The following is a 57,671-nucleotide window of genomic DNA, read 5'->3' as shown; positions in this document are numbered from 1 at the left end:
TGTATTGCTTTGTTCTTTTTTGAACAGGTGAGGTTCGAGCTGCGCTAACTCTTCTTCTGATTTGAATGCACTGTCGGCAATTCCTAGCAGTTGACCTGCCACACCTGTGTAACTGCGAGAATTGGCGATCGCCCCCAGCAGCGAGCTCAGAAAACCTTTCTCCCCAGCAGCATCAAATAGTATGCCGACTTCCTTGTTGGTTTCTGGGAAGTGCAGGCGCGCGATCGCCCGATCGTCCACATCACCTTTCATCTCTTCCCAACCTAAAGGCAAAACGTAAGTTTCCGGCATACCTTCAGTATAATTCAACAGCAAGAACAGAATGTAAACTTGAGATTGCTCCCCCGCACTATCTTTACATTCAACTGGTACAACATCACTTATTTCTAATGATTGAATTGTCCTGTCTGTACCGCTATACCAGCGATGGCGTCGCAGGTATCCCGGCAAAAGATTGAGCAGCATATCGCTTAACTGACTTGTAGCAAAAGCAGTTTTCCAATTGCCAATCACCGCTAAACTAGGCAAGTCTGTATGATGACCGTGCGACGAAAAATCTTCATTTTTAACAGTAAGAGTAAACCAGTAAAACGTGTGAGGACTCAAGCACAAAAAGTAAGGCAACTCGCCAACAGGAGGAAACTCCGTGCGGCCGAAAATCTCCACGGGAACAGCACCTTTAAAAGGCGCAAGGTCTAATTCTGCCGTCTGGACGAAGCGCGACAAATTAGCCACTACGAGGATGTGTTCGTCTTGATAAGTGCGTACAAAAGCTAAAACTTTGCGGTTTTCCGGGTACAGAAACTCGCAAGTCCCGCGACCGAATGCTTGGAAGCGCTGCCTAATTGCAATTAGGCGTTTCATCCACCACCAAAGAGAACTCGGATTCGCCCGCAGCGCTTCCACGTTAATAGATTCGTAGTGATATTCAGGGTCAACAATTGGCGGTGCGTACAGCCGCTGCGGGTTAGCACGGCTGAAACCGGCATTGCGATCGCCACTCCACTGCATCGGAGTTCTCACCCCGTTGCGATCGCCCAAATAGATATTGTCTCCCATGCCAATTTCATCGCCGTAGTAAAGCACCGGCGTACCCGGAAGAGACAGCAGCAAAGCATTCATCAACTCGATGCGGCGGCGGTTATTTCCCATCAAAGGAGCCAAGCGGCGGCGGATGCCCAAATTAATTCTCGCCTGAGTGTCTTGAGCGTAAACCCGATACATATAATCTCGGTCTTCATCACTCACCATTTCCAGCGTCAATTCATCGTGATTCCGCAAAAATAATGCCCACTGACAGTTATTGGGAATATGCGGAGTTTGCTGGAGAATGTCGCTAATTGGGAAGCTATCTTCCATATGCAAAGCCATAAATAAACGCGGCATCAGCGGAAAATGAAAGTTCATGTGACATTCATCCCCATTAGCGTAATATTCAACCGCATCCTCGGGCCACTGATTCGCCTCAGCCAGCAGCATCCGGTTCGGGAATTTCTCATCTACGTGCTGCCGCAATTGCTTCAGGAATTGGTGAGTTTCTGGCAGGTTTTCGCAGTTAGTACCTTCGCGCTCGTACAGGTAAGGCACCGCATCCATCCGCAGTCCGTCTACTCCCAGTGCCAACCAGAAATCTACCACATCTAAGATGGCTTGGCGGACAGCCGGATTGTCGTAATTCAGATCTGGTTGGTGGGCATAAAAACGGTGCCAGTAATAAGCTTTTGCTACCGCATCCCAAGCCCAATTAGAGGTTTCAAAATCTTTGAAAATAATCCGAGCATCTTGATATTTTTCCGGCGTGTCGCTCCACACATAAAAATCTCTTTCGTTACTGCCTTTCGGGGCGCGGCGCGCTCGCTGAAACCAAGCGTGCTGATCGGAAGTGTGGTTGACAATCAACTCAATAATGACTCGAATTCCCCGCTCGTGCGCTGCTTCTAAAAGGTCTTTAAAATCCTCTAATGTGCCGTAAATCGGGTTGACCGTAGTATAGTGAGATGTATCGTAGCCGTCGTCTCGGAGCGGCGAGGGAAAAAATGGCAGTACCCAAATAGCTGTTACTCCCAAGTTTTGCAGGTAATCCAGTTTTTCTGTCAGTCCTCTAAAGTCGCCGATGCCGTCTGCATTGCTGTCGGCAAAAGCCCGAACTGGTACTTCGTAAATAATCGCGTCTTTGAACCACAAGGGATCGTCATTTAACATTGAGTTTGCCATGATTTTTAGCGATGATTGGTAATTGGGAATTTGTACTTAAAATGTAGTAATTGGGATTTGTTAGTTCAAACCCAAACTGATAAATCATAACTTATAATTTGACCGCGATCCTCATGCCAGCGGCAGACTTTTAATCGTAATTTATTAACGCAAAACTTATAATTTCTTAACTATAAAATCTCAACAATCTATTTTGCTATTTTGGATACAGTTCGCAATCCGGGTACTGTGCTAGCTACCGATGCGCGGTGCACACCCTACCAAGGCGTGTCAACTTAAGCCTGAAACCCCTCTGTATCTCTCGCTAGTAGCCCAGTCTAGATCCCTTGTTGACACTAAGCACACCCTACAGACTCAGGATTAGGTGCGGTATTTACTACCTGCCGGACGGTTGCCACGACATTACAGTACCTTGACGTTGATTACTAATTTTCGTTACATTAGTTTACATAAAGCAACAAAAGTTAAGGAAAAAGCAAATATGGCTATTGTAATCGCTCTTTTAATCGTCGGTTGGGTCGCAGCCTCAGTAATTGGCACTCAAGCATATTTCCTCGGGGAACAGTCAAAGCCCATCCACGAGCGGAATTGGAACGATGAATCTTTTGAAAAATTGGCTGTAGCAGTCACAGCAACAGAGATGGATTACAGCGTTCGCGTTCCCGCCTACAGCATGGATGCTTACGGCAGCCGCACCATCTCGAATTCTTGATATCAAGTAACAGGTTTCACCATTTTAAATAACAGGCAGGATGCCTATTCCTAATTTTCAATAACAGACAGGATGCCTGTTCCACAAGAAAATTGATTGTGTGTGGAACAGGCATCTTGCCTGTTCCTAACTATTCGGCAACTACAAACTGTTACCTGTCAGCGCTGGGCGAGAATCTTTTTTGCGAAATTGCAAAGAGTTATTTTCGCAGTCGATCGCAATTGTATCACCCTCCACAAACGCATTTTCCAGAATCTTGTTAGCCAGCGGGTTTTCCAACTCCCGCTGGATGGCGCGTTTCAAGGGACGAGCGCCGTAAACCGGGTCGTAACCGACATCTGTGATATGGTTTTTCGCCGCATCCGACAGTTCCAAAGTGATTTTTTGCTCGGCCAACAAACGCTCGATCCGCTTGACTTGAATGCTGACAATTTGCCGCAGTTCGACCTTGCTCAAAGTGTGGAACAAAATTATCTCGTCCACCCGATTGAGAAATTCAGGCCTGAAGTGCGATCGCAGCGCTGTCATCACCCGTTTTAACATCTGTTCGTACTCTTGGTCTGTCTCCCGGTCTTGAGTCAATAAATTTTCATTTTCGCTCTTGTTTTCAGTCTTGTGTTCAGTCTTGTTTTCACTCTTAGTTACAGTATCAACATCGACTCGCTCGGCCGACACCTCAACGGTACCATCGGCAGCCACTTTATAATCTGTCTTTTGACTTGACAAATCTTTCGTTTCCTGCTTCCGACTCGCAGGTTTTTTGACGGTTTTTTCCTTCTTAGTAAACACGTCTAAAATGTGGTCGCTGCCGATATTGCTAGTCATCACAATTACGGTATTTCTAAAGTCAACCACTCGACCTTGAGAATCGGTAATTCTGCCGTCATCCAACACTTGCAGCAAAATGTTAAATACGTCCGGGTGCGCTTTTTCCACTTCGTCAAACAGCACTACCGAATAAGGATGTCTCCGCACAGCTTCGGAAAGTTGTCCCCCTTCATCGTAACCGACATATCCGGGAGGAGCTCCTACCAACCGAGAAACGCTGTGCTTCTCCATGTATTCCGACATATCGATACGGACGATCGCATCATCGCTGTCAAACAAAAACTCCGCCAAAGCCCGCGCTAACTCAGTTTTTCCGACGCCTGTGGGGCCCATAAACAAGAAAGAGCCGATCGGTCTTCCGGGGTCTTTCATGCCCGCCCTAGCGCGCCGAATTGCCGCTGCCACGGCTGTTACAGCTTCCTCTTGACCGATAACTTTTTGGTGCAAGTGTTTTTCCAATTGCAGCAATTTTTGGCGTTCTGATTCTAACAACCGATTAACCGGAATGCCCGTCCATTTAGCGACAATTTCCGCAATATCGCCCTCAGTAACTTTTTCCCGCAGCAGGGAAGAACCTTGAGCTTGCTGTTTCAAAAGTTCCGCTTCTTTCGCTTCGCGATCGCGCACCGCAGTTTCCAACTTCCCATACTTTAACTGTGCGGCTTTATTCAAATCGTAAGCCCTTTCTGCCTGTTCGATTTGGACTCGCAGTTGGTCTTCTTCTGCTTTCAATTTATTGATTGCATCCAACAACTGCTTTTCGCCCAACCACTGAGAGGACAATTTTTCCTGCTTGACTTTTAAGATGTCAATCTCAGATGTGATGCGTTCGACGCGGAAGCCGAGCCCAGGGGCGAGAGCACCTTTTCCTTCGCCTTCGATCGACAATTTTTCCATTTCCAACTGCATCACCCGGCGGTCGATTCCTTCCAATTCCACTGGTTTAGAGGTAATCTCCATTTTCAAATGGGCGGCCGCTTCATCTACAAGGTCGATCGCCTTGTCCGGCAAAAAGCGATCGGAAATATAGCGAAAAGACAAAGTTGCAGCAGCTACCAAGGCCGAATCAGTAATTTTTACCCCGTGGTGGCGTTCGTAACGGTCTTTCAATCCGCGCAAAATCGAAACAGTATCTTCAACGCTGGGTTCGCCGACAAATACTTGTTGAAATCGACGTTCCAGTGCAGGATCTTTTTCAATATTCTTGCGGAATTCGTCGAGAGTTGTAGCGCCGATACAGCGCAATTCACCTCTCGCCAACATTGGTTTTAACAAATTTCCCGCATCCATTCCCGAACCGGAACTGCCACCGCCACCAGTCCCGACAACCGTGTGCAATTCGTCAATAAATAGGACAATTTGCCCGTCGGAATCGATGACTTCCCGCAGGACAGACCGCAATCGTTCTTCAAATTCGCCCCGGAATTTTGCCCCAGCAATTAAACTGCCCATGTCGAGGCTAAATAGCTGGCGATTTTTCAAAGATTCCGGTACGTCGCCGTTGACAATTCGCTGGGCTAAACCTTCGGCGATCGCAGTTTTTCCGACTCCGGGATCGCCAATTAACACCGGATTGTTTTTTTGACGACGGGAAAGAACTTGTACCACGCGGCGGATTTCCTCGTCGCGGCCGATTACTGGGTCGAGTTTGCCGGCTTTGGCGGCTTCTGTCAAATCGCGGCCGTACTTGCTGAGGGCGTCGGAGTTAGCTTCGCCATCTTGATCTTGCGCTTTAGCGCTGCTGCGGCTGCCTTTCCCGGTTTCGGAATTTTTTTCTTGGGCTTTAGCGGTGGCGCGGACTAATTTGATTGCTTCTTCGAGTTTTGGTCGATCGAGTGTACCGGCTGGGGGTTTGCGATCGTAACCTGGGCGGCCCGGCGGCCCGTCGCCTTTTGTCAGCAACCTGCGGCCGACTCGTTCGTCTTCTACTAAACCAATTAATAAATGTTCAACGGCGATAAAATTATCTTGCCAAGTCGCCCTGGTGGCCTCGGCAACATCTAACATCACTTCTAAGCCGCGGCCGAGGTATAGTTGGTCAGCGTTGGCAACTCTGGGCTGTCGTTTGGCAAAAGCATCTAACTGCTGGGCAAAGCGGGCGACATCGACTCCAGCTTTGCTGAGAATGCTGTTGGCCTGGCCTTGCTGTTCGAGAAGGGCGATGGCTAAATGTTCAACCTCTAGCTGCTGATTGGCAAAGCGGCGGGCTACATCCTGGGATTTGACAATGGCTTCCCAGGCTTGATCTGTAAATTTGCTAGGGTCTGTTGGCTGCACGTTGGTTCCTCGCAATCAAGGGGATTCCTGTTGTTATCCGTTAATACATCGTCTCATAACCATCATAATCTTTAAACAGGATTATGAATTTATGAGTGCGGTTAACTAAGGCGGAAGTTATAACCTAATTGACCTGTTGCAAAAGCTTACAGTCGGCAATCCACCCCGAAATTGGGTGCGTTCAGACCGACTCTGTCGATTCCCTTCGGGATAGGTTCGCTGGCCGTACTTATAAAAATATTGCCAGAATCAAGATTTTTTAGCAACTGAAATTTATGCTATTTCCCACTTACCAATTTTTAGTATTTTTCCTAATTGTTTTTAGCCTGATCGTCTCGGTGAAACCCCAAGTAGATTTGTATAAAATTGTTTTGTTAGTTTCGAGTTTATTATTTTATTCCTTTTGGAGTTTAGACTTTCTATTGCTGCTTATTTTATCGACACTCTACAATTATATCATTCTCCGGGTTCTCTGCAACAGTAAGTATAAAAAAATTGCTTTAATCTCCGGTCTAATTTTCAACATTGGCTATCTCGGCATCTTTAAATATTGCAACTTCTTTGTAACTTCTTTATTTGAGGTACTGAACCAGCTACAAATTCCAGCCAACTTTCCAGTTTTGCAAATAATCGCCCCCGTCGGCGTGTCTTTCTACACTTTTAGAATGATTTCTCATTTAATCGACTGCTACCAGCAAAAAATCCCTTGTCCAAAATTTGTAGACTATGCCACCTACATTACCTACTTTCCCCAAATTGCCTCCGGGCCAATCTCGCGAGCTCGCGAATTTTACTCGCAGTTAAATTCACCTAAAAAATACGACTATCAAATCGAAGAAGTTATAGTCTTGATTTTGTCGGGACTATTCAAAAAATATACTTTATCGAGCTTTTTGTTTAACTTCACTCAACTGCCATTCACAGTCCCCCAGCAGTATAGCAGCATCGATTTAATCCTCGCGGCAATTTCCTATTCCTGTTTAATTTACGTAGATTTCAGTGGCTACTCGGATTTAGCCAACGGCATCTCGTGTTTGCTGGGTTTTAAACCCATTGCCAACTTTAATATGCCATACCGATCGCTCAGCCTGCAAGAATTTTGGAAAAGGTGGCACATCAGTCTTTCCGAGTGGCTGAGGGATTACGTTTACTTTCCCTTTGGCGGCAACAAATACGGCAAGTTGAGGAAGTACCTCAATCTCTTTTTAACAATGGCGATCGGTGGATTGTGGCACGGCGCAGGTTTAAACTTTATTTTCTGGGGAGCAATTCACGGTTTAGGATTAATTGTCAACCATTTATGTAAAGATCTCCCCCAAGCTATCCACTTTAAATTAGACTATGCCTTTCCCAGATTGGCTAAATTTTGCAGTTGGCTGCTAACATTTACTTTTGTTACTTGTAGCTGGGTATTTTTCGGCACTCCCAACTGGGAAACGGCGGTGAGTTTTTTTCAAGGAATTGTCAATCCTGCGGTAGCCACTTTTCAATTTAACTTTTGGCAATTGTATTTAGTAATTGCAGTCATTGGCGCTATCAACTTGTGGGGCGATCGCATCTCCGAACTATTGCAAACCGTATTGTCATTAAAAAACATTTTTTTTCGGGTTGTCTTAGTTTCGCTGCTCGTGTATACTATCTTGATGTTGGGGCCAAGTACCATGCCGCCTTTTATTTACTTTAATTTCTAAGAAATATGAAAGACCGGGAAATTTTGCTGATTGTTACTTCTGTAATTCTCACTTTAATATTTTCAAACTTATCATTATTTCTAAAAAGCTTTGCTTCAACTCCTTTCGCCAGTGCAGAAATCAAAGAAGCAGCGCGCCAGATCGAAATAGACGGTTTCAGAAAATCAGAACAAGATTTTTGGAGCAAAATTAAAGATATTAACTTCGATAGCCTCCCCAAAGAAGCAGAAATTCCTCCTGTCAAAACCGAAACAAAAGCTGCCGTTGAACCCCCAAAGCCTGCTAATCCTCAAAAACAAACTCCAGTTAAAAAACCAACCCCAGTTAAAAAAACAACTCCAGCTAAACCCAAACTGACCATACCTTATCGCAAATTTTTATTTATTGGAGATTCGGTAATGTTCGACTTAGGAATTCAACTCCAGTACACTCTTAAGAAAAAATACAATATCGCCGATACCAAAATAGACTATAAGGTCTCGACTGGATTAAATCGGATAGATTATTATGATTGGTATGCCAGAACTCGCCAAATTCTTAATAATTACCAGCCGGATGTAGTGATAGTTTTGTTCGGAGCAAATGATCGTCAAAATATCATTGATTCTCAAGGAAAAGGCCGCGCTGTCCTGACCAAGGAATGGCAAAAAGCTTATCAAGAAAGAGTTGAAAGATATGCCAAGTTACTGGATTCGTCATCCGTCAGAAAAGTGTATTGGGTCGGTCAATCGATCCCTAACAAATCTCCGTATCTCAAAGCTTTTCCCATCATGAACGATATTTATAAAAATGCCAGCAAATCTTCATCCAAAATCGAATTTATTTCTACTTGGGACACTTTTGGAAAAGCCGGAAAATTTGTTCCTGTAATGGCTAATAAATCTGGTAAGCGAGGCTATGTAAAAAATAATGACGGCTTGCACTTTACATCCCACGGAGCTCAAATTATCAGCGACTTAATCGTTGACAAAATGGTGAGCGACAAAATCTTAAAAGATCCGACAAAAAAATGACTTTAGTAGGTTGAGTTTCGTGGCAAAATCTAAAAGTGTGACATTTGACCAATTATTGCTAAATAATATATTGAGTTCGGGACGCACATTGGCCTTGATCAACTAGGTTTATAGGAAAAATCTAGGCTTGAGTTATAATAAACTTACTCGTGAAACCGGGTTGATAACTCCCTATGCGTCCAAGACTAATATTGACAAAAAGCCATAGTAAATGTAATGCTGAATTCAGCATCCAACAACGGCCTCCATATCTAGCAATTGTCATGGCGACAAATTATGACGAGCAATGTGTGGAAACTCGATCGCACTAACATCCCTGAGTCAAGGGGGTGCAGCGGCACAGCACTCATCTTCCTTCTCACTAAATATACTCAACCTTGGCAAAGAATAAACCTAGTTGAAAAATTCCTGCAACAGTGCGGCATCGAGCCTTTTGCTGAAGTTTTGGGCGTACCCAACAGCGGAATATTCAGAGAAAATATACCGCAAGCCGTCAGAAAACCGCATCCGAATTTGCTATTTCGGGCTTTGGCAATTCAGGCATTGGGGAATGTGCGAGAGGGGCTGATATCAAGTGAGAGAGAAGCTAGAGCAAGTGATTTTAGCAAAAATCTGCTGGCGGCGTTAGAACAGGAAGCGCGAGGGGGAGCGACTCCTTTAATTCGGTGGTCTGCGGCTGTTAGTATTAAGTCAATTTGGTTGGATGAAGCAGGCCAATGGCAAGGCAAGGAAGGTGCTGTCAATGCCACAATCAATGCAGAGGAAATTGAGCGACGGGTTGTAGAAGAGCAAATTCAACTATTAGCAAGCAACAAAATTGCTTTAGGTGACAGCAGCAGACATGACAGCCACAAGGAATATGAGAATTGTCTCGATTTTTGGGTGTACGGCCCTAGCTGGCTGCTGCCCAGTCTGCCAATGGATTGCGAAGAATATCTGTTTTGGATCGATCGAGTATTTGCTGCGATCGCACTTACGGGCCCGTACAAATTGAATGCTGAAAACGATGCAGCGGTAACAAACTTTTTGGAAGTTGCAGAAAATAATTTTAATGACTGGGAATTCTCTAAAATACTTGCCAAAATTTTTGAGTTCCTGCACCACCCGGAAGCGAAAGTAAAAAATTTAGCTACAATTATTTTAGAACCTTACAAAGATAAGCTAGACCGAAAATCGGCGCAGATTATGACAGCGCTGGTATATAAATTTAAGGTAAAATATCAGCCCTTAGAATGTCTGACTCTTCCCGAAATAGAAGAGTACAAAGCGTCACTGTATTTCGGTCAAATGGAAATTGACGACTTGTATGGTGAGGCTTTGTCGCTGTGTGGCGATCGGGATGTCGAACTCGCAAGTTTATTGTCAGCTACACAAAGGGAATCCCAAAATACTCTAGAGGAGCATATCAACAATCTCAGCAAGTTAGTTAAGTCAATCATAAATTGCCAGAGGTTGTTAGATGCTAATAGGGAACTTTTGTATTTGACTGTAGATCGGCTAGAAAAATGGGATTACACTCTAGACAATAAACTGGCGGCGCACCGCAAACAAATCCAAAACCTGAGCTTGGATAAAAGTACATCCGAGCAGTGCATAAACCTGGACAATGAACTCAATTATATCAGAGATGCTTTGCAGCATACTTTGTATGAAATCACCTCAAATATTAACAGCCAAATTAGAGAGTTAGAACTTTCTGCGTCCAAAAATAGCAAGACTGCAACAGATATGTTTAAGTGGACGTGGCTATTATTCAGGGTGGGGTTTTCAGTAGGGCTGTTTTTGTATTTATCGGATTTAGTGATTAAGTGGATATTCGCGGTCAGCTACACAAGCGAATTTTTAGTTTATTGGACTATTTTATTTAGTGTGATAGTAGTATTTTTGCTAGTATTATCTGTATTTTTTTCTGGGATCGCTGCTTTAAACCAGCGCCGAGAATCTAAATTACTTCCAAAATTTGATAGCTTAAGCCAAATAGGGAGCAGTTTTTCTATATTGTGGCAAAAAATTTATTTGCAACAGTTTGTACCGTCGGTGCGATCGCATTAAAAGTTTCAGTTGACAGTTGACAGTTGACAGTTGTGGGTACGACTGTTGTCAAAAGGAAAACGGAAGAGGGAAGATAGTTTTTCCTTCCCCTTCCCCCTCTTAAGAAATTTAGGATGCGGTTGTTGCTGCTACTTTCTGGGTGCTGCTACCTTGATTTGCCAGTTGAATTAATTCAACTTTATATCCATCTGGATCTTGCACAAAAGCGATGACAGTTGAACCGTGCTTCATCGGGCCGGGTTCCCGAATAACTTTACCGCTGCGGGCTTTAATTTCTTCGCAAGTACCGTAAATGTCGTCAACGCCGATCGCAATATGACCGTAAGCATCACCCAAATTGTACTCTGTGACGCCCCAGTTGTATGTTAACTCCAAAACTGTAGTGTCTGATTCATCGCCGTAGCCCACAAAAGCCAGAGTAAATTTACCGTCTGGATAGTCCTTTTTCCGCAGCAATTTCATGCCCAGAACCTCGGTGTAAAATTTGAGGGACTCTTCCAGGTTGGCGACTCGGAGCATCGTGTGTAGTAGTTGCATTTAGCTCACTCCAAATTTTTTAAGCTTTAATCTATTTTAGCGATTTCTTGCTGAAAAAACTCGCGCCTCAACCGTCGCAATTGCCACAGGTTGATAACTGTCTATTTGATTTAGCTTTGTACTTCCACCACACCCCTAAACATATTCATGCCGCAAGTAAATAAGTATCGTCCAGGTTTTTGAGGGGTGAATTCAACAGCCGTCACCTGATTTAGAGGTAATTCGCGCACAATGTGAAAATCTGGTAACAACACTTTTTCCAGACAACTGTTGGGGTCGCGCCTCAAGAAATTGAGCCGGACTAATTTACCTGCTTTCACAACTACAGTGGCAGGCTCATAACCCCCGTCTACAGTAATAGTCAACTCTTGTATCCCCTGAATATATTCAGCTTTCTGCCCTTTAGCTTTACTGAACAAAAACCACCACAATTCCAAACCTATTAATGTCAAACCACCTATTGTTACGCCAACTTTTAAACCTAGTGGCTGTTCAATGCTGCGGAATTGAGTCGTTGAAGTAGAATGCGGGACGGACATTTCGGCAGCTTGAACTCCCGATGCAATTCCCATCACAAGTCCTAAACTCGCGAGACTTCCCCAAAATTGACGATGGTGTAACATTTTTCTCATTCCTCCAAATTTATGCACTAGATTTGGCTTGAAAGTTCCGTAATCGCAAAGCATTAGTAACTACAGAGACTGAACTGAAAGCCATTGCTGCACCGGCGATAATTGGATTTAGCAGCCAGCCAAAAATGGGGTACAAAATTCCCGCCGCGATCGGTATTCCAGCGATGTTATAAATAAACGCAAAAAACAGATTTTCGCGGATGTTCCGCATGGTGGCGCGGGAAAGCTTAATTGCTGTAACTATGCCTTGCAAATCTCCTGAAATTAAGGTAATGTCGCTGGCGGCGATCGCCACATCTGTGCCGGTGCCGATCGCAATTCCTACGTCTGCTAAGGCCAAAGCCGGTGCATCGTTAATCCCGTCTCCCACCATCGCCACAATCTTTCCTCCCCGTTGCAGGGCTTGAATTTGAGCTGCTTTTTGGTCGGGTCTAACTTCCGCAAAAACACGAGTAATGCCCACGGATTGGGCGATCGACTCCGCAGTCGCGCGGTTATCCCCCGTCAGCATCGCCACCTCCAAACCAAGTTTTTGAAGTGCTTTCACCGCCTGCGCTGACGATGGTTTGAGAGCATCCGCAATGCCCAGAATTGCCTCTATTTTGCCTTCTACAGCCATCCAAACAACCGTTTTGCTCGCAGCTTCCAAAGCTCTCGCGCGCAGTTCCAGATATTCAGTATCGCAGCCTAGTTCCTGCATCCACCTCAGCGTTCCCAAGACGATCGACTTTCCGCCTACAACCCCGCGCACCCCACTCCCCGCGATCGCCTCAAAATTCTTAACATCCGTCAAATTTACCTCTTGGGATTGAGCATATCTAACAACAGCTTCCCCCAAAGGATGCTCCGAATTTCGCTCTACTGACGCCGCCAATTGCAGCAACTTTAACTCATGGCTGTTCGCCGTTCCTTTAATTGTCACAAAATCAGTTACAGTCGGCTTGCCTTCTGTGAGAGTTCCAGTTTTATCTAACACGATAATTTGGATTTGGTGAGCCAATTCTAAACTCTCGGCTCCTTTAATTAAAATCCCGTTTTCTGCACCTTTCCCAGTTCCCACCATCACAGCAGTCGGAGTCGCCAAACCCAAAGCGCAGGGACAGGCAATAATCAGCACTTCCACCATCGTCACGGTGGCGAGAGTGAAGTTTCCCGTCGCGTTAAACCAGATAATGAAAGTAGCTAAAGCGACGGCAATTACTATGGGAACAAACCAACCAGTTACTTGGTCTGCTAACTTTTGAATCGGTGCTTTTGAACCCTGTGCATCTTGCACCATCTTGACAATTTGCGCTAAAAATGTATCTTTGCCAACTCTTGTCGCCCGAAACTTGAAGCTGCCAGTTTTATTAATTGTGGCTCCGATAACTTCGTCGCCAAGCTGCTTTTTGACAGGCAAACTTTCTCCCGTAACCATTGCTTCGTCTACCGTCGAAGCACCCTCAATTACATCTCCGTCTACGGGGATTTGCTCTCCCGGTCGCACCTGCACGATGTCGCCAATCTCCACTTGGGCGATCGGCACTTCCAACTCTTCCCCGTTGCGAATTATCCGAGCAGTTTTTGCTTGCAAACCCATGAGTTTGCGAATGGCTTCGGAAGTCTCTCCCTTCGCCCGATTTTCTAGGGTTTTCCCCAACAAAATTAAGGCAATAACGCTGGCGGCAACTTCGTAGTAAACGCCAGAATTTAAACCTTGGGCTGTGAATAAGCCTGGGAAAAATGTCACAAATACAGAATAAAAGTAAGCAGCACTTGTACCCAAGGCAATCAGAGTATCCATTGTCGCCACCCGCCGTTTTAGGGATTTCCAAGCTCCCACATAAAACGATTTCCCGCACCAAAATTGTACGGGGGATGTCAGGACTAATTGCAGCCAATAATTGTGCAGCCACGCGGGAATAAATGGCAGGTGCAAGCCGGTCATCGCTGGAATAGCGCCCACAACTAGCAGGATGCTGATGATACCTGCTGTCCAGAGTTTTCGCTGCAAGGTTTGAGATTCAGATTTGCGATCGGCTTGTTCGGAATCATCCTCTGGCGCCGCCATTTCTTGAAGCGGCAAAGCTTCGTATCCCGCATCGTCAACCGCCGATTGAATAGTTTCTAAGTTGGTTTGCTGGGAGTCGTATTGGATGGTTGCTTGTTCCATCCCAAAATTGACATGACACTCAAGTACGCCGGGAACAGATTGAATGGCTTGTTCGATAGATGAAGCACAAGAAGCACAACTCATGCCCCGCAATCTAAGTGTGAGATTATCCATATATGCCATCCTCAATGAGACATTTACCCTTTGTCTTTAAATAGTTGGATAGCCCGCCGATGCGATCGCTTTCCTAACTTCACTTTCTGACTTAGCTGTTTGAATCGTGACCAATTTTGTCTTGAGATCGGCCTCAACTTTTGAGGCTGAGTCAATGGCTTGGACTGCTTTTGTGATTGTAGTCGCACAAGCAGAACAAGCCATCTTAGGAACTTTTAGCTGTAAAGTCATAATTTCAACCTCAGCAGAAACTACTCTGCTCAATCAATGAATTAACTCCATTGTAAAGTCTCCAGTCCACAGGAGAGTCAAGGGGAATTGTAAAATAAATCAGGAATTATGAAAAAAGTGGTTTGACACGCTACCCATAGGCGTAAGGCGCGCACTGCGTACCCTACATAATCAGGTTCAAGTGAGTTCTGTAAATCTTAACTTTGAGTGCGATCGAGGGCAGAGCAATAATTCTTTACAAGTTCACCGCAAAAATTTCATCCTAATTTCATTTATATGTGAAAAGCTGAAGATTAATGGCCGTTTTAAGGATATAAGCTCTATGAAACCAATTTCATTGAAAACAGGCTTTGCAGCACTGATGTTGACCGCCACAGCCGCTTTAACCAGTGGAGTGCTTGCAGCTTGTTCAAAAGCCCCCTCCAGTGAAACTCAAGCCCCAAACGTTACGGCTGCAACCGAAGCAAACAACAAGCAAAACGTGGCACAAGGCGGCGGCATGGGTGGTATGAATCATGGCATGAATCACGATATGTCAATGGATTTAGGCCCGGCTGATGCCGACTACGATTTGCGATTTATTGATGGGATGACAGTACACCATCAAGGTGCTGTAAACATGGCTCAAGATGTGCTTAAACAATCCAAACGCCCGGAAATGAAAAAACTTGCCACTGATATAATTGCTGCTCAAAACCGCGAAATAAATCAAATGAAAGAGTGGCGAAAAGCTTGGTATCCCAAAGCCAGCAGTACGCCGATGGCTTATCACGCTCCCATGGGTCACATGATGGCCATGACTCCAGAACAAATGCAAAGCATGATGATGAGCATGGATTTAGGGGCCGCTGACGACCAATTTGACTTGCGATTTATCAATGCGATGATTCCCCACCACGAAGGAGCTTTAGTGATGGCTGAAGATGTTTTGAAGAAGTCGAAACGGCCGGAAATGAAGAAATTAGCTCAAGAAATTCTGACTTCGCAAAAGCAAGAAATTGAGCAAATGAAACAGTGGCGGCAGGCTTGGTACAAACAGTAATTTAGCTCACCTAAAAAAACGTGACACAAATCCACAACAGGAGTGACATGAATCACAGTAGGTCAATAGTTCAGGAAATACTTGCTTCACAAAGCCCAGAAATTGAGCAAATGAAAAAGTGGCGACAACCTTGGTAGACAAAGTAATGTAGCTCGACTGTGGCTGTCAGCATTTGTCTGACTCCACCTCAGTTTCTTGAGAGTACCTACACATACTGTAGATAATTGAACCGCCCTACCTCTAAAGTAGTAGAAAATTACGTAATAATACTGTAGACAATGGATCAGCCCTACCTCTAAAGTAGTAGATAAGTCAGCAAAAAGCTATATAGATAGAGAGGGTAGTTTATGATATTGAATAGCTTGGAATTAAACACCACTTATAAATCAAATGCAGCCGTAGATGAGCTACTGAGCGCATTGACAAAAGAAATTGCAGCGCCAGAAGAGATAAACAAAACGGAAAAAAATCTACAGCAAAATCGCTTGTCATTAGGCGCAACTTATATGGGTATTTTAGCAGCCGGTGGGCATCTGGGCTGCTGATGCGAAATTTCATCCTAATTTCATTTGACCGTGAAATACTAGGTTGAGTAGAGCATTTCTAGCTCTTGGTCATTGCTTAGCGGTCGCTTCTTGGAAAATGCTAATAAGTAACTTTACTTAATGGGTATCACTTACTTACCTTGGCAAAATACCAACTGCTAAACCTGTGGCACTCAACCTGATTTCAAGGATAATGCCAACGATGATATTTCACAAATATGCTCAATCTCCGGCAATTATTAGCAGCTTTTCTGGAACTTTGTTCAGCCTAATTTTGCTAAGTTCTCCGGCTGTCGTTTTGGCACACGCGGGACACGGAGATGAATTTCACCAAAGCGGCGAAACAACTCAAATTCCAGCCACTATTTCTGTTGATGCGGAAACATCGAAGCGGATCGGAATTAAAGTTGAGTCAGTGAAAGCTCAGCGATTGGCTGTGGGCATTAAAACTACCGGACAAATTGAGACTTTACCCAACCAAAAAGTTGAAGTTCGGGCTCCCGTCAGCGGCACAGTGGTTGAGTTGCTAGTTAAACCGGGTGACAAAGTATCAAAAGGTCAACCTGTTGCTGTTTTATCCAGTGCGGAATTAGGGCAATTGCGCGTGGAATCGATCGCGAAACGAGCCGAAGCTGAAGGGGATTTGCAGCAGGCGCAGGGTGACTTTAAGTTAGCTCAAGAAAATTACGATCGCCAACTTCAAATATCTGCAGCAGAAATCGCCCAAGCCCAAACCCAATTGGCAGCGGTAACTAAGCAGTACCAGCAAGAACAAGAATTAGTAAACAAGCGTTCTGTTGTGCAAGCCGCTAAAGAAAACTATCAGCGTCAAGTTGAAATAGCGCAAGCCGAAATAGCGCGGGCAGAAACGGAATTAACTATTGCGAAAGAACAGTTCGATCGCGACAAAGAATTAGTGGCATCAGGGGCGATCGCGCGGCGCACAATGCTGGAATCGCAAGCCCACTTCGCCGAAGCCAAAGCCAATGTTGCTAAGGCAAAAAGCCGTCCTGAAGTTATCAAAGCCGAAACCGAAATTAAACAAGCCGAAGTAGACCTCCCTATGCGGGAATTGCGGGAATCTCAAGGCAGAGTAGCAGAAGCAAAAGCTCAACTTACCAGAGCTCAGAGTCGCCGGGAAGTCCTAGAAGCCGAGAACCAAGTCAAACGCGGCAAAACTGCCGTCGAAGTCGCTCAGTCGCGCATTCGCTTGGCTGACGCAGCCTATCAAGCGCGGCTGCAACAATTAGGAAGTGCTGCCAACGATCGAGGACTCGTTACCGTAGTTGCTCCGATTTCCGGGACGGTAGCCGATCGCGAAATCACTCTCGGAGAATCAGTAAACTCGGCGGAAAAACCGCTGATGAGTATCTTAAACGACAGCAGCGTTTTTGCCACAGCAAATATTTACGAAAAAGACCTGAATCAAATCCAGTCTGGTCAAAAAGTCAGGGTAAAAATTGCTAGTTTCCCTAACCGCACTTTCACCGGAATAATTAACTTAATTGGCTCTGTGGTAGAAGGTGAAAGCCGCGCTATTCCTGTAAAAGCGGAAATTGATAATAGTGATGGTGTCCTCAAACCGAATATGTTTGCCGAATTAGAAATATTAACCAGTCGAACTACAACACCAGTTCTTGCAATTCCTACCTCAGCCATTGTAGAAGCTAATGGGAAGCAGTTGGTTTACCTGCAAAATGGCAATGCTTTTCAAGCAGTTGAAGTTACTTTAGGTAATACTTCCGGGGATTTAATTGAGGTGAAAAGTGGCTTGTTTGAGGGAGATTTAATAGTTACTCAACGCGCTCCTCAACTTTATGCTCAATCTTTGCGAGGTGATAGTAAACATTCAGAATCGGAGGAAAAAACGGCATTAACTCCCAATGGAACAGAGGCTAGTTTTAATAGTTTTCCAATGCCTCTATGGTTGGCGGGAGTAGCAGGAGGAACAATCTTATGTACTGTAGGTTTCTTAGTTGGGGTTGTGGCTGGTCGTCGCAAGAGCGATCGGAAAGTGGCGGGAACTAATAAAGTGTGACAATTAGCCTTAATTTTAATAAACATAGTTTCTGCGAACAATCCGCTTTTTCTCCTGATTTTATATTCTTATGTCAAAGTAGCTCAAATAATAATTACCACTATTTCACTTCATGCTCAACTCAATCCTCAAATGGTCGATCGCTCAACGTTGGCTAGTTGTAATCGCTGCAATAATAGTTACTTTTTTGGGTAGTTATAATTTAACTATAATGCCCCTTGATGTTTTTCCTAATTTTGCCCCGCCTCAAGTAGAAATTCAAACAGAAGCTTCTGGATTGGCCCCTGAAGAAGTAGAGTCTTTAATCACTTTACCAATTGAGAGCGCAGTCAATGGAACTCCGGGGGTAGAAACCGTGCGATCCTCTTCGGCGGTAGGTATTTCAGTTGTTCGAGTAATTTTCAAAGCCGATACAGATATTTATCAAGCCAGACAATTAGTTGCTGAACGTTTACAGCAAACCCGATCAAAGTTGCCTCAAGGTGTTGAAGAACCGCAAATATCTCCTGTATCTTCTCCGATTGCCACAATTTTAATGTATGCCTTCACTCTAAAAGCAGAAGGAAAGGAGCCAAATACTGATTTAATGGAAGTGCGACGGTTAGTCGATCGAGATGTCACTAACAGATTACTTGCTGTGCAGGGAATATCACAAGTAATTGCCTATGGAGGTGATGTTAGAGAGTATCAAGTTTTGGTCGATCCAGTCAAATTAACTGCATTTAATATCTCTTTAGAAGATGTCACAAAAGCGGCACAGCAATCAAATACCAATGCGTCTGGGGGCTTTTTGATTACACCCGATCGCGAAGAAATTATTCGTGGCGTAGGTCGGATTGAAACCATTGAAGAATTGGCAGAATCAGTAGTAATATCTAGGGATGGAAAACCCATCAAATTACGCGATGTGGCAGAGGTAAAATTGGGAGCAGCACTAGCTAGAGGAGATGGTAGTGTTAATGGTGAGAGAGGAGTGGTTTTACTGGTAAACAAGCAGCCTCAAATTGATACTCCAACTGTGACCAGAGCAGTTGAAAAAGCAATGGAGGAAGTGCAAGCCGGATTACCCCAGGATGTGAAAGTACAAGTAACTTTTCGCCAAGAAAGTTTTATTGATTCTGCTATTGAAAATGTGCGAGATTCCCTACGAGATGGCATCATAATTGTTTCAGTAATCATGCTGATGTTTTTGATGAATTGGCGCACAACTCTCATCACTCTCAGCGCCATTCCCTTGTCGGTGCTGATAGGAATGTTGATTTTATCATGGTTTGGGGAAGGCATAAATACTATGACTCTTGGGGGATTGGCAGTAGCAATTGGTTCTGTTGTGGATGACTCAATTGTGGATATGGAAAACTGCTATCGGGGATTGCAAAAAAATCAAGTAGATGGCAAGCCTAAAGACGATTTTGAAATTGTTTATAGCACTTCGGTAGAGGTTCGCACCAGTGTAATTTTCTCTACAGTAATCATTGTTATTGTATTTGCGCCGATTTTTTCTTTAACAGGAGTAGAAGGGCGAATCTTTACCCCAATGGGAGTGGCTTATTTAGTTTCTATTATGGCCTCTACTTTTGTAGCAATGACTCTTTCCCCTGCTCTTTGCGCTATCTTATTAGCAAATCGTCAATTGCCATCGGATGATACTTGGGTGTCGGCATTTAGCCAACGGCTTTATCGTCCAGCTTTGAATATGGCAATTAATCGTCCGAAATTCATCTTATTGCCAGCCATCGCTGCTTTTATTGCTTCCTTAATTGTGCTTCCCTCACTAGGAAGAGTATTTTTACCAGAATTTCAAGAGCGATCTTTAGTTAATACAATGTTACTTTATCCTGGGAGTTCCCTGTCTGCTACTAATGATATGGGACTTTCAATGCAGAATGCTCTCAAAGATGACCCTCGATTTACAGCAGTACAATTGCGATCGGGACGTGCGCCCGGTGATGCTGATGCCGGAGGGGTAAATTTAGGACATTTGGATGTAGAACTGAGCGATATTGGCATTAAAAAGCGAGAAGAAAGTATTGCCAAAATTCGAGAGGAATTTAATAAATTACCGGGTGTGGCTACCAGCGTGGGAGGCTTTATTTCGCATCGGATGGATGAAGTGCTTTCAGGAGTGAGAAGTGCGATCGCGGTGAAAGTTTTTGGGCCTGATTTGATAGAATTAAGAGCGATTGGGAAGGAAGTAGAAACAGCTATGAGTCAGGTGAAAGGTATTGTTGATTTGCAGTTAGAACAACAAATTCCTATTCGTCAGTTACAGATTAAATTTGAGCGAGCTTCGGCTGCACGTTACGGACTTACCATTGGAAGTCTTACAGAAACTATAGAAACTGCCTTGAATGGAAAAGTTGTATCTCAAGTCCTTAAAGAACAGCAGTTATTCGATTTGTTGGTGTGGTTGAAACCGGAAAATCGCAGTAATATTGATACTATCCGTAACTTATTAGTTGATACTCCTTCTGGACAGAAAATCCCACTAGCACAAGTCGCAAAAATTGAATATGGTACTGGCCCTAATACCATCAACCGTGAAAATGTTTCCCGTTTATTGGTTGTGGCTGCGAATGTGTCAGGACGAGATTTACGATCAGTTGTTAATGAAATTAAGACCCAAGTACAACAGCAAGTAATCTTGCCTTCAGGTTATTTTATTCAGTATGGTGGACAATTTGAATCAGAAGAACGAGCTACCCAAAATATAATCATATTTGGTAGCTTAGGAACAGTAATTATTGCGGTGCTGATGTACTTTGCTGTCCATTCTTTTGCAGGTGCGGTGATGATTATGATTAACTTACCCCTGGCATTAGTAGGAGGAATTTTCTCGATTGCGATCGGTGGTGGCATCATTTCTGTAGCTTCACTTGTGGGTTTTATCACCTTATTTGGAGTAGCGGTTCGTAACGGTTTGCTTTTGGTGGATAATTTCAATCAAAAACTAAGCAAGGGAATGCCTTTCAAGCAAGTAATTAAAGAAGGTGCGATGGAAAGATTGGTGGCGATTTTGATGACAGCTTTTACCTCTGCTTTAGGCATGGTTCCCCTGGTAGTTGGTACAGGCGCAGGCAAAGAAATTTTACAACCTCTGGCGGTTGTGGTGTTGGGTGGATTGTTTACTTCTACAGCCTTAACTCTGTTAGTTTTGCCAGCTTTGTATGCTCAATTTGGGCATTTTTTACTACCTCAACAACCTCAGCCAGTTATTGAAGACGGGAAGGTAGCTAAAGCTGAAATAGCGAACTGATAAAGCCTACTGAACACCCTCAATCAAACTGCAAAGTGGCTCGCTATCGGGATTGTCTGAAGCTCGATTTGTCCAAAGTTTTTTATAAGCTTCCAACTCAGCTTTGAACGCACTCATGCGCTGAATTTCCTCCTCAAGGAAATCAATTTTGCGACTTAATAAGTCTTGCACTAGCGGACAAGCTGTTATTCCTTGACGGCGAGAGGCCAAAATTTGCTGAATTTCTTGAAGAGAAAAGTTGAGTCTTTGGGCTTTCTTGATAAATTGCACTTGTCTGGCAGCATCGGCTGTGTAGTAACGGTAGCCACTACTGCTGCGTAAGGCAGGTTCTAGTAACCCTAAGCTTTCATAGTATCGCAGGGTGCCTACAGCAACACCAGTTTGCTTGGCTAGTTCTCCAATTTTTAGTAGCTGCTTTTCTAGGGATTCTGTTTCAAATTTTGTCATAGCAGTTCTAGGTAAGTTGGAGCCCTATCATTATAGCGGTAGCCAGTTTCACTTTTGTGTGCTGGTTATAGTCACCCCATTTTTCATGATAAAATATTCTATCTTGTCCATAATTTTAGTGGCTAAAAAAGCAGCAGTAACTCAGTTTTGAGTTACTGCTGCTGTCGGATATTCTCTTGCTTATCCCCATGCTAAAAATCCATGATAGAATCTACACAGACCGGGGGAAATAAGGATTATTTATCGCAATTAGCTAGCGGGCAGTCAGGAGTAGGAGTAGTGCAGGGGCCGGCAGCAAAGACAACAGCGGCTGTACCTGCTGTCAGGAGAACTGCCGTCAAAGCTGCGAGAGTGAATCGTTTAGTCTGAGTTGCTTTAGTCATTAATTTTTACCTGGGAATCTAGGATCGAAAAGTTTCTTTGGGAAACTATAAATAGCATAAACCCTCAAGTCGGCTATAGAGTCAAGGGGGGAAAGATTAAGAATTATAAAAATATTGAATTTCCGATGTCGCGATCCGAATACCTGTATGAAAGTCTGAATATTTCATCCTGATTTCAGGTTTGTGTGTCATACTTTTTAATCATTGTACGCAAAGACTCAAACAAATGAAATCGCTCCAATCAAATTTAATTATTTTAGGCAGCGTCGGATTGTTATTTTTGGGAGCTTGCAGTAAAGGCGACCAAGCAAGCGATCCAAATAGCACTCCAGCATCCCCTCCTGTCGCCTCTCAACCTGCGTCTTCGGCTCCCGCCACTGCTCCTGCAACAGCAACTCAAGGGGGGCAAGTTGTAAAGTCTGGAGCTTACTATTTAGAGTTTGTAACTCAAAAAGAAGCTACCGGAACTCATTTAGATTTATTTTTGCTAAAAGGGGAGAAAAAGGAACCAGTTCCTAACGCGAAAGTGACGGCTCAAGTGCAGTTGCCGAATGGAAAGCAGCAAACCCTAGCTCTTAAGTATGATGTTGAGGGCAAACATTACGCTGTGGTGTTTCCCGGCAATGAGCCCGGTCAGTATCCAGTGAAAGTGACTGCGGATATTAACGGCGAAAAAGTAGACGGTCGTTTTACCTTCAGTCGATAGATAGCTAATAACTAATGCGCTCTAAGTTAGGGGCGCATTAGTTATTAGGAACAAACAACTGCCTCCTGCATTTCCATTAAACTGAACTTTTCCCTGCAAATATACTTACAAAAACTCAACAACATCTCATTACAAAGGTTTCAAGTATTGAGGAAAAAATTGTTTTCCCATGTAGATGATTGATATCTGTTTGTGAGCGGCAATTATATTGAATATACAACAATTGAGGGCGATCGCCTGCGTCAGCTATTGCTGATAAATGGGTACAAATTTTCAGCTCAACATTTGCATCCTTTGTTGAGTAAGAGTTTTAGGACTGTTAGTACATTTGTATGGGGGAAGTCCAGGTTACAACTCCGCTGACAATTGCCCGTCAGGAACCATCGCGGACTGGGCTGGAGTTCGATCGCACCTTGACAAGGCTAGGCAGCGATCGTTTATGATGGGCATCACGGGGATCGGGTGCATCGCTAGGCTAGCCTGTGGCAATGGCAAAGCTGACGGACTGGGTTTAGATCGCGAATTATGAGTGATGATTTCAACCTAGCTACTTAAAAAAATCTAAAATTAGCTAACGAAGCTTCTAGAGCGTGTGGCGAACTATTTCATTCCTGAAACAGAGAATAAGTATCAAGGGAATGAAGTGATTTGCTATGCCGTGGAAAGACCCCGTAGTAAACACTGGTGAATTGACTGGCTAAAACTACAAGCAATACAAATATGTATATTCAGAATCAATTTAGTTGCTTTCTTATTGGAGAAGGAACTTTACTTGTTCAATGTGCTGAACTTCTTTTAGAGCGGGGTCATCAGATTTTCGGTGTCATCTCCTTTGATACATCGATAAGTAGCTGGGCGAAGGCAAAGGACATACCTCACATCCAGCCAACAGATAATCTCATAGCATTTTTAAGACAACAGCCTTTTGATTACCTATTCAACATTGTCAACAGGTCGCTATTAACCAAAGAAATTTTGGAGTTGCCGCGCCACTTAGCGATCGACTACCAGGACGCCCCACGGCCGAAGTATGGGGGACTCAATGCTACCTCTTGGGCTTTGATGCACCGGGAGAAGACTCATGGGGTGAGGTGGTATGTGATGAGCGACTTGGTTGAGGGCGGCGATATCCTGAAGCAGGTTGCTATCGATATTGCTGATGACGATACGGCATTTACTCTCAATAAGAAATGTTATGAAGCGGCAATTCGTTCGTTTGAAGAATTAGTTGATGAGATCTCAAGCGGTCAAGCGTTATCGAACAAGCAAAATCTGGATGAGCAAACCTATGTGGGACACTCAAAAAGACTTTTTGCTGGAGGTGTACTCTCGTTCAATCGTTGTGCCTATGATATTGATGCCGACATTAGGGCATTGGACTTTGGTTCCTACCCCAATCCCCTTGGTGTGGCCAAGTTGGCTATAGGGAGCGACTCGATCGTTATCCCCAAACTCGAAGTTAAAGATGACCTCTCTAAGTCGTCTCCAGGAACAATCACGGCGATCGAACCCAGCTTCTTGACGGTTTCTACAGCAAGTTACGAGGTAGCGCTGCGCCAAGTGCTGACCATCGATGGTCAAGCGCTATCAATTCCTGATTTGGTCGAGAGATTTGGACTGCAAGTTGGGTATCAGTTTAAGGACATCGAGCCAGATAGCGCGAGGCGTATTGAGAGGTTTGATGGGTTAATTGCTCAGCACGAGGCTTTCTGGGTAGAGAAGCTGGCGACGTTACAGCCGATCGCGGTTCCCTATGCCGATCGAACGGCATCGCACTTGAATCAAAAGCAGTACACGAGTGTAAAGATGTCCATACCGCATGAGGTCACAACCTTTCTGGAGGGCCATCCTGCTTGGAATCAGAGTGACTTTCTGTTTGCTGCTTTTGCTACTTATCTGGCCCGTATTGGAGGAACAGGATGTTTTGATATCGGATTTAGAGATGTTGAGCTGCAACGGGAGTTGATAGGACTCGAAGGCTTTTTTGCCTCAATTGTTTCTTGTCGCGTAGATATAGACTACGAGCAAAGTTTTGAGGAAGTTTTTAAAGCCTTTGAGGAGCAGGTGGAGTTGACCAAACTTCACAAGACTTATGCGCGTGATGTCGTAGCTAGGTATCCGGCTCTTCGTTCATTGCCCGATCGGAGTCGTGAGCCGATTTTTCCGGTAGTCGTACAGCGGGTAGAAAAACTAGACGAGCACCAAACCGGGTTTGGTAATGAGTTGACCCTGGTCATTCCATCACAGGGGAAAGAATGCGGTTGGCTCTATAACACCCAGGCATTGGATGGTGACAGCATTGCCAGGATGTTGGATCAGTTTGCTACTTTTTTGCAAGGAATCGTAACTGACCCCAAAGGGCGCGTTGCCGAAATTCCCCTGCTATCCGAGCAGGATTGTCACAAAATTCTGGTGGAGTGGAATGATACTCAGGCAGATTACCCCAAGGATAAGTGTATCCATCAGTTATTTGAGGCTCAGGTGGAGCAGACACCTGATGCGGTGGCGGTAGTTTATGAAGACAAACAGTTGACCTATCGGGAACTGAATGGCAGAGCGAATCAGCTAGCGCACTACCTGCAAAAACTGGGGGTAGGACCAGAGGTTCTAGTGGGGATTTTCGTAGAGCGATCGCTTGAGATGATGGTGGGGCTTCTCGGTATTCTCAAAGCGGGTGGAGCCTACGTGCCTCTAGATCCTGCGTATCCGAAAGAACGTCTAGCGTTCATGCTGTCAGACTCACAGGTGTCGGTGCTATTGACCCAAGAGAAGTTGCTAACTGGATTGCCTGAGCAAGGTGCGTTAGCGATCTGCTTGGATACAGGTTGGGGGTTAATTTCTCAGGAGAGTGAGGAGAATCTCAACAGCGGGGTTAATGCCGCCAACTTGGCTTATATCATTTACACATCTGGGTCAACCGGGAAACCAAAGGGAACGATGATTGTCCACCAAGGATTGGTCAATTATCTTAGCTGGTGCATAAAAGCGTATGCAGTAGCCGATGGGGTTGGTTCTCCGGTTCATTCTTCGATCGGCTTCGACGCGACCATTACCAGCTTATTCTCTCCCCTATTGGTAGGACAGAGGGTAGTCTTCCTCCCAGAGAAGCAGGAGATAGAGGCTCTTAGTGCAGTCTTGTGTTCTCAAAGTAATTTTAGCCTCGTCAAAATCACCCCAGCCCATCTGGCACTACTCAGTGAGTTATTACCCAGTAAGCAGGCGGCGGGTCAGACAAGAGCCTTAATTATCGGTGGCGAGGCTCTCTCGAAAAAGAGCATTTCATTCTGGCAGACTCACGCACCTGAAACTAGACTAATCAACGAATACGGTCCAACAGAAACGGTTGTTGGATGCTGTATCTATGAGGTTCCGGCTCAGACCACCCGATCGGGTTTGATTCCCATTGGTCGTCCTATTGCCAATACTCAGCTTTATATATTGGATCGGTCTCTCCAACCCGTCCCCATCGGAGTCACAGGTGAACTGCACATCGGTGGCGACGGTTTAGCTCGGGGCTATCTCAACCGGACAGAGTTGACGGCCCAGAAGTTTATCCCCAACCCCTTTAGTAATCAACCCGGAGAACGTCTGTACAAAACTGGGGACTTAGCTCGCTATCTACCGGACGGCAACATCGAGTTTCTCGGTCGTATCGATAATCAGGTGAAAATTCGTGGCTTCCGCATCGAGCTGGGCGAGATTGAGGCAGTGCTGATGCAAAACCGGGCTGTTCAGGATGCCGTAGTTATAGACCAGGAGTACGCCCTTAATGACAAACGCCTCGTGGCCTATGTGGTTCCGGGCCAGGAGCAAGTCCTCTCCATCAGTGAACTGCGTCGCGACCTAAAGCAGAAACTGCCCGATCACATGATACCTTCTGCATTTGTGCAGCTCGAAGCGGTGCCCCTGACGCCCAACGGTAAGGTCGATCGGCGCGCTCTGCCAGTGCCTGACGGGACAAGATCGAATCTCGAAGAAACTTTTGTGCCGCATCTTACGCCTTTTGAGGAAGTGCTCGCGGGCATCTGGAGCGAAGTTCTCAGGCTTGAGTGGGTGGGCATTCACGACAACTTCTTTGAGTTGGGGGGACATTCCTTACTAGCAACCCAAGTCATTTCTCGCGTGCGCGAAGCTTTCGGAGTAGAACTCCCCCTGCATACTCTCTTTGAGGAGCCTACCCTAGCTGGCTTGGCTTATAGCGTCGAGACAGCCAGCCGAGCCGAAAAAGGCAGTCTACAGGCTCAGCCCATTAGTCCCATCTCACGGGAGGGAGACCTGCCTCTGTCCTTTGCTCAGCAGCGGCTGTGGTTCCTCGACCAATTGATGTCTGGGACACCCCTATATAACCTCCCTAACGCTCTTCGCTTGAAAGGTTCGCTCAACGTGACGGCACTAGAGCAGAGCTTAAGTGAAATTGTGAGGCGTCACGAAGCTCTACGGACTACCTTTAGTGCTGTGAATGGGCAGCCAATTCAGGTCATTCATCCGGCTGTTACCTTGCTGTTGCCGATCGTAGACCTCCGAGAACTTCCTGAGACTGAACGGGAGGTGGAAGCTCAACGGTTAGCTACTGAGGAAGCTCAGCGCCCCTTTGACTTGGTTAATCAACAATTGTTTCGCGCCCAACTCCTGCACCTAGGAGAAGAGGAACATTTGCTCCTGTTGACCATGCACCACATCGTCTCCGACGGCTGGTCTCTTGGTGTGTTTATGCGGGAATTGACGGCGCTTTATGAAGCTTTTTCCACTGAGAATTCCTCGTCATTGCCTGAACTACCTATCCAATATGCTGACTTTGCTGTCTGGCAGAACGAGTGGCTCGTCGGTGAGGTGTTGGAGGTTCAACTTAACTACTGGAAGCGGCATCTAGGCGGTCAGTTGCCCGTGCTGGATTTGCCCACCGATCGCCCTCGACCTCCTGTTCAAACTTATCGAGGTGCAAGGGAATTTCTGGAACTGCCTAAGAAAAGTACCGATGCCCTCAAAGCGATCTCGCAGCAGGAAGGCGTTACGTTGTTTATGACCTTACTGGCGGTCTTCCAGATACTACTCTACCGATATACAGGTCAGGAAGACGTTATTGTGGGTTCTCCCATTGCTAATCGCAACCGCGCTGAAATAGAAGGGTTGATTGGATTTTTTGTCAATACTTTGGTGCTACGAACTGAGCTTTCAGGCGATCCAAGTTTCCGGGAATTGCTAGGTCGGGTGCGTGAGGTGGCTTTGGGAGCCTATACTCACCAAGATTTGCCTTTCGAGAAGTTGGTAGAGGAACTGCAACTCGAACGGGATTTGAGCCGAAACCCCCTGTTTCAGGTGATGTTTGTTTTCCAGAATGCCCCGATAGCGGCTCTGGAGTTTCGGGGTCTAAGTCTAATCCCTCTGGAAGTCCATAACGGCACAGCAAAGTTTGATTTAACCCTCGAACTAGAAGAGAGTGCGGAGGGCATCAGGGGCTGGTTTGAATACAACACAGACTTGTTCGACCCCCTCACTATCACCCGGATGACGAACAATTTTCAGACCTTGGTGGAAGGCATCGTCGCCAATCCAGAACAGCGCCTCTGGGGCTTACCCCTGTTGAGTGCAGCCCAACAGCATCAACTGCTAGTGGAGTGGAATAACACCCAGACAGATTACCCCAATCAAACCTGTATCCATCAGTTATTTGAAGCCCAAGTAGAGCGAACTCCTAACGCCGTTGCAGTAGTCTTTGAAAACGAGCAATTAACCTACCAGCAGCTCAATTATCGTGCCAATCAACTAGCACACCACCTGCAAAAATTGGGTGTGGAACCAGAAATGCTGGTCGGAATTTGTGTAGATCGATCGCTTGAGATGATCGTAGGACTCCTAGGCATTCTCAAGGCTGGTGGGGCTTATTTGCCGTTAGACCCATCGTATCCCCAGGATCGTCTAGCCTTCATGCTGGAAGATGCCCAGGTGTCGGTGCTATTAACCCAACAGAAGCTAGTCGCAGGTTTTTCCGAGTACAAAGCACAGCGTTTCTGCTTGGACAGCGACTGGGAAGTAATCGCCCAAGAGAGCGAGGAAAAACCCGTCATCCGCGTGACGGCCGATAACCTGGCTTACACAATCTACACATCGGGTTCTACAGGGAAACCCAAAGGAGTGCTAGTAACCCATCAAAACCTAGTCCACTCCACCAGTGCTCGTATTTCTTATTACAGCGAACCCGTCACCAGTTTCTTCTTACTTTCGTCCTTTGCCTTTGACAGTTCGATCGCAGGCATCTTTTGGACATTGTGCCAGGGAGGCATACTTGTCCTACCACCAGCAAACTTCCAACAAGAGCTGTTACACCTTACAAAGTTAATTGCTCAACATCATGTATCGCATTTATTGAGTCTTCCATCTCTCTATAACCTGATTTTGGACCAAGCGGAACCACAACAGCTCACTTGTCTTCGTAGTGTTATTGTCGCAGGCGAACCGTGTTCTAGAGAGTTGGTTGAACGCCATACTAAGCTGCCCGCGAGCACATCTTTGTTCAACGAATACGGGCCAACAGAAGGAACGGTCTGGAGCAGTGTATATCATTGTCAGTCTTCGGGACTCAAAACACAGGTTCCGATCGGTCGCCCTATTGCCAATATGCAGATCTATCTGCTGGATAAATATTTGAATCCTGTTCCCATTGGTGTACCGGGCGAGCTCCACATTGGTGGTGCAGGCATCACCCGAGGCTACCTCAACCGCCCCGAGTTGACCAAAGATAAATTTATCCCCAACCCCTTTAGCAATGAACCAGGCACACGCCTTTATAAAACTGGGGATCTAGCTCGTTATCTACCCGACGGCAACATTGAGTTTCTCGGTCGCATAGATAATCAAGTCAAAATCCGTGGTTTCCGCATCGAACTGGGGGAGGTTGAGTCAACTCTATCCCAATATCCTACTGTGCAGCATTGTGTAGTAACAGCAAGGGTTGACATAGAAAGCGACAAACGTTTAGTTGCCTACATTGTTTCAAGCCAACAGCAGAAACCCACTACCGACGAACTACGATGCTTCCTCAAGCAAAAGCTGCCTGACTATATGGTGCCATCAGCCTTCGTTTTCCTAGACACCATACCCCTAACACCCAACGGGAAAATAGACCAGCGCGCCCTGCCCGCACCCAGCGAGCTCAGGCAAGATCCAGCAAGTACCTTTGTGCCTCCCAGCGATGATTTAGAAATCCAACTAACAAAAATTTGGGAAGACGTTTTACGCAAAAAGCCCATCAGTGTGAAGGACAATTTCTTTGACGTGGGAGGACACTCTCTACTAGCCGTGCGCCTATTAGCACAAATCGAGAAAGCCTTCGAGAAAAATCTCCCCCTGGCTACCCTCTTCCAATCACCAACCATTGAGCAACTGGCCAACATTCTCCGCCAGAAAGGATGGTCAGCACCTTGCGAATCGCTAGTAGTAATTCAACCCGGAGGTGCTAAGCGGCCTTTGTTCTTTATCCATGTACTTGGCGAGGGTCTAAAGTACTGTCGCTCTTTGACCAGTCATCTAGATCCTGAACAACCCATTTATGGGCTAGCGGTAGGGATTATGGATGAAGTTTCTTTGAATAAGGTTAAGGATGTTGTGGCTAACTATATCAAAGAAATGCGAAGTATCCAACCTGAAGGCCCTTATCTTTTAGCAGGTATATATTGCGGAGGCCGAGTAGCCTATGAGATGGCCCAGCAGCTCCACGCACAAGGTCAAAAGGTAGCTCTGGTAGCCTTGTTAGATACTTTAAAAGATGATAAAGCCATCAAAATAATGCCAGTCGAAGAGCGGGCCTTAGCGCACTGGAATAACTTTTTGCGATTTGGCCCCGCCTACTTGTTAAGCCAGAGGAGGCTAGAGGAAGCCAAGAATCGGCTAATGAGTATTTACTGCGAGTTTTACGAGCGTATGGGGCGTCCTTTGCCTCCAGCTTTCCAAAGCTTCACTTATCGAAAGAAAAAAGAGGAGGGAAATACGGAGTGGGAGTTCGCACCAAAGCAGGTTTACCCGGATCGAGTGACCCTCTTCCGGCCTATCGAGAACATTGACTTCTTAGAGCCTGATTTGGGATGGAGCGAACTGGCTCCTGGAGGATTGGAGATCTATGATGTTCCGGGCAATACCTTTAGTATGCTACAAGAACCGCACGTACAGGTGCTGGCTGAAAAATTGAGGGATTGCATAGATCGTGTGCAGGCGGATGATTTATATCATGTCCGGCCGATTAATGATGATTAAACTTTTGCCTCCGGCCACCAAGAGACTGGACTTTCCCCATACAAATGTACTAACATTCCTAAAACTCTTACTCAACAAAGGATGCAACTGTTGATCTGAAGATTTGTACCCATTTATCAGCAAGAGCTGATGCAGGCGATCGCGCTCAATTGTTGTAGATTCAATATAATTGCCGATCGCAAACAGATATCAATCATCTACCTGGGTACATATTTTATTGCTCAAAAATTGAAACCTTTGTTAGGAAAGGCTTTTGAGTTTGTGTAAGTATATTTGTAGGGGGAAGTTCAGACTAAAAAGCCGATCGCGTTTCGATCGCACTTAATTTCCTATTTCGTTACCTGAGTTTTCTTAAACGGAAAAAAGACTCGACCTGCCAAACTTTGAAAATAAATCCCGCCGACGGTAATTAAAAAGACGAAATAAGCGATCGCCTGCACGACATAGAGCTTATCCGTGTAGCCAAAGAGCGCACTCAACAGCAAACCGGGAAACTTGTCTTCGGGAAGCAGTTTCGAGGTATTCCAGACCATTGGCCCGAGAATGCAAGAGTGGATTTTAGTAAATCTTTCGTAATAGAAACACAGCCCTGCTGACTCGCGATTTGCTTGCGATAAAATATTCACCGCGCTGTCAAATAATCCCAAAGTAGATACCACTAAACCCGCTACAATGAAGAGCAATAAAATGCCCATATATTTAAAAAACAAGCGGATATTAATTTTGACTCCCCATTTAAAGAGCAGGACACCAAGTCCGGTGGCTGAGAGAATGCCCGCCAAAGCGCCGAGGGCTGGAATAATGCCTTGTTGAAACTTGGCTACGACAAACAAAACAGTTTCAAACCCTTCGCGCAAAACGGCAATAAAAACTAAACTAAATACGCCCCAACCGGCATGAGAGTTTTGCGTTAAGGCAGCACTTACAGCGCCTTCGACTTCGGCTTTCATAAATCGCGCTTGCTTGGTCATCCAAATCAGCATCCAGCTCAGCATTGCTATTGCTATAACCCCAAAGGTTGCCTCTAGCAGCGATTCCATAATCGGTGCAAAAGTCTGATTGGATGCAGACAAAATTTGAATAGTCCAGCCGAACAGTACACCTATCAAAGCGCTGGCGATAATTCCTACAGCAACACCGCCGAAAACCCAAGGATTTAAATTACTTTGTCCTGATTTTTTGAGGCAAGCGAGAACGATGCCGACAACTAAGGCGGCTTCGACTCCTTCGCGGAGAGTAATTACAAAGGTGGGCAATGCTTCGCCAAGATTCATTTTTTATGGTGGGAATGGGACTGGTTAAGGAGCGAGGTAATTGGCAGATTATTTACCAATTACCGCTGTTGATGAGAGTAATGTTTTTAAGAGGCGGGTTTGAGAACTTTTTGGCTGTCGCTTTCGATCGTTTTAACTAGCTGGTTGACTTGTTCGGTTGTTTTTACGGGGGCGGGGGGTGCGATCGCAGTTGGCCAATTTGTCTTAAGTTCATTCATGTTGGCAACAATTGCTTTGTCAATTTCCGGGTTGGTTTTAGCCACTTGAGCGGCGATATCTTTGTACAGGCTTTCCGCGTACATGACAAAGCCCCGCGAATCTTGGTATTCAATAATTGCGGAAATTTTGCCGTTAGCAACTGCCGCTGCGTATTCGGAATTAGCTGTATCTAGCAAGTCGTTAATCACTTGCAGCACGAATTTGGGATCTTTTCGCTGCGTTTCGGGAAGGGCGGCAATTGCTCCATCAACTGCTTGCATTGATGTGTCGAATTCCGCATTCACTTGAGCCGGATCTTTTGCACCCGCTTTAATTAAATCCTGCAATTTAATTAAAGTATTCTTAAACTCGGGAATTTTACGATCGTTTAGCTGATCTTCCACATCGGCATAAATTTCTTCGACTGGATGCCCGATGTGCGGTTCTGCCTGGTCTGCTTTGCCTTGATCCAAGAGTTCTTTTGCTACTATAAGATGCCCTTTCATCAAGCCGAGTTTAGTCATGTAGTCTACATCTTTGGCTTCGCCTGTGAGGACGACATCTTCAATAGTTACCAAGTCTTTGATTTGGTCGAATTGGGCTTGAGTAATGACATTTTTGGAAACCAATTCTTCGACTTTTCCGTAAGGGCGGCTGGCTTGAATCTTGTTAGAAAGTGCCGGTACTCCTAACTTGGCTTCGAGTTTATCTAACTCTGAAAGAATGGCAGTATTGATGTTGATGCCACCTTTGCCGCCGTGATTGCCGCTGTGACCGCTTGTGGATGCGGGACTCGCTGTGGCCACGGGTGAGACTGTGCTGCCGGTGTTGCTGGTTGTGGGGGTGGAACCGCAACCGGCCAGAGCAACAAAGATGGCTGTAGCCGTAGCGGTCGGTAATAAGCGAAAGGATGGTAACATGGCAGTTGCTAATTTTTACGTTATGTGCATTTCGACTCACAAGTTATTAAGAATAATTCTCAATTATTTGCGAGCTATTCATTCTACCTATTTGCGATCGAGCTTGTCAAATAATTTCATACTTTATTTGAATCGCCGCACCCTGGTAGCAGGATTTGGTTTAAGTGATGACTTCAAATACCCCCATGCAGCCTGCTTCGGCGATCTCATCTTGATGGGGATGAAACATAAATTTTCCAGCATAGCCGTAAGTAAATTCTAAAATATGTCTTTCAGCTACTCCCATGGTGATTACATCGGTTCTTTCACTGGGAGTCAAAGTCATTCCCGTGCGATATACGTCAAAAAAGTTGGCGTGCAAGTGGAAGGTTACTGCCGCTTCGTACTCAATTAAGTTGAGAACATATAGCCGGATTAGCTGATTTTGGTAAATAGGTATCGGGTTGTTCATGTAATAATTGGGCAACCCATTAAAAGCGTAAAGCTCGTTTTTTTTGTCGTCGTTTACGTCGTATCCTCCCATGATTAACAAGATTTCATCGGCTGGAGGGCGGGGTTTTGGCGGATCGATGATGAACATTCCATAGAGTCCTTTACCTATATGGCGAGTTACGGGTTCAATATGGCAGTGATATAGATGCACTCCGTAGGGATTGGCATCGAATTCATAAATAAATACCGAACCGTGTTTCACTGGTTTAACGCCATCCATTTCGCTGGTATGAACGCCGTGAAAGTGCAGCGAATGAGAATCGGCGGCTTTGTTATAAAAAATGACGCGGATGCGATCGCCCTCTGTTGCCCTCAATGTTGGCCCCGGCACGCGATTGTTGACATTCCAGGTGTTGAAAGTGACGGCGCTGTTAAGTTGGACGATCGAAGTATTCGCTTCCAGGCGAAATTCGCGTACCGTGCGTCCGTTTTCGCGCGTCACCGTGCCGTAATCAAAATCCCGCGCAATTTGCATCGGGTTGATATTGCTGACGGTGACTGCATCTGCAGGCATGGGCGGTACTCTCGCGACTGATGTCGGTTTGCGAGTCAAGTGTTGAAGTGCGATCGCGCCGCCCGCTACCCCAGCACCAGCTATTCCTAGCTGTAGCAGTTGGCGGCGACTCCAGCGCCCCGGCTTTTTCATGGCGGGACGATCGGATAAATCTGTCATACTTATTGAAAATATTTATCAAAAATTTACTCGTGGTTGATTATAAGACATTACTAGCTTGTTGTCAATTATTGTCAACAGTCATCTTTTTCTGGGAAGTCAATCGATTTTAGATTTTAGATTTTAGATTTTAGATTTTAGATTTATTCCCGTCACTCAGCCTGCGCGTTGGAATGAATCCGGGGGCTTACGATCCAATTAGTTTCGGTCATAAAATTTCATGCTGATTTCATCTCAGTATGTGATGTTAGATGTTGGGGTAGATGCTGCCGATCGCTAACAATGTATAAAGATTTACCGCGATAAATTAGAGTTATGAGAGTTTTGCTAGTTGAAGATGAGCCCGATTTAGGGAAAGCGATCGAGCGAACCTTAAAGCAGGAAAAATATATAGTTGATTGGGCTTTGGATGGCAGTGAAGCTTGGGAATATTTAGACAGTCACTGGACGCAATACACCCTCGCTATTTTTGACTGGTTGCTACCAGGATTGTCAGGATTGGAACTGCTGCGGAGATTGCGTGCTAAAAATAGCGCCCTGCCCGTATTGATGCTGACAGCAAAAGACCGAATGGAAGATAAAGTTGCGGGACTAGATGCCGGGGCTGACGATTATTTAGTCAAGCCGTTTGGGATGGCGGAACTGTTAGCAAGGTTGCGGGCATTGCAGAGGCGATCGCCCCAAATTCAGCCACAACAGCTACAAGTAGGGAATCTCGTTCTCGACTGCGGAAATCGCACTGCTTGTCATCTGGATTTCCACGGCAAAAATCAGATAATTTCGCTGACAAACAAAGAATTTCAATTGTTAGAATATTTTATGAAACATCCGAACCAAATTATCACCACTGACCAAATTCGGAATCAGCTATGGGAGGCGAGTGCAGATACCTTTAGCAATGTGGTAGCAGCTCAAGTGCGTTTGCTGCGACGCAAACTTGAGTCTGTTGGCGGCGCAAATTTAATTGAAACCGTACACGGCGTCGGATACCGCATGAGACATTAAAGCTGTAGGGGCAACGGCGGGGTATTATATCTCGTTTCCAGTATCTGGCTATAATATAGAAAACTCGATCGTAAAAATGACTGCTATGAAAGATTTAATCCCACAAGAGTTAGGAAAGCTCGATATAGAACAACTAAAACAAGTATTTGAATTTATTGCCTTCCTGAAATTACGTGCCAGATTAGTTACTAATCTAGCAGTAGATGAAAGTAGCTTAGCGACACTGTACAACAGCGAATTTGCCGCAGAAGACTGACAACTTGCGGAACTCGGAATAAGCGAATATGCAGAGTTCCTAAAACATGAGAATTTGGCATAACCGTAAAATATAAAAAATGTATTATTTACCTGGAATTTTTTATTTTAACAAGACTTAAACACGGGTGTCATAAACCGGATTATTTAAGCTTATTCTCTGTTTTTTCCTCCTCTGCGTTCTCTGCGCCCTCTGCGGTAGATAAAAAATATTATCTTCAACTAATTACCAATTACAAATTACTAGCAAGATATGAAATGTGAATCAAAATAAACTATTTAACCGAACTCGCTGGCAATTAGCCATTTCCTATGCAGCAGTAATGGGTTTGATTTTAAGCTTGTTGGGATTTGGCGTATATAAGGCGATCGCCCACGCTCACTGGGTAGCCATAGACCGGGAATTAGAATCGGTAGCGGGGACGCTACACGACAGCCTAGAACTCAAATTACAGCAGCCCGGACGCTTGGAGCCTATAGTCAACGAACTTTTGCCCAACCTCCGCCTCATTGGAGTTCAAGGCATTAAAGAACAGTTGCCAAGCCGCCATATTTTAAGCGCTATCAACCAAGGCTATTACTATATTCGTTTATTTGATTATTCCGGTAAACTAATTGCTACGGCTGGCGATTATCCAGAAGAATTACCAGCCGGATTTAACTCCCAATACTGGCAAACAATAACTGACACCAAAGGTAATGTTTATCACCAAATTTCTGTAGCGCTACACACCCAAACACAGCAAGATTGGGGATATTTTCAAGTTGGGCGGAGCCTGCAAGACTTTAATGATTATCTCAGTACAGTGAAATGGGTTTTGAAATTAGGATGGCCTACAGCATTGATTTTGATCGGCTTTTCGAGTTGGTTATTGACAGGATTAGCCATGAAACCGATTTATTCTTCCTACCGACAAATCCAACAGTTTACAGCGGATGCAGCTCACGAATTGCGGACGCCTTTAGCGGCTTCGCAGGCGACAGTAGAATCAGCGCTGTTGACGCCTCAATTAGATGAAAAAGAAGCGCGGGAAATTTTGGGGACGATCGATCGCCAAAACCGACGATTAACTCAGTTAGTGGCTGATTTGCTGCTACTGGCTCGCATGGATAATCAAGCGATACGCGATCGCCCTCAATTGTGTTGTTTGAATGACCTGGTTAGCGATTTAGTAGAGGAATTGGCAGCTTTGGCGATCGCTTCTAAGGTAGCGCTAACATCCGAAGTGCGGGTGAAACAGCAATTAAATGTTGGCGGCAATTCCGACCAACTTTATCGCTTAGTTGCTAATTTAATTGTTAATGCCATTCAATACACTCCGGCGGGCGGGAAAGTAACAGTTATTTTAGATTGCAATCACATCGAGGCGATCATTCAGGTTCAAGATACCGGTATTGGGATAGCGGCGGCAGATTTAGAGCGAATATTCGATCGATTCTACCGAGTCAACAGCCATCGCTCGCGCAATACCGGCGGTTCGGGACTGGGATTGGCGATCGCCCAAACCATAGCCCGCGCGCACCGCGGCACCCTCAGCGCCCGCAGCGAATTGGGTTCCGGCAGCACCTTTCTCCTGCGGTTGCCTTTGTGAGTTACTATGTGAGGGAAACCGAATCGTCTTTTTAGGGTAATCCCTTTTGCAGAAGATAGCGCGATCGCCGAAAATCATTAAATAGTCATTAGTCCTCAGTCATTAGTCAGTAGTGAGTAGTCAGTAGCGAGTAGTTAGCAGCTAACAACGTATAACAGGAAAATTAAGCTCGGCTAACAATTAATAACCAATGACCAATGACCAATGACCAATGACTAATTACGGTTCATTCCCGACAAATACCTAGCGAAAAATTATGACAGTTTTAGAACAGGGAACAATCTCAATCCATACCGAAAATATTTTCCCGATTATCAAGAAGTCGCTATACACCGACCACGAAGTCTTCTTGCGGGAACTAATTTCTAACGGCGTCGATGCCATTGCCAAACTCAAAATGGTTTCCCGTTCCGGCGAATACAGCGGCGACATGGGCGAACCGCAAATCAACATTGCCATTGACAAAGAAAACAAAACCCTCTCAATTTCCGATAACGGGATCGGCATGACCCCCGACGAGGTAAAAAAATACATCAACCAAGTCGCTTTCTCTAGCGCAGAAGAATTTATTCAAAAATACCAAGGCAGCGGCGACGACGCCATTATTGGTCACTTCGGTCTCGGTTTCTACTCTTCTTTCATGGTCGCTCAGAAAGTAGAGATTGATACTCTTTCTTACCAAGAAGGCTCCCAAGCAGTACACTGGTCTTGCGACGGTTCCCCCGCTTTTGAACTATCAGAATCCTCCCGCACAGAACGCGGCACTACTATTACTCTTACACTCCAAGATGAAGAAGAAGAATATCTAGAACCCAGCCGCATCAAGCAGTTAATCAAAACTTACTGCGATTTCATGCCTGTTCCCATCAAATTTGAAGGAGAGGAACTCAACAAGCACAAAGCAATTTGGCGGGAATCAGCCAGTAATTTGCAAAAAGAAGATTACTTGGAACTCTACCGCTACCTTTACCCGTTCCAAGACGAGCCGCTGTTGTGGGTACACCTGAATACAGATTATCCTTTCATTGTTAACGGAATTCTTTTCTTTCCGAAACTGCGCCCGGATGTCGATGTTACCCAAGGCAATATTAAGCTATTCTGCAACCAGGTTTTTGTCAGCGACCACTGCGAAGAAATTATCCCGAAATTCTTGATGCCACTGCGGGGAGTTATTGACAGTACCGACATTCCCCTGAACGTTTCTCGCAGTTCTTTGCAAAGCAATCGCACTGTGCGGAGAATTGCTGATTATATTGCGAAAAAAGTGGGCGATCGCCTGAAAGAACTCTACCGCGACGACCGTGACGAATACATCCGCTGCTGGCAAGATATCGGCACTTTTGTCAAGTTTGGAACTCTCAACGATGACAAGTTCAAAAAGCAAGTAGAAGATATCTTAATCTACCGCAGCACCTACGAACCAACAGCCGAGAAGCCAGAAAGTGTAACGCCAGAAGTGCAGGTGCAAACAGAGGAAGGAGATTTGTGGCAAGATGTCACTCCGAAGTCGGACACTTCTAGTTCCACGAAGCCTTACACGACTCTAAAAGAGTATTTGGAACGCAATCAAAAACGCCACGAAAATCGGGTGTTTTATTGTACCGACCCGGCGTCTCAAGCAACTTACGTTGCTATGCACAAAAGCCAAGGTTTAGAAGTGCTGTTTATGGATTCTTTCATCGACACGCACTTTATCAGCTTCTTGGAACGAGAACACTCAGATGTCAAATTCTCGCGGGTTGATTCCGACATCGACGAAACGCTAATTGACAAAGAGAAAGAAGCGGAAATTGTCGATCCGGCGACGAATAAAACTCGCAGCGAACAAGTTAAAGAAATGTTCCAAAAAGCTCTCAATAAGCCGAAAGTGAACATTCGCACAGAAGCTTTGAAGTCTGACTCTGCGGAGGCGACGCCACCTGCGATCGTACTTTTGCCAGAAGCTTTGCGCCGGATGCGCGACATGACAGCGCTTTTGCAGCAGCAAGCCGCCGAATTCCCCGAAGACCACGTTTTGCTGGTGAATACGTCTCACCCGCTGATTCAAAATCTGGCTAGTTTGAGTCAGGGTTCGATTATTCAAGGCGGCGGCGAGTCTCCGTCAAGTCAGTTGGCGAGTATGATTTGTCACCACGTTTACGACTTGGCTTTGATGGCTCAGAAGGGTTTCGATGCTGAAGGGATGAAGGATTTTGTCGAGCGATCAAATCAAGTCTTGACAAAATTGACTGAACGTGCAATGTAATTACCCCCCCCAACCCCCCTTGCTAAGGGGGGGAGCAAGAGTCTATTTCTATGGGTAAAGGGATAAGTCAAGCCTTCTTCCTTCTTCTTTCTTCCTTCTTGCTTGGGCTATAATAAAAGGCTGCACGCAAAAAACGGTAATCTGGAGGGAAGTATGTCACGGAAATGTCAGCTAACGGGGAAGAAGGCGAATAACGGTTTTGCAGTTTCTCACTCACACCACCGCACTCACAAATTGCAAGAGGCAAATTTGCAGTGGAAGCGGGTTTGGTGGCCGCAGGAGAAGCGCTGGGTAAAATTGCACCTTTCTACAAAGGCGATTAAAACCTTGGAACACAAGGGTTTGGAAATAATGGCGAAGGAAGCTGGAATTAACCTGTACAAGCTTTAAAAAACTTGGCTAAATTAAAATGAGGGCGATCGCACATTTGAGAGTGCGATCGCCCTTATTTTTAGATAAAAACCTTTACTAAAGCTATTTTCGGCATTGCAGTAAATAAGTAGTCATCTGGCCTTTGCCTTTAACTTCGATAAGGCCGCGGTTTTCAAAGAAATACTTTTCTCGCAATTGCTGATAAGTTGTTTCTGTTACCTGAATACTCCCTGGCTTGCCGTGAGATTCCATGCGGGAAGCAGTGTTAACGGTGTCTCCCCACAAATCGTAAATAAATTTTTTAATACCGATGACTCCGGCAACAACCGGGCCGCTATTGATGCCGATTCTGATGCTTAAATCTTGATTGTGGGTATGGCTGAAGTCAGTAATTGCCTCCTGCATATCGAGGGCCATTTGTGCGATCGCTTCTGCGTGATCCGGGCGAGGAATTGGCAGCCCTCCTACTACCATGTAAGCGTCGCCAATCGTCTTAATTTTTTCCAAACCGTGCCTTTCTGCTAGGTTGTCAAATGTCGAAAAGATGTCATTCAGCAAGGCTACTAATTGCGTTGGAGAAACTCGCGAGCTCAATTGAGTAAAGCCTACTATGTCCGCAAACAAGACAGTAACGTCAGCAAAAGTATCTGCGATCGTACTGTCTCCCCGCTTCAAACGATTTGCTATTTCTTCCGGCAAAATATTCAACAACAAGCGTTCTGATTGTTCCTGTTGAACTCGCAGTGCACTTAAAGTATCATTCAGAGCATTAGTTCGTTCTTTTACTCTAAATTCTAACTCTTCATTCAGCTTGTAAAGCGCCATTTCAGCCCGCCTGCGGTCTGTGATATCCGTACCGATTGCCAGCATTCCCGCGAACTTTCCTGCTGCGTCAAACAGCGGTTTATTTGCCCAGGATACCCAAACGCGATCGCCGTTACGCCGGATACTTTCATTTTCATTTCGCGTGTATTGTTCTGGGTTTTGCAAAATATCTCTCAACTTTGCTGCCAAGTCATTTCCTGTTGTATCTGTCTGGGGAATAATTGTTCCCACGGCGTTTTTGCCAATTATCTCTTTTTCCTCGTAACCAAAAAACTTCTGTGCAAATTCGTTAAAAAAGGTAATATTTCCTTCCGTATCTAGTTTTAAAATAATGCTGTTAGCATTTTCCACTAATTCCCGATACTTAATTTCGCTTTGGCGCAGCGAATCCTCTGCTGAGGTGCGTTCCGCTACTGTGGCGGCCAATAACAGCGAAGTAATTACAATTACGCTCATAAAAGCCTGCAAAAATAAGATTGCCTGATTGATATTTTCCGCTTTGGCAATGAAGGGGCCGCCTCCCTGAGAACCTCCCCAAATGGCGATACTGGATACAATGAAAGATGCTAAAACCGCCCCGCCCCGGCCGAATTGAATGGTTGCCCAAATTACTAAGGGAAATGGCAAGTATTCGAGGGGATAACCGGAGAGATTACTTTCACTTTTTGAGTTGTATACTAGCCAACTGACGCTTACTAATAACACCAGGCCTATTGCAGCACCGATTCGATTTACAATTGTTTGATAACCTGTATTTTGTGAAGGGCTGGGCGCTGGTTTGTGATTGTATATAATCAACAGCAGGGGAGTAAAAATTAAAACTCCTAATGTATCTCCGAGATACCAATTCCATCGAATGTGCCAATATTCGCTCCAGTCAACTAAACCAGTTACACAGAGGCGCAGCGTGCCGAGAGTGCAGTTGATTTGAGTGGCAACTACAGCACCGCAAAAAATTAAATTGACTACATCGATCAGCCGAGCAAGTGAGGGGCGAAACTTTAGCTGTTGCAGCAAAGTAAAGGCGCATAAAGCTTGTAAACAAGCGCAAAAGGCACTAAGTGCTGCAAGTGTTAAAGATACCTTAAGGTTAATAGTCTCGTAAAAAACCACGCCTAAAGCTATTCCCGGCCAAATGCGGCGACCAAATAATAAAATTGCAGCTTGTGCAATTCCTGCGGGCGGCCAGACACAGGTAGCTAATTTATTTACGCCTGGGATTGAAATTGCTATTGTTGCTCCCAAAGCGTAAACAAAAGCAAGAGCAGCTACTTTTGCTAAGTATTGCCAATTTCTAGATTGAAGAAATCGCAGAAACTGATTTTTTGGGGAAATCATACTGAGTGTTATATTTTTAACTAACTATAGCAACCGCGCCCGAAGATTAGGAAATTATTGATTCTGAAATATGACTTCTTATATTGCTTCTTCCTTCTTCATTATTTCTGATGCTATAACTTGATTCCTATCAGAAAATAAGTGTTCATCTGGCCTTTGCCTTTAACTTCGATCGCGCCGCGACTTTCAAATACATACTTGTCCTGCAATATATCATAAATTGCAGACGTGACTTGAATGCACCCCGGCTTGCCGTGGGATTCCATGCGGGAAGCGGTATTAACGGTGTCTCCCCATAAATCGTAAATAAATTTTTTAATACCGATTACTCCGGCGACAACCGGGCCGGTGTTAATGCCAATTCTGATGCTAAAATCTTGATTGTGGGTATGGCTAAAGTTAGTAATTGCCTGCTGCATATCGATCGCCATTTGGGCGATCGCCTCTGCATGATCGCTGCGGGGCATGGGCAGCCCTCCAACTACCATGTAAGCGTCGCCAATCGTCTTAATTTTTTCTAATCCGTGCTTTTCTGCTAAGCGATCGAATGTCGAAAAAATGTCGTTAAGCAACGACACTAATTGGGGCGGAGAAATTTGGGAACTAATTTGGGTAAAACCGACGATATCTGCAAATAATACTGTGACTTCGGCAAAAGTATCGGCGATGATGCTTTGGTCTTGTTTTAATCTGTCGGCGATGGGTTGCGGTAAAACGTTGAGTAGGAGACGATCAGATTTTTCTTGTTCTAAGCGCAAAGCTGCCTCAGCTTGTTTACGAGTTGTGATGTCTTGAACAGTACCTTCGTAATAAAGCAAATTTCCGTAGGAATCGCGCACTGTATAAGTATTTTCCGAAATCCAAATTATGCTGCCATCTCGGCGGTAAATTTGAGATTCAAAATCCGATACTTTGCCTTGTTCTTCTATTAAGCGGACAATTTCTGCCCGGCGTTCGGAGTCAACATAAAGCTGTTGGCTAATATCAGTTAATGTGCCGACCAATTCCTCGCGTGAACTGTAACCGTAAATGCGAAGCAAAGCAGGATTGGCGCTGAGATATTGCCCATCTGGGGTAGTTTGAAAAATGCCGACGATCGCATTTTCAAAAATGCTGCGGTATTTTTCTTCAGCTTGCCGCAGCGCTTCTTCAGCCCGCTGCCGTTCTCGCGCTTCCATTGCGAAAGTTACAGAGTCGGCTAGAGAAACAGCAAAACTTTGTTCTTCAATCGTCCAAAAGCGGGGCATTCCTACGTGTTCTAAACAGAAAACTCCTGCTGTTTCTCCGCCTATTTGAATCGGCGTATCTAGCATAGAAGTGATGCCCAAGGGAATTAGGTAAGATTCCGCAAATTCTTTAGTTCTAAAATCGTTTTGCGCGTCAAAGGCAGCAATTGCGCGTTCTTCTCGCAGTGCTTGAAAATAGACAGGATAGTCTGCTGCTGCTAATTCCAAACCGTATGAGTGCTGGTTGAGAGTGCGATCGAACAAATCTCGGCACTCCATCTTGGATTTAGTGCGATCGTACAGCCAGATGCTCGATCGCGCAACTTCCAGAGTACGGCTAGCAGTTTCAGTTATTTCTTGAAGCGCCTTTGTTAAGTCGCCTTGATTCAGCGCTTTATTTTTGGCTAAATCAATTAATGCCGATTTCTGTTTCTGTAGCTGAAGTTCGCTTTGTCTCAGGGCATTTGTCCGCTCTTCCACTCGGATTTCCAGCTTTTCATTCAGCTTTTGCAGCGCTATTTCAGCTTTGCGGCGATCGGTGATATCTGTCCCGATGCAGAGGATGCCCAAAAGTTTTCCCGCTGTATCAACCAACGGTTTATTTGCCCAAGATACCCAAACGCGATCGCCACTGCGCCTCATGTTTTCATTTTCATAGCTGGTAAAGCGATCGGGATTGTGTAAAATTTGACTATAAACCAACTCTAAGTTATTTCCTTCACAGTCCGTCGGTGGAATAATGGTTCCCAAGGCATTTTTTCCCAAAATTTCTTCTTCCTTGTAACCAAAGAATTTTTCGGCAAATTCGTTAAAAAAAGTAATATTGCCATCAGCGTCCAGTTTCAGAATAATACTGTTAGCATTTTCCACCAATTCTCGATATTTAATTTCGCTCTCCCGCAGAGAATGCTCTGCTGATGTGCGTTCAGCTACTGTCGCTGCCAATAGCAGCGAGGTAATCGTAATTACACCCATAAAAGCTTGCAAAAATAAGATAGCCTGATTAATATTGTCGGCTTTGGCTGTGAAGGGTCCCCCTTCATGAGAACTGCCCAAAATTGCGATGATTGAGACAATAAATGATGCTAGGACAGCGGCTCGCTGACCGAATTGAAGCGCAGCCCACATGATCAAAGGAAACGGCAAATATTCGAGGGGATAACGAGAAATAGAATCTTCATATTTCGACTCAAAAACTAGCCAGCTCACTCCGATTAATAATATTAACCATAATCCTCGCTCAATTAAATAATTTTTCTCGGTTTCTGTTTCTATTTTTAAATGATATGTGGTTCCTTGAGGACGAAGAAATATTAGAAGTAAGGGAGTGAAAATTAAAACTCCCATTGTGTCTCCTAACCACCAATTCCATCTAGCCGACCAATATTCACTCCACTCTATTTTGCCAGCTAAATATAGAGAAAACGCGCCAATAGTGCAACTGATTTGAGTAGAAATTAGACCGCCAAACAAGATTAAATTAATTACATCTTTCAAGCGCTCGATAGAGGGACGAAACCGGAACCAGCCCAGGACAGTTACGGCAAAAACAGCTTGCAGAATTGCCCCGGCGTTTCCTCCCAACCAAAGTGCAAATATCTGTTCACTTGGGTTAACCAAATTGAGCAAAAATGTACCCAAAACTATGGCAGGCCAGACTTTACTCCCAAACAATAAAAGTCCAGCTTGGGCAATTCCTGCCGGTGGCCACACCGAGGAAGCGAAGGGACTAACGCCTTGAATTGAAATTGCTAGCCTCGCCCCCACGGCGTAAGCGACAGCAACAATAGTTACTTGAACTAAGTACCGCCCAATTCGGGATTGAGGGAATCGAAGAAACTGATTTAGGTTCAGATTCATATCGAGTGTTAAGTTTTAGGGAATTTCACATCAGAAGAAAGAGGGAAGTTCGGCAACGAGCAATATACGGGATGTAACGGATGTAACGGATGTCAGGAAGAGGGAAGAAGGAAGAGAAAGAGGGGAGCTAATGTAGGGTTTACACCGCGCACATTGCGAGCCTAAATGTAGGTGCGCGGTCGCGCACCTTACCAATGATAAAGGCTTAGTTGATGGCGGCTTCAATCCACTGTTTCAACGTAGAATTTACTTCATCAATGAGAATTTCCTGTGATTTGTGAGTTGCTCTTTCCACGACTTCAACTTTGCCTGATTTCAGCGAACGACCCGGAACAATCCGATAGGGAATGCCGATCAAATCAGCATCTTTGAATTTAACTCCGGCTCGTTCGTCGCGGTCATCTAGTAACGTTTCAATGCCAGATTGGTTGAGTTCTGCATATAGTTTTTCGGCGACTTCTACTTGTTGGGAGTCGGAAATATTGGGGATGCTAATGATGGCGTGATACGGGGCGATCGCCACTGGCCAAATTATCCCGTCTTTGTCGTAGGATTGTTCTACGGCCGATTGAGCTAGCCGCGACACGCCGACGCCGTAGCAGCCCATCACAAAGGGCATTTCTTCGCCTTGTTCGCTGGTGTAGGTGGCGCCCATTGCTTGGGAGTATTTGGTTCCTAATTGGAAGATGTGGCCGACTTCGATGCCTCTGGCGCTTTGCAAGGTTTGTTCGGGGTTGTGCACTGCCCGATCGCCCTTTTTGGCTGTTCTGACACCCACAACCGTTGCTGGTAGAGGAAATTCTTTATCCCAATTAGCCCCGACAACGTGGTATCCTGATTCGTTTGAACCGGTGACAAAGTTTGTCAGGTCAACTGCAGTGCGATCGACCAAACGCAAAAACTTAGAGTTTACCTCCTTGCTGCCAGCGATATAATCATCAGCAACATCGGGAGCCATATAACCGAGAGGTAAAGATTTAGCCGCCCATTTCCGCTGAGCTTCCGCATCGGGAACAGTCAAAAATAAAACAGTTTTAGCTTGATAATTGCCCGCTAACTTCGTCAACTCATTCAGCAACTTTACCTGATTCACATCTTGGTCGCCGCGAATGCTTACCAATACCAAGACTGTGATCCCATTGTCGTAAACAGCTTGGTAAAGCACATTTTTGACAACTTGCGTCGGAGAACATTTCAAAAATTTGCAAAGTTTATCAATTGTTTCAGTTCCCGGCGTTTCCCGCTTTTCAAAAGTTGCAAATGGCGACTGTTCCACATCAGCAGGCATCGATACAGCCTTTTCCACATTAGCTGCATACTGACCATCTTCAGTATAAAGAACTTCATCTTCTCCCGCTTCAGCCAGCACCATAAACTCTTGAGAACCAGAACCGCCAATGGCTCCAGAATCAGCATCTACTGCTCGGAATTGCAAGCCCGATCGGCGCAGCATATTGCTATAAGCTTGAGCCATATCCTGATAAGTTTTTTTCAAACTTTCTTCGTTTGTGTGGAAAGAATAGCCATCTTTCATAATGAATTCGCGACCCCGCATCAACCCAAAACGCGGGCGAATTTCATCGCGGAACTTAGTTTGGATTTGATAAAGATGTACAGGCAATTGCCGATAGGAACGAATCATATCTTTAGCAATTGTAGTAATTACTTCTTCGTGAGTTGGGCCCAGTCCCAATTCTCGCTGCTGCCTGTCTGTCATGGAAAACATAATACCTTCAGCTTGAGTATAGGTATCCCAGCGGCCGGATTCCCGCCACAAATCGGCTGGTTGCAATTGCGGGAGGAGACATTCTTGAGCGCCGGTAGCGTCCATTTCTTCGCGCACAATTTGAGATACTTTTTTGAGAACTCGCCACATTAAAGGTAGATAAGCGTAAATGCCGCTACCGATGCGCCGGATGTATCCGGCACGGAGTAATAGTTTGTGGCTAGGAATTTCTGCTTCTGCCGGGTCTTCGCGCAGGGTAACAAAAAGCATTTGAGAGAGTCGCATGGCTGATTTCCTTAAAATACTGGATGATTGTAATCTCAGATTAACTTCTGATATTATCAGAACTAAGCCTGATTTGATTAAATATATGAATAAAGTTTGGCAAAACTACGAAAAAGGTATGGCAGTATTTGATAATTGTCACTCTCCTACTGTGCAATCTCAGTGGCTTGCCTTAAAAGATGAAATAGGAGAATTTGTTCAAGAACCTAATTTAAGCGAAATTTGGGATATTGTTCATGCTGCTGGTCGATTGCTTTACAAAATAATCGGAATTCCCTTATATTTACTCGCCTATCCTACTGTTCGCAAACACAGTCAACGTTTCGAGGAGTACGGATGTATTCGCAGCATTCGCAACTGTGAGGGTAAATGCTGCGGCAAAAATCCGTAGGGTACGCTAGGGCGCACCCGATATCATGTTTGTTGAATTGCCTGCAATTAGATTTAGAAAACATCGATCGCACGCAAACGATAGTGCAGATCGAATGATCGCAATTACTAGCGCATTTTGAACCTAAAAATCAAACGGAATCCTCAACTAGGTAGCGCACTCTACGATATGTAGAGTGCAGCACATCACACTTTACTACTATTGAGAATTGGTGGGGAGCGCCCCCACCTTGAACTTAAAACTTTTGGCGGACTCGGCTGCTATCAGTCTCAGAAAGACTGATTTCTGACTTTAGACGGATTTATTTTTTAGCTTCCACAAGCATAATAAGTAGTAAGGATGAGATCACTAGAGAACTGATTTACTACTCATCCCAATTTCACTAATAAGGCCTTCCGTAAGATAAAGCCCAACCAAAACAAACCATCATCTAAAGATTACAAAATCCCCTATAAAAAAGTTGGGGACAATTTTCGCTATGCCGAGTTAGGCATAAAAAGTTAGGAGGTAAATTATGTTTGAAAGCGAATTATTAATGTCGCTGTACAGTCCCAAATTCAATATTGCCCAAATGCCAGTAGAAATAGATGTGCCATTTGACCACCCCGATATCGGAGGGCTGATGTTTTTAAGCCCGCAGTTTTTCGTTGCATTAATCGCCGGAGTCATTATGGCTTTCGGGTTCCAATTCCTGTTAACAAATTTCTCGATCGCCGCCAAAATTTCAAATTGGGACGAGGCTTTACCCGACGATGACGATGATGATGAGTCCGAAAGTTTAGGCCGTAAAGTTCGGAAAATCGAAGGTTTAGTCGGGGGTTGGGTTTTAGTCACAGTTAACCTGGCTTTATTTTTGGCTTGTTTTCTGGCAGTCAAACTAACTTCAATTGCCAGCGTAGACGGAGCGGCAATTATTGGTGTGGTCATCTGGGCTGCGTACTTTTTAACCCTGGTGTGGCTCGGTTCTAGCGCCGTCGGTTCTATGATAGGTTCCTTGATAAAAACTGCTTTTTCGGGCGTTCAAGGCGTCATGGGTACTGCGGGTGCAGCGATCGGTGGCAAGATGGCCAGCGACCAAATGGTCAACACTGTAGAGGCATCTGTTGCCGCTGTCCGCCGCGAGTTGAGTTCGGCTGTAGACCCGGAGAGCATTCGCGAAACACTGCAAGATTATGTGGGTTCTTTGCAGTTACCGAAACTAGATGTTAAGGAAATTCGCGGTCAATTTGAAAAGTTGCTGGGCGATGCAGATATCAAATCTTTTGCGGGAAGCGACGTGCTGAAGAATGTTAACCGCCAGACTTTTGTCGATTTAGTTAAGAGTCGCACCGACTTTTCTCAAGAGGAAATAAATCAAATTGCTGACCAACTCGAAGGCGTTTGGAAGCAAACTTTCGGCAAGCAGCAAGAGCATAAAGACCCGAATTTAGAGTTGGTTGATTTTCTCAAGTTTGCGGCTCCCGATTTGTTGAAGTCTGACGAACTCAACGCCAAGCTGTCTCAAATTCTGGAAAGTAGGGAAAACAAATCAAAATCCGGCTCAGGCGGCATGAACCGAGCGATGCAGTTGGGTGTCGAAGCTCTTGTCGGCACTGTTTTGTCGCGGACTGATTTGTCGGATTTGGATGTTGAAAAAATCTCTGGCCAGTTACAACAACTGACAGCACAAGGGACTCAAAAAGCTAAATCTTTTGCTTCTCAGGTGGGCGATAAAGTGCCTGCACTCCCTTTCAATACAGCTAAGGCTGATGTGGAAAACTACTTGATGAATGCCCAACCGTGGCATCTCAACCGGGAGACAATCAAGCAGGAATTTAGGGATGTGATTTACGACCCGGAAGCTTCTCCGGGGGCAGTTTTGCGCCAGTTAGAGCTATTTAATCCCGATTATTTTGTAGGGATTCTGGGCCGCCGCGAGGGGTTTGCTCCTGAACAGGTGACGGAAATTGCCGAACAGCTTGAAGGTGTCCGACAAGAAGTGTTGGAAATTGTGCAAGCTGCTGCTGGTGAAGAAAAGTCTCAAGATTTGCGGAGCCGGATTGAGAATTATTTGCGATCGACCGGTAAGGAGGAATTGAATCCTGAAGGTATCGAGCGGGATTTCCAAGCGCTTTTGGAAGATCGGGATGCTGGTTTTGAGGCTTTGCGCGATCGCCTTTCGCAGTTTAATCGCGATACTTTGGTGCAGTTGCTGGGTCAGCGGGAAGATTTCAGTCCAGAGGAAGCCGATCAGTTAATCGGGCGGCTCGAAAGTTCGCGCGATCGGGTGATTTCTAAAGCTCAAGAATTGCAAGAGCAAGCGCAGTCGAAAGCGCAAGAATTGCGGCAAAAGGTAGAAGAATATCTCCGCAATACTAATAAGGAAGAACTCAATCCTGAAGCGATCGAGCGCGAGTTTCAAACGCTGTTAAACGACCCGGAAGCCGGATTCCAAGCGCTGAGAGAACGCTTATCTCAATTCGACCGCGATACGCTGGTGCAGTTGCTGTCACAGCGCCAAGACCTTAGCGAAGAACAGATCAATCAGGCGATCGACCGGATTGAATCTGTGCGCGACAACATTATCCACGCGCCGCAAATAGTTGCAGATAGAGCGAAGCAACAGTACGAGGAAGTTACTGCAAAAATTGGCGAGTACCTACGGAATACAAACCTCGAAGAGCTCGATCCTGAAGGTATCAGTCGGGATTTGAGTAAATTGTTTGAAAATCCGAAAGAGGGTACTTTGGCACTTCGGGAAAGACTTTCTCAGGTCGATCGCGAAACTTTAGTCAAGTTGCTGTCGCAGCGGGAAGATTTGAGCGAAGAACAGATCAATCGGGCGATCGATCGCGTGCAAGATTCGATTCGCAGCATCGTGAAATCGCCCCGCCGCTTGGCCTCTCGCGCTCAAAAAACAGTCCGGGATTTCCAAGGAAGTTTGGAAAATTACTTGCGGAATACGGACAAGGAAGAACTCAATCCTGAAAGCATCAAACGGGATTTGCAGTTGCTGTTTAGCGAGCCGGGAATGGGGATGCAAAGTTTGGGCGATCGCCTGAAGCACTTCGATCGATCGACTCTGGTAGCATTGTTGTCGCAGCGGGAAGACATCTCGTTCGATGAAGCTAACAGAATTGCCGACCAAATTGAATCTGTCCGCAACCAAATTGTCGAACAAGTTCAAATGGTTCAGGACAAGTTCCAGTCAACAATTGACGGTATTTTCGGAAAAATTCGGGATTACCTCAATTCGCTGGAGCGACCAGAGCTCAACTACGAGGGAATCAAGCGGGACTTACGCAAAGTGTTTGATGACCCGCAGGCAGGATTTGACGCGATTAAAGAGCGTTTAGGTGAGTTCGATCGCGATACTTTAGTTGCTCTGCTGAGTTCTCGTTCCGATATTTCCGAGACTGACGCTCACCGAATTGTTGACCAAATGGAAGGAGCACGGGACAGCGTTTTATTGCGCTCGGAACGCCTGCAATCTGAAGCCAAAAAACGCATCAAAGAACTCAAGAAAAAGACCAAGCAGCAAGCAGAAGATGCACGTGAAGCGGCAGCAGCCGCAGCTTGGTGGCTGTTCGGTACGGCTCTGACTTCTGTGGTTGTTTCCGCTTTGGCTGGAGCAATAGCAGTCAACGGGATTTCGGGTTTGTTTAGCTAGATTTTCAACGAGTTTGAAATAAAGTTCTCCTGATTCTAGGCTGGCCGTTTGCCAGCCTATTTCCTTTGGAATGATATCAAAGTTTTTTATAATTCAAAGTGAGCGGTACCTTTAGCAGCCCGGTTGACAAGTTCACCCTTGATTAGCTCAACTCGATCGTCCTCACCAAAGAACCCCTGTTCTGTCAAGCGATGATATTCCGGTATGGTGAAGCATTTTGCAGTTGCGATGACTTAACAGCCACCTCAATACAGGTATGTTGCGATTATAGGCGATCGTCGATCGGCTAAACAATGCTAATCATGAGCTCCGCTAACAGCAATATTGTCAAATTTTCCTCATCCTTTGGTTGCAAATTCTCCCACTTTTGGTGAATTTACTCCCCGAACTTATGTCCGAGATCATCTCTGTCTTAAGCAAGATTCTAGCATCACTATTTATTAGGTACTTTAACTTAAGTAGCAAACAAAAGTTTTCTCACAAATAAGAAAGCTGAGCAATACATATTATTTTGGAGGCTTGAATGACCTTTACTACTACCAGTGCTTACGACCAAGGAAAAGCAGATATTAAGAAGTTGAGTGTTGACGACCAATTAGGTTTGCTGTGGTTTGTTTACACCCAAATGGGCAAGTCAATAACGCCAGCGGCTCCCGGTGCTTCCGGTTCCGACATCGCTCAGGGTTTGTTCGAGCAAGTCAAGCCTCTGCCCCACCAAGAACAACTACAAGTAATGCGGGACATTGCCTCAAAAGCCAATACTGAAATCAGCCGGATGTACGGCTCGATGAGTCCTGAAACCAAGCTGGCTTTTTGGTATTTCCTAGCGGTAGGAATGGACGAAGGAACTATTATTCCTGTGCCTCCAGACTATCAACTTCCAGACGCAGGAAAAGCTTTATTAGGAAAGATTGAGGGCATGGATTTCCAGCAGCAAATTGATTTCCTTCGCGGTACAATTTTAGAAATGGGTGCTGAAGCCGCTCCGGGCGCTGGCATTTAAAAATAGGACTTACGAAAAAAAACCCGGTTTTTAGGAGAATATTGGGTGCAGCAACGAGGCATCTAAGAAGAAACCGGGTTTTTAGCCGTTTGATGCGTAAGTCCTCAAAAAGATTAGTAAGCAACTCAAACTAATACGCCGTGCCAGAAACCAGGCTTTTTCAAGAAACCGGGTTTCTGGCTGTTCTGTTTTTTTAGGTTTACGGCGAATACCCGCGCTTTACAGCTAATAACTGAATTCAAGGGATCTGTTTCCCACAACTTGCGGCGCAGCGACTGTTAAACGCATATCTTCGGAGCCAAAAGTTAGCAAGGGCTGGCCTAAGTTTAAACTGGCAAAAGGACTTTCTTCTGCCACTTCTAATTCGCCTTTAATCAAACCGATGCGAGACTGTAATACTCCTTTAAACAACAGCAAATTGCTGCTTTCAGTGCTAAAAACATTTCCGCTAAAAGGCAGCGGTAAAGCTAAAGTTTGCTTGCTGTAATTGAGACTGCACAGTTGACGGTTTCCTTGGCTAACTGTGACGCGGTAGCCTAGCGGTGCTGCCTTTACCGAATCGCTGCCTTCCCAACTAAATGTAGCTAATTCTTTAGGAAGTCCCCAAATTTCCCGCCCGCCGGCTACCGAGTTAGGATTGTCTACGTAAATATGGGAAATCCAAGCGCCCCATTTTCCTGTATAATTGGCGATCGCGCTAACTACAATTAACTCATTGTACTCCATCACCGAACCCAACCCGTAGGAGGATATATAAATGCCACCTAGGGTTTTTCCGGGCAATATAGAGACAATTTCTAACTCAGAGGGAACCAAGGGGCGCACTCGTGCCACATCTACCAATTGTAAAGTCTGAACAGCATAACCTTGCAGACTCCAAGGTGCAGGTGGATATACCATTTTAAGTGATTTAAGGTCTGATATTTTATATTTATTTTAGCTTGGCGCTTCAAAAAGCAACAATTTTTGGTATTTCTTGACAAGTTGTTAGTAATTTAGTTTATTTAAACAAATTAATATGTGAGGATAAATTTGATGAATAGTTGACTTGGGTTATCTTTTGTATGGGGGCGGGTTTAGTAATATTGTTAGTAGGAATTAGATATTATTCGTAAAACCCGCCCCTACAGATATTATTAGCGTTAATCCGCTTTAATCTGCAGTTAAAAACCTGAAAATCTACTTACTAGCATAACCCGTACTTACCAAAAACTCCCGCAACTTCCCAAAGAATTGAGTGCGATCGCGTCCTTGATAAACTCTTTCCAACAACTGCCAACCTTCCGCCTCCTGACCCATGACATACTTGTTCGCCATGAAGGCCGCCAACACCCCTTTCACCTCCCCATCTTCACTCAGACGCTTGTTAGATTCCAGCCAAAGCTCAGCAGAATTCGTGTATATTTCCACCGGATACTGTTTGCTAACATCTTGCATTTTACCTTGGCGGTACTGCCAAATTTGCAGCGGAAAGCGAGAATCAGCGTAATTGGTAAAAGCCTCGGAAAATCTGCCGTCCTGACTTTTAAACTCTGGGATATCATTTTTGCCCAAATCGACAATTTCGTAACTCACATTGCCCCAGAAATGCTTGATGTGACTGTATTTGTTAGCTCCAGAGTCGTAGCGGTAAATAAACGAATAATTGCAGCAGCGGACGCCGCTTTTGGTTGACACTAAATCTGCCAGCACTTCCGGTTCTTTGTCGCCGTCCAAATCACGGATTCGTAGTGATAAAAAACGTCCTTCTGATATGTCTTCGCTGGCTCTTTTGTCTGGATTATCTACTAGAGAACGAGTCGGAATCAGCACTGGTTCTTCTAATAAACTTTTACCGTCGCGGATAATTCTGATGCGGAGATTTTTAGCATTTTCTGCTTCTTTTACGAAAGAAACTTCCGCCCGAACTTTCCCCGCTTCCGAGATTTCTGTTGTTCTCGGCGGGCCGATATTCGCCGGAACTTGGGCAATATATTGCCCAGGAATTAAGGCAGTTTGACCGGGTTTGGCGATCGCCTGACAGAAAAAACTTGCGACTTCGGCGCGAGTAGCATTCCGAGTAGGTTCTAGCTGTTTAACAGCCGGATAATTCACCACAAGTTGTTTTTCTGTGGCAGCGGCGATCGCACTTCTTGCCAGTTCGGGAATGTCCGGCGCATCTTCAAAAGTCGCATCCAAAATCTCAGCCGCCGAGCCCGTAGGTGTATATTTCAAGCCGCTGGTTAAAGCTACCAAAGCCTGCCAGCGGGTAATATTCAAAGTCGGGTTAAAGATACTGCCACTGTATCCAGACATAAAACCCGTCTGATAAGCTTCTCGAATTGCTTTAAAACCCCAGTAATTTGTAGGAATATCTGCAAAGTCGATCGGAGCTCGGACGGTTTTGGCATCGGGAAAAGCCATGCGAACCATCGCCGCAAACTCAGCGCGGCTGACGGGGCGATTCGGGCGAAAAGTGCCGTCTTCGTAGTAGCCACTGATGATTTTTTTCTGTGCTAACTCCTCAATGCAACCTTGCGCCCAATGGTCGTTAACATCCTTAAATTTGGTTTGAGCAAATGCCGGGGGTACATTCATACCCGGAAACACTAAATTCCCGATGATTATCCCCAGGGCTACCAGTAAACCGATGATAGCTTGCCATCTGTGCGATCGAATCATAGAACAGACTCCTCTACTTACAAATTGGCGATCGAAACCGAAGCAAATTTTATGGAATACCAGGCATTTTAACCTGTTTCTCTTAACATACTCATGACTTGCGCCTTCACAGCCGCGCAGTGATTCCGAGGATTGCAAAGCAATTTCAAATCTTGGCGATTACTGCGCTTGGGATTGCAGTGACACAATCAGGCAGAAACTTGTTCCCACAGTCGATCGACTGTCACAAATTTGTAACCTTTATACAAAAGCAATGGAATTATTTTATCCGCAGAAGCTGCCACATCTTCACCGCCGCAATAGCCATCGTGCAGTACAATAATTGATCCGTTTTCCGTTTGCTGCACGATGCGACTAATAACTTTCCTCACCCCCGGCCGCACCCAATCTTCCGGGACAACACTCCACATTACAGGGCGATATTCCCACTGTTGCAATAATTCTAAGGTTCGCGGCGTAAAAATGCCATTGGGCGGGCGCACGTCCAGGATTAATTTTGGGTCTAAATCGCAAGCTTTGGCAATTGCTTTTTGCGTGTCTTCTAAACTTTGTTTTAGTTCGTGGGTTTTTAGTTTGGGAAACGATATATGCTGATAGCCGTGGAGACCGATCCAGTGTCCGCGATCGCACACTTCTTTAGCCGTTTCTGGATGCCTGTCCACGCAAAAACCTAGCCAGAAAAAACTAGCTTTGATGTCGTATTTATCTAAAATTTTTAACAGTTGAGGTGTGTGCTGACGGTGCGGCCCGTCGTCAAATGTGAGGGCAATTTCTCGGCTGTTGATATCTCCCGTCCACAGACATCTGGGAAAAGCCGATTTGAGAATGGGATGAACGACAGGAAACAGGGGTGCTAATGGCATTGGTTAATGTTGCGAAAGTGCGATCGGGTAGAAATGAAGCTGCGTTACAATAGAATAAAGTTAACTCAATCGAGGTAAATATGACAACTGCCGTTGATATAGGAACGCTAATTGTCCGCACGCCCGGAACTTGCGGCGGCCGCCCACGAATTGCAGGAACTAGAATTACGGTAGAGAACATTGCTATTGATTTTAATGGGGGATGGACTCCTGAAGTAATTGTTCAAAAGAGAACGCACTTGAATTTAGCACAGGTTTATGCAGCCTTAGCTTACTATTATGCGAACAAAAAGCAAATTGACGCGGAGATAGCAGCAGAAAATGCTGAGTGGGAGCGCTTGGAAGCAGACTCTATGGCAGGTAAGCTATCGTGAGTAAGATTCGTTTATATCTTGATGAGGATATTCAGGAACAAACTCTAATCTTAGCTCTGCGAAATTCGGGTGTAGATGTGATAACAACCTCGGAGGCTAACAGGCTGAGTTTTTCAGATGAAGAACAGCTCATTTGGGCAACAGAGCAAGGGCGAGTCGTTTACAGTTTTAATAGGAGAGATTTCAGCCGTTTACACAATATCTGTATTGCAGAAGAGAGAAGTCATACTGGAATCATTCTGGCACAACAGCAGCGGTACTCGGTGGGCGCACAGTTGCGGGGACTTTTGAATTTGATTGCCGCTAAGTCAGGAGAGGAAATGATCGACCAACTGGAGTATCTTGGGACTTATATAAGAGATGAATAAAAAGTTTAGTTACAATAGAATAAACTTAACTCAATCGAGGTAAATATGACAACTGCCGTTGATATAGGAACGCTAATTGTCAGCACGCCGGGAACTTGCGGTGGCCTCCCCCGCATCGCAGGTACAAGAATGTCCGTTCGGAGCATAGCAATTGACTACAAAACAGGAATGACTCCTGAAAAAATTGCTGAAGAATTTCCGCATTTGACGTTAGCACAAATTTATGCAGGCTTGGCTTATTATCACGCTAATAAAGATGAAGTTGAGGCGGAGATAGCAGCGTACTACGAAGAGTGCAAGTATTGGGAAGCTGAATACATGGCAGGTAAGTTATCGTGAGTCAAATTCGTCTCTATATTGATGAAGATTCTGGTAACCTTTCGTTGGTAGAATCTTTGCGTAATTCTGCTGTAGAGGTGATGACTACCTCAGACGCGAACAAACTTAGCTCTTCAGATGAGGAGCAGCTAATCTGGGCAACTAAGCAAGGGCGCGTCATTTACAGTTCTAACATGGGAGATTTCTGCCGTTTGCACAGAACTTTTGCTGAACAAAAAAGAACTCATTCAGGAATTATTGTTGTACCTAGACAAAGTTACTCAGTAGGCGCTCAGTGGCGGGGAATCTTGAATTTAATGGCGGCTAAGTCAGCAGAGGAAATGATAAATCAACTGGAATATTTGGGGGCTTATATCAGAGCTGAATAACCGTCTGCAAGAGATGAGCGATCGCCCCTTAAAAAACTCCTTAACTCTTTTGATATAGCCTCAAACTATCTCCGATCGCATCGACCTCTATCTCGCGGTCGATGCGATCGCCCTGCGGTGTCCTCCTATACTGAAAACCAGCACTACTAATTAAAAAACCATCAAGGAGGAACAACAGGGCTATTTCGTTCTAGACAGTAGGCAGGGTTTAGGTTTAGAGTTTAGAAGTCGGATTCACCCTAACTTATGATT

At 45.1% G+C, this 57,671-nt stretch carries 39 protein-coding genes (1 of these 39 running past the window's edge); 22 read left to right on the top strand and 17 right to left on the bottom strand.

Annotated features, from left to right (window positions below; all coding sequences use genetic code 11):
- Positions 1-2,214: the 5' portion of a maltose alpha-D-glucosyltransferase gene (gene treS / locus QUB44_RS08235; RefSeq protein ID WP_333365403.1), read on the bottom strand. It extends 1,167 nt beyond the left edge of the window; only the first 2,214 of its 3,381 coding nucleotides appear in the window; the start codon lies at positions 2,212-2,214; the stop codon falls past the left edge of the window.
- 481 nt (positions 2,215-2,695) lie between these two features.
- On the opposite strand from treS, the gene QUB44_RS08230 reads away from it, so the two are divergent.
- Entirely contained in the window at positions 2,696-2,926 is a 231-nt protein-coding gene (locus QUB44_RS08230) for a photosystem II protein, Psb35-related (RefSeq protein WP_333365399.1), read from the top strand.
- A gap of 141 nt (positions 2,927-3,067) precedes the next feature.
- Here the strand turns inward: QUB44_RS08230 and QUB44_RS08225 are convergent, their stop codons facing one another.
- Positions 3,068-6,031 carry an AAA family ATPase gene (locus QUB44_RS08225; RefSeq protein WP_333365397.1) on the bottom strand — a complete coding sequence of 988 codons (2,964 nt, stop codon included), beginning with the start codon at positions 6,029-6,031 and terminating at the stop codon, positions 3,068-3,070.
- Positions 6,032-6,306: 275 nt separating this feature from the next.
- Between QUB44_RS08225 and QUB44_RS08220 the strand changes: the two genes are divergently transcribed.
- From QUB44_RS08220 to QUB44_RS08210, 3 genes are all read left to right on the top strand, one after another.
- Entirely contained in the window at positions 6,307-7,722 is a 1,416-nt protein-coding gene (locus tag QUB44_RS08220) for an MBOAT family O-acyltransferase (RefSeq protein WP_333365394.1), read from the top strand.
- 5 nt (positions 7,723-7,727) lie between these two features.
- Positions 7,728-8,735, top strand: coding sequence for a DUF459 domain-containing protein (locus QUB44_RS08215; RefSeq protein ID WP_333365391.1), 1,008 nt, complete (start codon positions 7,728-7,730; stop codon positions 8,733-8,735).
- Between the two features lie 276 nt (positions 8,736-9,011).
- Positions 9,012-10,787 (top strand): hypothetical protein, encoded by a 1,776-nt coding sequence (locus QUB44_RS08210; protein WP_333365388.1) that lies wholly within the window; start codon positions 9,012-9,014, stop codon positions 10,785-10,787.
- A 108-nt stretch (positions 10,788-10,895) separates the two neighbouring features.
- On the opposite strand, the gene gloA is transcribed toward QUB44_RS08210, so the two are convergent.
- From gloA to QUB44_RS08190, 4 genes are all read right to left on the bottom strand, one after another.
- Positions 10,896-11,324, bottom strand: coding sequence for a lactoylglutathione lyase (gene gloA / locus QUB44_RS08205; RefSeq protein ID WP_333365384.1), 429 nt, complete (start codon positions 11,322-11,324; stop codon positions 10,896-10,898).
- A gap of 110 nt (positions 11,325-11,434) precedes the next feature.
- A complete protein-coding gene (locus tag QUB44_RS08200) occupies positions 11,435-11,947 on the bottom strand; it encodes a cupredoxin domain-containing protein (RefSeq protein WP_333365381.1) in 513 nt (170 codons plus the stop codon).
- Positions 11,948-11,966: 19 nt separating this feature from the next.
- Positions 11,967-14,222 (bottom strand): heavy metal translocating P-type ATPase, encoded by a 2,256-nt coding sequence (locus QUB44_RS08195; protein WP_333365379.1) that lies wholly within the window; start codon positions 14,220-14,222, stop codon positions 11,967-11,969.
- 36 nt (positions 14,223-14,258) lie between these two features.
- Positions 14,259-14,453 carry a heavy-metal-associated domain-containing protein gene (locus QUB44_RS08190; protein ID WP_333365377.1) on the bottom strand — a complete coding sequence of 65 codons (195 nt, stop codon included), beginning with the start codon at positions 14,451-14,453 and terminating at the stop codon, positions 14,259-14,261.
- A gap of 322 nt (positions 14,454-14,775) precedes the next feature.
- Here QUB44_RS08190 and QUB44_RS08185 point away from each other — a divergent pair, with 322 nt between their 5' ends.
- From QUB44_RS08185 to QUB44_RS08170, 4 genes are all read left to right on the top strand, one after another.
- Positions 14,776-15,495: a DUF305 domain-containing protein gene (locus QUB44_RS08185; RefSeq protein ID WP_333365374.1), complete on the top strand. Its 720-nt coding sequence runs from the start codon at positions 14,776-14,778 to the stop codon at positions 15,493-15,495.
- A 347-nt stretch (positions 15,496-15,842) separates the two neighbouring features.
- Positions 15,843-16,040, top strand: a complete 198-nt coding sequence (locus QUB44_RS08180; protein ID WP_333365372.1) for a hypothetical protein — start codon at positions 15,843-15,845, stop codon at positions 16,038-16,040.
- Positions 16,041-16,233: 193 nt separating this feature from the next.
- A complete protein-coding gene (locus tag QUB44_RS08175; protein ID WP_333365369.1) occupies positions 16,234-18,078 on the top strand; it encodes an efflux RND transporter periplasmic adaptor subunit in 1,845 nt (614 codons plus the stop codon).
- A 112-nt stretch (positions 18,079-18,190) separates the two neighbouring features.
- Positions 18,191-21,334, top strand: coding sequence for an efflux RND transporter permease subunit (locus tag QUB44_RS08170; protein WP_333365366.1), 3,144 nt, complete (start codon positions 18,191-18,193; stop codon positions 21,332-21,334).
- Positions 21,335-21,340: 6 nt separating this feature from the next.
- Here the strand turns inward: QUB44_RS08170 and QUB44_RS08165 are convergent, their stop codons facing one another.
- Both QUB44_RS08165 and QUB44_RS08160 read right to left on the bottom strand, forming a co-directional pair.
- The gene (locus QUB44_RS08165) at positions 21,341-21,781 is read right to left on the bottom strand and encodes a heavy metal-responsive transcriptional regulator (protein WP_333365363.1); all 441 of its coding nucleotides are present in this window, start codon (positions 21,779-21,781) and stop codon (positions 21,341-21,343) included.
- Positions 21,782-22,017: 236 nt separating this feature from the next.
- Complete coding sequence (locus QUB44_RS08160) at positions 22,018-22,164, bottom strand: porin (protein WP_333159148.1); 147 nt, start codon at positions 22,162-22,164, stop codon at positions 22,018-22,020.
- 226 nt (positions 22,165-22,390) lie between these two features.
- Between QUB44_RS08160 and QUB44_RS08155 the strand changes: the two genes are divergently transcribed.
- On the top strand, positions 22,391-22,870 hold the full coding sequence (locus QUB44_RS08155) for a hypothetical protein (RefSeq protein ID WP_333365360.1): 480 nt from the start codon (positions 22,391-22,393) through the stop codon (positions 22,868-22,870).
- A 720-nt stretch (positions 22,871-23,590) separates the two neighbouring features.
- A complete protein-coding gene (locus tag QUB44_RS08150; protein WP_333365357.1) occupies positions 23,591-31,117 on the top strand; it encodes an amino acid adenylation domain-containing protein in 7,527 nt (2,508 codons plus the stop codon).
- A 329-nt stretch (positions 31,118-31,446) separates the two neighbouring features.
- On the opposite strand, the gene QUB44_RS08145 is transcribed toward QUB44_RS08150, so the two are convergent.
- The 3 genes from QUB44_RS08145 to QUB44_RS08135 form a co-directional block, all read right to left on the bottom strand.
- Complete coding sequence (locus QUB44_RS08145) at positions 31,447-32,391, bottom strand: FTR1 family protein (protein WP_333365353.1); 945 nt, start codon at positions 32,389-32,391, stop codon at positions 31,447-31,449.
- A gap of 86 nt (positions 32,392-32,477) precedes the next feature.
- Positions 32,478-33,509, bottom strand: a complete 1,032-nt coding sequence (locus QUB44_RS08140; RefSeq protein ID WP_333365351.1) for a helix-hairpin-helix domain-containing protein — start codon at positions 33,507-33,509, stop codon at positions 32,478-32,480.
- Between the two features lie 160 nt (positions 33,510-33,669).
- Entirely contained in the window at positions 33,670-34,674 is a 1,005-nt protein-coding gene (locus QUB44_RS08135) for a multicopper oxidase domain-containing protein (protein ID WP_333365347.1), read from the bottom strand.
- Positions 34,675-34,989: 315 nt separating this feature from the next.
- Between QUB44_RS08135 and rppA the strand changes: the two genes are divergently transcribed.
- The 5 genes from rppA (at position 34,990) to rpmB (ending at position 40,161) form a co-directional block, all read left to right on the top strand.
- On the top strand, positions 34,990-35,679 hold the full coding sequence (rppA, locus tag QUB44_RS08130) for a two-component system response regulator RppA (protein WP_333365344.1): 690 nt from the start codon (positions 34,990-34,992) through the stop codon (positions 35,677-35,679).
- Positions 35,680-35,764: 85 nt separating this feature from the next.
- Positions 35,765-35,935: a hypothetical protein gene (locus tag QUB44_RS08125; RefSeq protein ID WP_333365341.1), complete on the top strand. Its 171-nt coding sequence runs from the start codon at positions 35,765-35,767 to the stop codon at positions 35,933-35,935.
- Positions 35,936-36,194: 259 nt separating this feature from the next.
- Positions 36,195-37,526, top strand: coding sequence for a two-component system sensor histidine kinase RppB (gene rppB, locus QUB44_RS08120; RefSeq protein WP_333365338.1), 1,332 nt, complete (start codon positions 36,195-36,197; stop codon positions 37,524-37,526).
- 256 nt (positions 37,527-37,782) lie between these two features.
- On the top strand, positions 37,783-39,771 hold the full coding sequence (gene htpG / locus QUB44_RS08115; RefSeq protein ID WP_333365334.1) for a molecular chaperone HtpG: 1,989 nt from the start codon (positions 37,783-37,785) through the stop codon (positions 39,769-39,771).
- Between the two features lie 153 nt (positions 39,772-39,924).
- The gene (gene rpmB / locus QUB44_RS08110; protein WP_242724808.1) at positions 39,925-40,161 is read left to right on the top strand and encodes a 50S ribosomal protein L28; all 237 of its coding nucleotides are present in this window, start codon (positions 39,925-39,927) and stop codon (positions 40,159-40,161) included.
- 84 nt (positions 40,162-40,245) lie between these two features.
- Here the strand turns inward: rpmB and QUB44_RS08105 are convergent, their stop codons facing one another.
- From QUB44_RS08105 to proS, 3 genes are all read right to left on the bottom strand, one after another.
- Positions 40,246-42,306: an adenylate/guanylate cyclase domain-containing protein gene (locus QUB44_RS08105; RefSeq protein ID WP_333365331.1), complete on the bottom strand. Its 2,061-nt coding sequence runs from the start codon at positions 42,304-42,306 to the stop codon at positions 40,246-40,248.
- A 113-nt stretch (positions 42,307-42,419) separates the two neighbouring features.
- A complete protein-coding gene (locus QUB44_RS08100) occupies positions 42,420-45,392 on the bottom strand; it encodes an adenylate/guanylate cyclase domain-containing protein (protein ID WP_333365328.1) in 2,973 nt (990 codons plus the stop codon).
- 205 nt (positions 45,393-45,597) lie between these two features.
- Positions 45,598-47,403 (bottom strand): proline--tRNA ligase, encoded by a 1,806-nt coding sequence (gene proS, locus QUB44_RS08095; RefSeq protein ID WP_333365325.1) that lies wholly within the window; start codon positions 47,401-47,403, stop codon positions 45,598-45,600.
- A gap of 85 nt (positions 47,404-47,488) precedes the next feature.
- Between proS and QUB44_RS08090 the strand changes: the two genes are divergently transcribed.
- The 3 genes from QUB44_RS08090 (at position 47,489) to QUB44_RS08075 (ending at position 52,446) form a co-directional block, all read left to right on the top strand.
- Positions 47,489-47,794 carry a hypothetical protein gene (locus QUB44_RS08090; protein WP_333365322.1) on the top strand — a complete coding sequence of 102 codons (306 nt, stop codon included), beginning with the start codon at positions 47,489-47,491 and terminating at the stop codon, positions 47,792-47,794.
- 514 nt (positions 47,795-48,308) lie between these two features.
- The gene (locus QUB44_RS08085; RefSeq protein WP_333365319.1) at positions 48,309-51,443 is read left to right on the top strand and encodes an MFS transporter; all 3,135 of its coding nucleotides are present in this window, start codon (positions 48,309-48,311) and stop codon (positions 51,441-51,443) included.
- A 523-nt stretch (positions 51,444-51,966) separates the two neighbouring features.
- Positions 51,967-52,446 (top strand): orange carotenoid protein N-terminal domain-containing protein, encoded by a 480-nt coding sequence (locus tag QUB44_RS08075; RefSeq protein WP_333159120.1) that lies wholly within the window; start codon positions 51,967-51,969, stop codon positions 52,444-52,446.
- Between the two features lie 225 nt (positions 52,447-52,671).
- Here QUB44_RS08075 and QUB44_RS08070 read toward each other — a convergent pair whose 3' ends face one another.
- From QUB44_RS08070 to QUB44_RS08060, 3 genes are all read right to left on the bottom strand, one after another.
- Positions 52,672-53,346 carry an acetoacetate decarboxylase family protein gene (locus QUB44_RS08070; RefSeq protein ID WP_333365316.1) on the bottom strand — a complete coding sequence of 225 codons (675 nt, stop codon included), beginning with the start codon at positions 53,344-53,346 and terminating at the stop codon, positions 52,672-52,674.
- Between the two features lie 279 nt (positions 53,347-53,625).
- Complete coding sequence (locus tag QUB44_RS08065) at positions 53,626-55,107, bottom strand: S-layer homology domain-containing protein (protein WP_333365311.1); 1,482 nt, start codon at positions 55,105-55,107, stop codon at positions 53,626-53,628.
- Between the two features lie 188 nt (positions 55,108-55,295).
- Positions 55,296-55,970, bottom strand: a complete 675-nt coding sequence (locus QUB44_RS08060) for a polysaccharide deacetylase family protein (RefSeq protein ID WP_333365308.1) — start codon at positions 55,968-55,970, stop codon at positions 55,296-55,298.
- Positions 55,971-56,050: 80 nt separating this feature from the next.
- Between QUB44_RS08060 and QUB44_RS08055 the strand changes: the two genes are divergently transcribed.
- From QUB44_RS08055 to QUB44_RS08040, 4 genes are read left to right on the top strand one after another with little or no spacing between them, the layout of a single operon-like run.
- Positions 56,051-56,344 carry a DUF433 domain-containing protein gene (locus QUB44_RS08055; protein WP_333365305.1) on the top strand — a complete coding sequence of 98 codons (294 nt, stop codon included), beginning with the start codon at positions 56,051-56,053 and terminating at the stop codon, positions 56,342-56,344.
- Complete coding sequence (locus QUB44_RS08050; RefSeq protein WP_333365302.1) at positions 56,341-56,712, top strand: DUF5615 family PIN-like protein; 372 nt, start codon at positions 56,341-56,343, stop codon at positions 56,710-56,712. The genes QUB44_RS08055 and QUB44_RS08050 overlap by 4 nt, the downstream gene beginning before the upstream one ends.
- Before the next feature lie 45 nt (positions 56,713-56,757).
- Positions 56,758-57,051: a DUF433 domain-containing protein gene (locus tag QUB44_RS08045; protein WP_333365299.1), complete on the top strand. Its 294-nt coding sequence runs from the start codon at positions 56,758-56,760 to the stop codon at positions 57,049-57,051.
- Complete coding sequence (locus QUB44_RS08040; RefSeq protein ID WP_333365295.1) at positions 57,048-57,419, top strand: DUF5615 family PIN-like protein; 372 nt, start codon at positions 57,048-57,050, stop codon at positions 57,417-57,419. Before QUB44_RS08045 ends, QUB44_RS08040 begins: the two co-directional genes overlap by 4 nt.
- Positions 57,420-57,671: the final 252 nt, after the last annotated feature.

This window comes from Microcoleus sp. AT3-D2, from assembly GCF_036705715.1.
In the GTDB taxonomy this organism is placed as follows: Bacteria; Cyanobacteriota; Cyanobacteriia; order Cyanobacteriales; family Microcoleaceae; genus Microcoleus.
The sequence above is the reverse complement of the archived record's forward strand: the minus strand, read 5'-3'. Positions and strand labels throughout refer to the sequence as shown.

Excerpts from the sequence above, each read along its gene's own strand:
- QUB44_RS08185 (WP_333365374.1), top strand. The coding sequence starts at position 14,776 with ATGAAACCAATTTCATTGAAAACAGGCTTTGCAGCACTGATGTTGACC.
- QUB44_RS08105 (WP_333365331.1), bottom strand. The coding sequence starts at position 42,306 with ATGATTTCCCCAAAAAATCAGTTTCTGCGATTTCTTCAATCTAGAAAT.
- QUB44_RS08175 (WP_333365369.1), top strand. The coding sequence starts at position 16,234 with ATGCCAACGATGATATTTCACAAATATGCTCAATCTCCGGCAATTATT.
- QUB44_RS08055 (WP_333365305.1), top strand. The coding sequence starts at position 56,051 with ATGACAACTGCCGTTGATATAGGAACGCTAATTGTCCGCACGCCCGGA.
- QUB44_RS08200 (WP_333365381.1), bottom strand. The coding sequence starts at position 11,947 with ATGTTACACCATCGTCAATTTTGGGGAAGTCTCGCGAGTTTAGGACTT.
- QUB44_RS08160 (WP_333159148.1), bottom strand. The coding sequence starts at position 22,164 with ATGACTAAAGCAACTCAGACTAAACGATTCACTCTCGCAGCTTTGACG.
- QUB44_RS08060 (WP_333365308.1), bottom strand. The coding sequence starts at position 55,970 with ATGCCATTAGCACCCCTGTTTCCTGTCGTTCATCCCATTCTCAAATCG.
- QUB44_RS08155 (WP_333365360.1), top strand. The coding sequence starts at position 22,391 with ATGAAATCGCTCCAATCAAATTTAATTATTTTAGGCAGCGTCGGATTG.
- QUB44_RS08125 (WP_333365341.1), top strand. The coding sequence starts at position 35,765 with ATGAAAGATTTAATCCCACAAGAGTTAGGAAAGCTCGATATAGAACAA.
- QUB44_RS08150 (WP_333365357.1), top strand. The coding sequence starts at position 23,591 with ATGTATATTCAGAATCAATTTAGTTGCTTTCTTATTGGAGAAGGAACT.
- QUB44_RS08045 (WP_333365299.1), top strand. The coding sequence starts at position 56,758 with ATGACAACTGCCGTTGATATAGGAACGCTAATTGTCAGCACGCCGGGA.
- QUB44_RS08075 (WP_333159120.1), top strand. The coding sequence starts at position 51,967 with ATGACCTTTACTACTACCAGTGCTTACGACCAAGGAAAAGCAGATATT.
- QUB44_RS08170 (WP_333365366.1), top strand. The coding sequence starts at position 18,191 with ATGCTCAACTCAATCCTCAAATGGTCGATCGCTCAACGTTGGCTAGTT.
- QUB44_RS08190 (WP_333365377.1), bottom strand. The coding sequence starts at position 14,453 with ATGACTTTACAGCTAAAAGTTCCTAAGATGGCTTGTTCTGCTTGTGCG.
- QUB44_RS08145 (WP_333365353.1), bottom strand. The coding sequence starts at position 32,391 with ATGAATCTTGGCGAAGCATTGCCCACCTTTGTAATTACTCTCCGCGAA.
- QUB44_RS08195 (WP_333365379.1), bottom strand. The coding sequence starts at position 14,222 with ATGGATAATCTCACACTTAGATTGCGGGGCATGAGTTGTGCTTCTTGT.
- QUB44_RS08085 (WP_333365319.1), top strand. The coding sequence starts at position 48,309 with ATGTTTGAAAGCGAATTATTAATGTCGCTGTACAGTCCCAAATTCAAT.
- QUB44_RS08215 (WP_333365391.1), top strand. The coding sequence starts at position 7,728 with ATGAAAGACCGGGAAATTTTGCTGATTGTTACTTCTGTAATTCTCACT.
- QUB44_RS08210 (WP_333365388.1), top strand. The coding sequence starts at position 9,012 with ATGACGAGCAATGTGTGGAAACTCGATCGCACTAACATCCCTGAGTCA.
- QUB44_RS08065 (WP_333365311.1), bottom strand. The coding sequence starts at position 55,107 with ATGATTCGATCGCACAGATGGCAAGCTATCATCGGTTTACTGGTAGCC.
- rpmB (WP_242724808.1), top strand. The coding sequence starts at position 39,925 with ATGTCACGGAAATGTCAGCTAACGGGGAAGAAGGCGAATAACGGTTTT.
- proS (WP_333365325.1), bottom strand. The coding sequence starts at position 47,403 with ATGCGACTCTCTCAAATGCTTTTTGTTACCCTGCGCGAAGACCCGGCA.
- QUB44_RS08230 (WP_333365399.1), top strand. The coding sequence starts at position 2,696 with ATGGCTATTGTAATCGCTCTTTTAATCGTCGGTTGGGTCGCAGCCTCA.
- gloA (WP_333365384.1), bottom strand. The coding sequence starts at position 11,324 with ATGCAACTACTACACACGATGCTCCGAGTCGCCAACCTGGAAGAGTCC.
- QUB44_RS08220 (WP_333365394.1), top strand. The coding sequence starts at position 6,307 with ATGCTATTTCCCACTTACCAATTTTTAGTATTTTTCCTAATTGTTTTT.
- rppA (WP_333365344.1), top strand. The coding sequence starts at position 34,990 with ATGAGAGTTTTGCTAGTTGAAGATGAGCCCGATTTAGGGAAAGCGATC.
- QUB44_RS08090 (WP_333365322.1), top strand. The coding sequence starts at position 47,489 with ATGAATAAAGTTTGGCAAAACTACGAAAAAGGTATGGCAGTATTTGAT.
- QUB44_RS08135 (WP_333365347.1), bottom strand. The coding sequence starts at position 34,674 with ATGACAGATTTATCCGATCGTCCCGCCATGAAAAAGCCGGGGCGCTGG.
- QUB44_RS08070 (WP_333365316.1), bottom strand. The coding sequence starts at position 53,346 with ATGGTATATCCACCTGCACCTTGGAGTCTGCAAGGTTATGCTGTTCAG.
- QUB44_RS08180 (WP_333365372.1), top strand. The coding sequence starts at position 15,843 with ATGATATTGAATAGCTTGGAATTAAACACCACTTATAAATCAAATGCA.
- htpG (WP_333365334.1), top strand. The coding sequence starts at position 37,783 with ATGACAGTTTTAGAACAGGGAACAATCTCAATCCATACCGAAAATATT.
- QUB44_RS08100 (WP_333365328.1), bottom strand. The coding sequence starts at position 45,392 with ATGAATCTGAACCTAAATCAGTTTCTTCGATTCCCTCAATCCCGAATT.
- QUB44_RS08140 (WP_333365351.1), bottom strand. The coding sequence starts at position 33,509 with ATGTTACCATCCTTTCGCTTATTACCGACCGCTACGGCTACAGCCATC.
- QUB44_RS08165 (WP_333365363.1), bottom strand. The coding sequence starts at position 21,781 with ATGACAAAATTTGAAACAGAATCCCTAGAAAAGCAGCTACTAAAAATT.